The sequence below is a fragment of the Paenibacillus camerounensis genome, assembly GCF_000723885.1.
Classification (GTDB): Bacteria; Bacillota; Bacilli; order Paenibacillales; family Paenibacillaceae; genus Paenibacillus_AQ; species Paenibacillus_AQ camerounensis.
Window position 1 is genome coordinate 57,672 of sequence record NZ_CCDG010000039.1, and the last position, 57,671, is coordinate 115,342.

The 57,671-nt window shown below is 52.9% G+C and carries 52 protein-coding genes (2 of these 52 cut by a window edge); 12 read left to right on the forward strand and 40 right to left on the reverse strand.

Annotation, left to right across the window (positions count from 1 at the left end):
• Together BN3772_RS30925 and BN3772_RS14800 are read left to right on the forward strand one after the other, a co-directional pair.
• Nucleotides 1-104 carry the 3' portion of a hypothetical protein gene (locus tag BN3772_RS30925; RefSeq protein WP_167336675.1) on the forward strand. 40 nt of this gene lie to the left of the window's left edge, so the window shows 104 of its 144 coding nt (coding positions 41-144); the start codon falls outside the window, past its left edge; the stop codon is at nt 102-104.
• A gap of 124 nt (nt 105-228) precedes the next feature.
• On the forward strand, nt 229-2,595 hold the full coding sequence (locus BN3772_RS14800) for a TPM domain-containing protein (RefSeq protein WP_042200347.1): 2,367 nt from the start codon (nt 229-231) through the stop codon (nt 2,593-2,595).
• Between the two features lie 113 nt (nt 2,596-2,708).
• On the opposite strand, the gene BN3772_RS14805 is transcribed toward BN3772_RS14800, so the two are convergent.
• From BN3772_RS14805 to BN3772_RS14900, 20 genes are all read right to left on the reverse strand, one after another.
• Nucleotides 2,709-3,506 (reverse strand): formate/nitrite transporter family protein, encoded by a 798-nt coding sequence (locus BN3772_RS14805; protein ID WP_042200348.1) that lies wholly within the window; start codon nt 3,504-3,506, stop codon nt 2,709-2,711.
• 306 nt (nt 3,507-3,812) lie between these two features.
• Entirely contained in the window at nt 3,813-6,398 is a 2,586-nt protein-coding gene (locus BN3772_RS14810) for an S-layer homology domain-containing protein (RefSeq protein ID WP_052380515.1), read from the reverse strand.
• 203 nt (nt 6,399-6,601) lie between these two features.
• On the reverse strand, nt 6,602-7,702 hold the full coding sequence (locus tag BN3772_RS14815) for a toxic anion resistance protein (protein WP_042200349.1): 1,101 nt from the start codon (nt 7,700-7,702) through the stop codon (nt 6,602-6,604).
• A gap of 11 nt (nt 7,703-7,713) precedes the next feature.
• Complete coding sequence (locus BN3772_RS14820) at nt 7,714-8,427, reverse strand: hypothetical protein (RefSeq protein WP_042200351.1); 714 nt, start codon at nt 8,425-8,427, stop codon at nt 7,714-7,716.
• A 33-nt stretch (nt 8,428-8,460) separates the two neighbouring features.
• Nucleotides 8,461-9,516 carry an ATP-grasp domain-containing protein gene (locus BN3772_RS14825; protein WP_042200353.1) on the reverse strand — a complete coding sequence of 352 codons (1,056 nt, stop codon included), beginning with the start codon at nt 9,514-9,516 and terminating at the stop codon, nt 8,461-8,463.
• Nucleotides 9,513-10,346: an HAD family hydrolase gene (locus tag BN3772_RS14830; protein WP_042200355.1), complete on the reverse strand. Its 834-nt coding sequence runs from the start codon at nt 10,344-10,346 to the stop codon at nt 9,513-9,515. The genes BN3772_RS14825 and BN3772_RS14830 overlap by 4 nt, the downstream gene beginning before the upstream one ends.
• Entirely contained in the window at nt 10,343-11,503 is a 1,161-nt protein-coding gene (locus BN3772_RS14835; protein WP_042200357.1) for a cysteine protease StiP family protein, read from the reverse strand. Before BN3772_RS14835 ends, BN3772_RS14830 begins: the two co-directional genes overlap by 4 nt.
• Nucleotides 11,487-12,788 (reverse strand): phosphoribosyltransferase family protein, encoded by a 1,302-nt coding sequence (locus BN3772_RS14840; RefSeq protein ID WP_042200473.1) that lies wholly within the window; start codon nt 12,786-12,788, stop codon nt 11,487-11,489. Before BN3772_RS14840 ends, BN3772_RS14835 begins: the two co-directional genes overlap by 17 nt.
• Nucleotides 12,789-12,864: 76 nt before the next feature.
• Nucleotides 12,865-14,067: an HpcH/HpaI aldolase/citrate lyase family protein gene (locus tag BN3772_RS14845; RefSeq protein WP_042200358.1), complete on the reverse strand. Its 1,203-nt coding sequence runs from the start codon at nt 14,065-14,067 to the stop codon at nt 12,865-12,867.
• Between the two features lie 215 nt (nt 14,068-14,282).
• On the reverse strand, nt 14,283-15,026 hold the full coding sequence (locus BN3772_RS14850; protein WP_042200360.1) for a TerC family protein: 744 nt from the start codon (nt 15,024-15,026) through the stop codon (nt 14,283-14,285).
• A gap of 29 nt (nt 15,027-15,055) precedes the next feature.
• Nucleotides 15,056-16,303: a TerD family protein gene (locus BN3772_RS14855; RefSeq protein ID WP_042200362.1), complete on the reverse strand. Its 1,248-nt coding sequence runs from the start codon at nt 16,301-16,303 to the stop codon at nt 15,056-15,058.
• A gap of 127 nt (nt 16,304-16,430) precedes the next feature.
• Nucleotides 16,431-17,012, reverse strand: a complete 582-nt coding sequence (locus BN3772_RS14860; protein ID WP_042200363.1) for a TerD family protein — start codon at nt 17,010-17,012, stop codon at nt 16,431-16,433.
• 23 nt (nt 17,013-17,035) lie between these two features.
• Nucleotides 17,036-17,611: a TerD family protein gene (locus BN3772_RS14865; protein WP_042200364.1), complete on the reverse strand. Its 576-nt coding sequence runs from the start codon at nt 17,609-17,611 to the stop codon at nt 17,036-17,038.
• Nucleotides 17,612-17,663: 52 nt separating this feature from the next.
• On the reverse strand, nt 17,664-18,260 hold the full coding sequence (locus BN3772_RS14870; RefSeq protein WP_042200366.1) for a TerD family protein: 597 nt from the start codon (nt 18,258-18,260) through the stop codon (nt 17,664-17,666).
• Nucleotides 18,261-18,356: 96 nt separating this feature from the next.
• Complete coding sequence (locus BN3772_RS14875) at nt 18,357-18,803, reverse strand: tellurite resistance TerB family protein (protein ID WP_042200367.1); 447 nt, start codon at nt 18,801-18,803, stop codon at nt 18,357-18,359.
• Nucleotides 18,804-18,958: 155 nt separating this feature from the next.
• Nucleotides 18,959-19,681, reverse strand: coding sequence for an amino acid ABC transporter ATP-binding protein (locus BN3772_RS14880; RefSeq protein ID WP_042200474.1), 723 nt, complete (start codon nt 19,679-19,681; stop codon nt 18,959-18,961).
• A gap of 16 nt (nt 19,682-19,697) precedes the next feature.
• On the reverse strand, nt 19,698-20,345 hold the full coding sequence (locus BN3772_RS14885; protein ID WP_042200369.1) for an amino acid ABC transporter permease: 648 nt from the start codon (nt 20,343-20,345) through the stop codon (nt 19,698-19,700).
• Between the two features lie 110 nt (nt 20,346-20,455).
• Nucleotides 20,456-21,271, reverse strand: coding sequence for a transporter substrate-binding domain-containing protein (locus BN3772_RS14890; RefSeq protein ID WP_042200371.1), 816 nt, complete (start codon nt 21,269-21,271; stop codon nt 20,456-20,458).
• Between the two features lie 247 nt (nt 21,272-21,518).
• A complete protein-coding gene (gene aguB / locus BN3772_RS14895; protein ID WP_042200372.1) occupies nt 21,519-22,394 on the reverse strand; it encodes an N-carbamoylputrescine amidase in 876 nt (291 codons plus the stop codon).
• Between the two features lie 25 nt (nt 22,395-22,419).
• Entirely contained in the window at nt 22,420-23,448 is a 1,029-nt protein-coding gene (locus BN3772_RS14900; RefSeq protein WP_042200374.1) for an agmatine deiminase family protein, read from the reverse strand.
• 226 nt (nt 23,449-23,674) lie between these two features.
• Here BN3772_RS14900 and BN3772_RS14905 point away from each other — a divergent pair, with 226 nt between their 5' ends.
• Nucleotides 23,675-25,063 carry a helix-turn-helix domain-containing protein gene (locus tag BN3772_RS14905; protein WP_042200376.1) on the forward strand — a complete coding sequence of 463 codons (1,389 nt, stop codon included), beginning with the start codon at nt 23,675-23,677 and terminating at the stop codon, nt 25,061-25,063.
• A gap of 241 nt (nt 25,064-25,304) precedes the next feature.
• Here the strand turns inward: BN3772_RS14905 and yfcE are convergent, their stop codons facing one another.
• The 7 genes from yfcE to BN3772_RS14940 all read right to left on the reverse strand — a co-directional run bounded on the left by yfcE (nt 25,305) and on the right by BN3772_RS14940 (nt 35,399).
• Nucleotides 25,305-25,847, reverse strand: coding sequence for a phosphodiesterase (yfcE, locus tag BN3772_RS14910; RefSeq protein ID WP_042200378.1), 543 nt, complete (start codon nt 25,845-25,847; stop codon nt 25,305-25,307).
• 110 nt (nt 25,848-25,957) lie between these two features.
• Nucleotides 25,958-27,445: a glutamate synthase subunit beta gene (locus tag BN3772_RS14915; protein ID WP_042200380.1), complete on the reverse strand. Its 1,488-nt coding sequence runs from the start codon at nt 27,443-27,445 to the stop codon at nt 25,958-25,960.
• A gap of 232 nt (nt 27,446-27,677) precedes the next feature.
• Nucleotides 27,678-28,652 carry a permease prefix domain 1-containing protein gene (locus tag BN3772_RS14920; RefSeq protein WP_042200381.1) on the reverse strand — a complete coding sequence of 325 codons (975 nt, stop codon included), beginning with the start codon at nt 28,650-28,652 and terminating at the stop codon, nt 27,678-27,680.
• 4 nt (nt 28,653-28,656) lie between these two features.
• The gene (locus BN3772_RS14925; RefSeq protein WP_042200382.1) at nt 28,657-28,983 is read right to left on the reverse strand and encodes a PadR family transcriptional regulator; all 327 of its coding nucleotides are present in this window, start codon (nt 28,981-28,983) and stop codon (nt 28,657-28,659) included.
• Between the two features lie 168 nt (nt 28,984-29,151).
• Entirely contained in the window at nt 29,152-31,125 is a 1,974-nt protein-coding gene (gene pulA, locus BN3772_RS14930) for a type I pullulanase (RefSeq protein ID WP_042200383.1), read from the reverse strand.
• 126 nt (nt 31,126-31,251) lie between these two features.
• Complete coding sequence (locus tag BN3772_RS14935) at nt 31,252-31,872, reverse strand: C39 family peptidase (protein ID WP_042200384.1); 621 nt, start codon at nt 31,870-31,872, stop codon at nt 31,252-31,254.
• The gene (locus tag BN3772_RS14940) at nt 31,869-35,399 is read right to left on the reverse strand and encodes a PAS domain S-box protein (protein WP_042200385.1); all 3,531 of its coding nucleotides are present in this window, start codon (nt 35,397-35,399) and stop codon (nt 31,869-31,871) included. Before BN3772_RS14940 ends, BN3772_RS14935 begins: the two co-directional genes overlap by 4 nt.
• Nucleotides 35,400-35,688: 289 nt before the next feature.
• On the opposite strand from BN3772_RS14940, the gene BN3772_RS14945 reads away from it, so the two are divergent.
• The 3 genes from BN3772_RS14945 to BN3772_RS14955 all read left to right on the forward strand — a co-directional run bounded on the left by BN3772_RS14945 (nt 35,689) and on the right by BN3772_RS14955 (nt 38,231).
• A complete protein-coding gene (locus tag BN3772_RS14945; RefSeq protein WP_052380516.1) occupies nt 35,689-36,507 on the forward strand; it encodes a hypothetical protein in 819 nt (272 codons plus the stop codon).
• Between the two features lie 86 nt (nt 36,508-36,593).
• Nucleotides 36,594-37,694, forward strand: a complete 1,101-nt coding sequence (locus tag BN3772_RS14950) for a glycosyltransferase family 4 protein (RefSeq protein WP_042200386.1) — start codon at nt 36,594-36,596, stop codon at nt 37,692-37,694.
• A 210-nt stretch (nt 37,695-37,904) separates the two neighbouring features.
• Nucleotides 37,905-38,231 carry a P-II family nitrogen regulator gene (locus tag BN3772_RS14955; RefSeq protein ID WP_042200387.1) on the forward strand — a complete coding sequence of 109 codons (327 nt, stop codon included), beginning with the start codon at nt 37,905-37,907 and terminating at the stop codon, nt 38,229-38,231.
• 105 nt (nt 38,232-38,336) lie between these two features.
• Here the strand turns inward: BN3772_RS14955 and BN3772_RS14960 are convergent, their stop codons facing one another.
• On the reverse strand, nt 38,337-39,578 hold the full coding sequence (locus BN3772_RS14960) for a DUF445 domain-containing protein (protein ID WP_042200388.1): 1,242 nt from the start codon (nt 39,576-39,578) through the stop codon (nt 38,337-38,339).
• Nucleotides 39,579-39,776: 198 nt separating this feature from the next.
• Between BN3772_RS14960 and BN3772_RS14965 the strand changes: the two genes are divergently transcribed.
• The 3 genes from BN3772_RS14965 to BN3772_RS14975 all read left to right on the forward strand — a co-directional run bounded on the left by BN3772_RS14965 (nt 39,777) and on the right by BN3772_RS14975 (nt 43,529).
• A complete protein-coding gene (locus BN3772_RS14965; RefSeq protein WP_042200389.1) occupies nt 39,777-40,640 on the forward strand; it encodes a Cof-type HAD-IIB family hydrolase in 864 nt (287 codons plus the stop codon).
• Between the two features lie 12 nt (nt 40,641-40,652).
• Nucleotides 40,653-41,108: an Imm30 family immunity protein gene (locus BN3772_RS14970; protein ID WP_042200390.1), complete on the forward strand. Its 456-nt coding sequence runs from the start codon at nt 40,653-40,655 to the stop codon at nt 41,106-41,108.
• Between the two features lie 81 nt (nt 41,109-41,189).
• Nucleotides 41,190-43,529 carry a UvrD-helicase domain-containing protein gene (locus tag BN3772_RS14975; RefSeq protein ID WP_042200391.1) on the forward strand — a complete coding sequence of 780 codons (2,340 nt, stop codon included), beginning with the start codon at nt 41,190-41,192 and terminating at the stop codon, nt 43,527-43,529.
• Nucleotides 43,530-43,694: 165 nt separating this feature from the next.
• Here the strand turns inward: BN3772_RS14975 and BN3772_RS14980 are convergent, their stop codons facing one another.
• From BN3772_RS14980 to BN3772_RS15010, 6 genes are all read right to left on the reverse strand, one after another.
• A complete protein-coding gene (locus BN3772_RS14980) occupies nt 43,695-43,931 on the reverse strand; it encodes a DUF6953 family protein (protein ID WP_039869189.1) in 237 nt (78 codons plus the stop codon).
• An 88-nt stretch (nt 43,932-44,019) separates the two neighbouring features.
• The gene (locus BN3772_RS14985) at nt 44,020-44,796 is read right to left on the reverse strand and encodes an ABC transporter permease (RefSeq protein ID WP_042200393.1); all 777 of its coding nucleotides are present in this window, start codon (nt 44,794-44,796) and stop codon (nt 44,020-44,022) included.
• A gap of 18 nt (nt 44,797-44,814) precedes the next feature.
• Nucleotides 44,815-45,591 (reverse strand): ABC transporter ATP-binding protein, encoded by a 777-nt coding sequence (locus BN3772_RS14990; RefSeq protein WP_042200395.1) that lies wholly within the window; start codon nt 45,589-45,591, stop codon nt 44,815-44,817.
• A gap of 57 nt (nt 45,592-45,648) precedes the next feature.
• Nucleotides 45,649-46,683: an ABC transporter substrate-binding protein gene (locus BN3772_RS14995; RefSeq protein WP_052380517.1), complete on the reverse strand. Its 1,035-nt coding sequence runs from the start codon at nt 46,681-46,683 to the stop codon at nt 45,649-45,651.
• Nucleotides 46,684-46,712: 29 nt separating this feature from the next.
• Nucleotides 46,713-48,167, reverse strand: a complete 1,455-nt coding sequence (locus BN3772_RS15000; RefSeq protein ID WP_042200399.1) for an aryl-sulfate sulfotransferase — start codon at nt 48,165-48,167, stop codon at nt 46,713-46,715.
• 1,172 nt (nt 48,168-49,339) lie between these two features.
• Entirely contained in the window at nt 49,340-49,885 is a 546-nt protein-coding gene (locus tag BN3772_RS15010; protein ID WP_042200402.1) for a MarR family winged helix-turn-helix transcriptional regulator, read from the reverse strand.
• A gap of 394 nt (nt 49,886-50,279) precedes the next feature.
• Here BN3772_RS15010 and BN3772_RS15015 point away from each other — a divergent pair, with 394 nt between their 5' ends.
• A complete protein-coding gene (locus tag BN3772_RS15015) occupies nt 50,280-50,720 on the forward strand; it encodes a DUF6376 family protein (protein WP_042200404.1) in 441 nt (146 codons plus the stop codon).
• Nucleotides 50,721-50,772: 52 nt separating this feature from the next.
• On the opposite strand, the gene BN3772_RS15020 is transcribed toward BN3772_RS15015, so the two are convergent.
• The 3 genes from BN3772_RS15020 to BN3772_RS15030 all read right to left on the reverse strand — a co-directional run bounded on the left by BN3772_RS15020 (nt 50,773) and on the right by BN3772_RS15030 (nt 54,147).
• Entirely contained in the window at nt 50,773-51,900 is a 1,128-nt protein-coding gene (locus BN3772_RS15020) for a TolB family protein (protein ID WP_042200405.1), read from the reverse strand.
• Between the two features lie 88 nt (nt 51,901-51,988).
• A complete protein-coding gene (locus BN3772_RS15025) occupies nt 51,989-53,455 on the reverse strand; it encodes a sensor histidine kinase (protein ID WP_042200407.1) in 1,467 nt (488 codons plus the stop codon).
• Nucleotides 53,452-54,147, reverse strand: a complete 696-nt coding sequence (locus tag BN3772_RS15030; RefSeq protein WP_042200409.1) for a response regulator transcription factor — start codon at nt 54,145-54,147, stop codon at nt 53,452-53,454. The genes BN3772_RS15025 and BN3772_RS15030 overlap by 4 nt, the downstream gene beginning before the upstream one ends.
• 267 nt (nt 54,148-54,414) lie before the next feature.
• Here BN3772_RS15030 and BN3772_RS15035 point away from each other — a divergent pair, with 267 nt between their 5' ends.
• Complete coding sequence (locus BN3772_RS15035; RefSeq protein ID WP_042200411.1) at nt 54,415-54,807, forward strand: hypothetical protein; 393 nt, start codon at nt 54,415-54,417, stop codon at nt 54,805-54,807.
• 80 nt (nt 54,808-54,887) lie between these two features.
• Here the strand turns inward: BN3772_RS15035 and BN3772_RS15040 are convergent, their stop codons facing one another.
• Nucleotides 54,888-55,925 carry an AI-2E family transporter gene (locus tag BN3772_RS15040; RefSeq protein ID WP_042200412.1) on the reverse strand — a complete coding sequence of 346 codons (1,038 nt, stop codon included), beginning with the start codon at nt 55,923-55,925 and terminating at the stop codon, nt 54,888-54,890.
• 191 nt (nt 55,926-56,116) lie between these two features.
• Between BN3772_RS15040 and BN3772_RS15045 the strand changes: the two genes are divergently transcribed.
• On the forward strand, nt 56,117-56,956 hold the full coding sequence (locus BN3772_RS15045) for an SDR family oxidoreductase (RefSeq protein ID WP_042200414.1): 840 nt from the start codon (nt 56,117-56,119) through the stop codon (nt 56,954-56,956).
• A gap of 184 nt (nt 56,957-57,140) precedes the next feature.
• Here the strand turns inward: BN3772_RS15045 and BN3772_RS15050 are convergent, their stop codons facing one another.
• Both BN3772_RS15050 and BN3772_RS15055 read right to left on the reverse strand, forming a co-directional pair.
• Nucleotides 57,141-57,581: a hypothetical protein gene (locus tag BN3772_RS15050; protein ID WP_042200416.1), complete on the reverse strand. Its 441-nt coding sequence runs from the start codon at nt 57,579-57,581 to the stop codon at nt 57,141-57,143.
• Nucleotides 57,582-57,596: 15 nt separating this feature from the next.
• Nucleotides 57,597-57,671 carry the final stretch of an ABC transporter ATP-binding protein gene (locus tag BN3772_RS15055; RefSeq protein WP_042200418.1) on the reverse strand. 843 nt of this gene lie beyond the right edge of the window, so 75 of the gene's 918 nt are visible here — the last part of the coding sequence; its start codon lies off the right edge, out of view — the gene reads right to left on this strand; the stop codon is at nt 57,597-57,599.

The window sequence follows — 57,671 nt, forward strand, 5'->3', positions numbered from 1 at the left end:
ATTATCTGGACCTGCTCAATCTTGCCGTTAAAGTCGGAGACCTGAAATGGCAGAAGGAAATTAAGTCACGACTGCAATATATCCTCTGTCTGCAAACCAGATAGCAGCAATGCAGATGCCGCATTCCCGTGTTACGGGGGGTGCGGTTTTTTTTGATTCCAGTGGGTAATGGGGTATAATCACAATAATAAACCGGGCCATAGTCCCTTTGAACGGAGTGTGCTCAATTTGAAAAAAATCTTCGCTTTATTCCTGATCTTCAGCGTCCTGTGGACGACCGGGGTTCAGGCTGCCGGATTCCCTGCACAGCAGGGATTAGTTACCGACCAGGCCGGGATGCTCACCGCCGGGGAGGCAGAGGCCATTGCTGCTGCGGCTGCCGGGGACCTTTATACCTTCCATGTGCTGACTATAGATTCGCTGGACGGCGCAAATGCGACCGACTATGCAAGCGATGTCTATGACAGCTGGGGGCTCACTGCACGCGATATTCTGCTGCTGATCTCCGCCGGTGATCAGCAGGTTGAGCTGAACTTCATTAATAGCTCGCTGCAGAATACGATTAATGCCTGGTCGCAGAACCAGGGCGGGAGCACAGGGAGTGCGGCTATCACCGGTATTATAGACGCTTATTTCATCCCCTCTGCAAGAGAAGGCGACTTTGCCGGAGGAATCAGCGCCCTGATTACAGAGCTGCAGTCCCTTGGCGGCAACCAAGGCAGCGGAGGGAGCACAGGGGCTGGCGGCTCAGGCGGTACGGTCAGCGGGAATACCGGAGCCGGAAGCTCAGGCGGAATGACAGGCGGGAATACCGGAGCCGGAAGCTCAGGCGGAATGACAGGCGGGAATACCGGAGCCGGAGACAGCGGCAAATCCGGGCTGCCGCTGCTGGCCATCGGCGCGATTGCTGCTGGCGCGGCGCTGCTGGCCTTCATACTGTATGTGCTGATTACCGGCCAGCGCCGCCGCAGACAGCTCAATGTGCTGCAGGATCAGCTGGCAGACTTACTTGTACGGACGAACAGGGCGATCGAGACGCTGCAGCCGTTTCAAGGCATCGTACAGGGCAAGACCGGGGAGATGGTTGCCGGTATTTCCAGGCGGCTGGATGCACAGCTGATCGAGATCTCAGCGCTGCAGGGCACAGGCCGAAGCCCGCAGCCGGCAATCTATCAGCTGTCTGCGCTTATGACTGCAATTACTCAGGCGGAGCAGACTGCGGCTGCCTTCCGTACCCGGATTGAGGATGAGGAACGGCAGATTGCAGTTATCAGCGATGCCGACCGTAATGTGAAGCAGCAGATTACCGAGCTCAAGCAGGATGCTCCTGAGCTGGACCGGGAGCTGCAGGATACGGTCAAGGATACCGGCTATGCGCTGCAGGAAATCGCTGACGACCTTAAAGATCTGGCTGAGGCAACTGCCAAAGCTGATCAGCTTGAGCTGTTTGATCCCATCGCCGCGCAGGACATTACCGGCGAAGCCCGGAAACAGCAGGAACAGATTGAGCAGGATCTGCGCGATGTAGATCACTATGATGATAAGCTGAAGGGCTTCAGCAGCGTCCTCTCTGCCGCCCGCACGAAGATTGCCGGAATCATTCAGCAGAACTCCCTGCACAATATGAAGATCAAGCCATATGACAACCTTGATCAGGCCGGCACCGCCGCAGAGACGCTGCGGGAGCCTCTGCGCAGCGGGGATATGGATCAGGTGCGAAGCATTGCTGCAACGATGGATATGCTCGTTCAGGAGGCTATTGCAATGACGGAACGCCAGGCGCAGCTCCGTGAGAGCAACCGGCGTGATCTGGAGACCGTCCGCAGCAGCTGGAGCGGGCTGGCCCAGCGGCGTAATGAGCTGCAGAGCCGGCTGGCAGAAGCACGGACCCGGTTTGCAGAGCAGCACCTTGCAAGTATTGCCGAGGTGCTGGACGCTTCCGGTGCCCGCCTGCGCCAAGGTGCAGGTGAGGTGCCGCAGATTGAGACGTGGACCAGCGACGAGCGCGGTGAGTACGATAATGCACGAAGCGGGCTGGACCGGCTGCTTACGCTGCAGGAGGAGACGGCGGGACAGTTCAGCAGCATCTCGCAAAGCCTGGATGAGCTGAACGGACGGCTGGAGGGCGTGAAACGACTGTTCCAGGAGGGCCTCAGCCGGGCAGACTCTGCCCAGCGGCTGCTGGAGAGCAGGGGATTAGCCGGACGGAGCAGATTCCAGGCCAGCCTGCTGCCGGAGTACGGACAGCTTGAATCAAGGCTGGCCGCCCGCCCTTATAACCTCGATGAGTTGGAGACGATCGGGCGCTCCTATGCCGCCCAGATCTCCGCATTTGCCGAGGAGGCGAACCGGCTGGTGCGGCAGAAGGAGGAGGCTGAGCGCCAGGCTCAGCTTGCGATGATGCGGGAGCGCCAGCGCAGAGAGCAGGCCCGTAAGCGGATGTCCTCCGGCCCGCCCTCTTCGGGCGGCTTCGGCGGCGGCGGCCGTTCTTCGGGCGGCTCCTCCTGGGGCGGCGGAGGCGGACGCTCCTCCGGCGGCTCTTCCTGGGGCGGAGGCGGCAAATCCGGCCGGAATTCCGGCGGCTCCAAGTGGTAGCTCCGTCCGGCAGCAGATACATGCACGGATAGTGAACAGCACCAAAAAGACCCTGCTCCGGTTTGAGGAGCAGGGTCTTTTTGGATACAGATAAGAATGTACTTGCATTATAGTTAGTGCAGATCTCCAGGGTCCTTGTCCAGAAACGGCTTGTTCACATAATAATACATGACGCCCATCAGTACACCGCCGCCGATCAGGTTCCCGAGGGTAACCGGCACCAGGTTGTGCACGACACCGCCCCAGGAAATGGTTCCGGGGTGATCCAGCACCAGCGCTATAGCAAAGGTACACATGTTGGCGATACTGTGCTCATAGCCGGAGATAAAGAAGCAGAAGACAAACAGCATCATAGCGAACATTTTAGCCCCGTCATGCTTCATAGACATCGGAACAAAAAATGCCAGACAAACGAGCCAGTTACACAGGATAGCCCGGAAGAACAGCTGGAGCGCCGGCGCCTCCATTTTATGGGCTACGACGTTCAGCAGAAAACTGTTAACACTTGAATCATCGTACAGTCCGGTCAAAAATATCAGCAGCGCAAATGCCGTTGCGCCAAGAATATTCCCGAGATAGCTGACTACCCACATGCGCACCACTTTAGTCCACTGCATCTTTTTTCGCAGAGCGGCATAGGAGTAATAAAAGGTATCCCCGGTGAATAAATCTCCGCCGCCGTACGAAATTAGAATAATCGCAGCTCCAAAGGTAATGGCAGCCATCGGATAGGTCATCGGGGAGTGCTCCATGTAGAAGAAATTCCCTGTTTTGAAGGCCACAATGACTCCGAAGCCGATGAACATACTGGCCAGCATGGCTCTGGCGATATAACGCCATACACTTTGATCAAAAATTTTCTGTTTCTTGAGTGCTAATTTTTCAACCTGCAGCAGTGCCTCGTTCTCCATATGACCTCCGCATAAGCCCGTATTTTCAGCAGTCCAACCGTGCTGCAATGCAGCTATTATACCCAATAAACCGCTGGAAATTACTTGAACCACGAAAAGCATAAGAAATGTTCAGCTTCCAAAAGAAGTCCATCACTCCGCCCTACTCGCTGCCGTCATCAGGGTGATTTAATCCGGCCACCGACTCTGCCTTGTTGCTGCCCGCGACGATAATTAGCACCAGTATCAAGCTTCCCAGTATCATCCGCTGCCCCCCGTTTCTCCGTAAGAACCTATGCAGGGATGAGGGGGATTATGAGCGGCTGTTTAATCAGCCAGAGTGCCGATATAGTAGCCGATTGCTTTGAAATCTTTGTCGTAGAAAATGACGATATAGTCTTCGCTATAGCCGGTAGGCGGTACGTTTTCTAAAGAATACATCGGGCTAAGAGGATAGCTGCCGTTACCGTAATATTGCTTGAGCTGTTTTACAGCATTTTCCGGGCTGAAAGCCTGATCAGATCCAAGCTCGGAGCGGGAAGCAGAAGTAATATAGACCGCCTCAGGGTGGTTTCTAGTATAATCCTGGTAAAACACATAGTCCGTCAAGCTGCCTTGGCTGTATGTCCGCTCCAAAGTAACCCCCTCATTGACAGCTGTGGCTGAACCGTCCCAAACCGGCGTTTTTACTGCAAAATCCATCTGCTGCGTTGCATATCGTACAGGCTGTCCATTCTTATCATAAAGCACCACCGTTACATAGTGATTACCCTGCAGTCCAGTTACAGGAAGATATACAATTCCGGAATATTCCTGCCAGCCATATACACTTGCAATTCGCAAATTCTCGGCAGTAAACGGGCTATCAGTAATGTAGAAGGAAATGAATTTTGCTTCAGCGTTTAATTCTGCCGAATACGCCATTAAGTTGTTACCGTTTATTGTATTCTGCTGATCCGTAATAGAAACAGATACCAGTGGAAGACTGCTGCCGAGCGGACCTGCGTTTTTCATTGTATCCAGCTGGACAACCGCATTCTCCAGGCTGGTTCTATCAGCCTCGCTGATTTCCGCTCTAAGTGAATTATCGAGCTGATAATAAGCCCGGGCCGCACTCATGATCGCATTTTCATTGTCAAGAGCCGGCTTACTGCCGATTTCACTGATTCTTTTTTGTACAGCTTCGACCGCAAGCTCATCCGACAACTGAACTTTACCCTCATAGTAGCTGATTGCCTGAAGGTCCTTGTTATAGAAAATAATTGTATATTCCTGCTCATTATAATATTTACTAATGTCATAGTTTACCCAAGCCAGCGGAACGTTATCAATGCTCGCATAATACGGATAATTCGCATCAATTACTCTTACACTGTCAGAATTATAGAGATTAAGCGAACCCGCAAGATAATCGCTAATATTAAGCTTAACCTCTCTGTTAAACCGGTACTTGGGAGAAATGCTATAATACACTGCACCTGCGGACTGATTCTTCAGAACATCCGTGACATCTATGATGTCCGTATAATGGTATCCGCCATTAATAGAAACGTCAAAGTACTGTTTCTCTTGTTTAATTGATACACCGCCTTCCAGCCTGGAAAACGAATCGGAAACAGTGGTTAAATTAGGCTGTATGCTGATTTCCTCGGAATAGTAGCCACGCGCTTCACCCTGTGCATTTATAACGACACTAACATAATATTTTCCTGCTGCGGGTACGAATAGACCAGGAACTTCAACCCTAGTAAATGAATTCTGCGGATAGGCCACTATGGGCAGCGTAACAACAGACCTTCTAGTTTTAACCGCCCATTTCAGGTCTCTGGCGCTGATTGGATCATCCGTTATATAGTATGTAGCGGAAGCCCCCGTATTCTTCAAGGATGCAGGCAGCCCACTATAGTCAACCTCCAGGTAGACACCATGTGTTACAGTTGAATTTGGAAAAGCCTTAATACCAATGTCCAGCAATGGAATATCGACTGGAGAAACTGTCGGTACCGGGGTTGCTGTAGGTACCGGAGTCGCTGTAGGTACTGGGGTTGCCGTAGGTACCGGAGTCGCTATAGGTACTGGGGTTGCCGTAGGTACCGGAGTCGCTGTAGGTGCTGGGGTTGCCGTAGGTGCCTGCGTTGCTGATGGGGTCACCGTCGGCACAGGGTCCACGGGAGCCGGATTTCCCCCTCCCCCGCCTCCCCCGCCTGCTGCCGCTGCTGGGGTTGCTATAGCGGTTGGTGACGGACTCGGCGAGGCTGTAGCTGACGCTACTGGAGCAGTTGACGGCTGAACAGCCGGCACCTGAGCAGCTGCGCTATCAATCAGTGTCAGAGATTCTGCCCGGGTCAGCGCCTGCCCGGGTGCAAAGGTCCCGTTAGGATAGCCTTTGAGCACACCAGCCTTAACTGCGGCAGCAACGCTTGCCTTGCCCCACTGGGCAATGCTTCCGGAATCACGGAATGTCTGAAGTTCATTAATATTTCCCTCTGCAAGTCCGAGAAGCTTGGCCGCAACTACTGCTGCCTCCTGACGGTTAATCGGGTCGCCCGGGCGTATTCTATTGTCATAACCCTGTATGTATCCGGCAGCAACTGCTTTTGCCACTTCACTGTATGCCCAATTGGCAGGAGCAACATCCGTAAAGCTGATCTTACTCTCTGCTATAAAGCCGAAAGAACGGTTGACCAGTGCCATAAATTCTGCTCTTGTTATTGGCTGGTTAGGCTTAACTGAACCATCCTGGAATCCTTTTAGATCGCCTTTTTCCAGCCAGACTTCAATCGTTTTCTGTGCCCAGTGGCCTTCATAATCCTTGCCACCGCTTTGCGCCGCTGCTCCCGCCGTTCCTAAAGCGCCTAGCAGCATGCTGATTCCCAGCGCCCCCGTTATTAATCCCCGAAGCTTCCTGCCCATAAATACATCCTCCTATGCCGTTCCTCCGAACAGCAAATAATCAAATTACTGCTGCACTTTGCTCCCGCCAAAGAACAGACAAGCAATCTCATAATATCCCATATGAAAATTCTAGTAAATCAGAGATATTGTCGAAAAAATAGATTTTTCATGCAAAAAAGCCCTCCGGGAGTCCGGCGGGCTTTGGATAATTTCTATAAAATTCAATTCAAAAAGCTGCTAAGCCCGCTCTCATTCGCCGCCTGCTTCAGTGCCTGCGGCTGTGAGGCTTCATTGAGGCCAAGACGGTTGTTAAGCTGCGTGTTAATCGTTGTCATCTTGGACGTGTAATCCTGGCAGCTTTCGATTATCCGGCGGTTAGACTGCTCGGAGGTATCCAGTGCGCTCAGCAGATCGCCGATCGCCTGATTAACAGCTTCAAGCGACATGGAGGGCTTGGACAACAGCTCTGTCGTCTTCTCGGTCGTTGTGCGCAGAAGCCGCGCGTTCTCCTTGAACTGGTCTTCAATTGTCTTGTTCGTTGCTTCAACCGCAGAAATGACATTCTCCTGGTCAGCCAGGGACATCGCAATCATTGCCGACACGGTAATCAGATTCGAGGTTTTATCAATGGCATTGTTAACCGAATCAATCAGCTTATCGTTGTTGTCATTAATGATATCTGTAGCGGCAATCGCCTGATTGTAGAGCAGAATCATCTCGGTCATAGACTGGATACGGACCATTACCTTGCGCAGCCCGCGTTCCAGATATGCCTTGCGGAATTCATTCTCCGGCTTGGCAATCTCAACCTCAAACAGCTCCTTCAGCCTGTTGCCGAAGGCGATCTTGGTCTGCAGATTGTAGATTTCCTCCATCGAGGTGCGCTTCAGCTGGCGCATGTTGACGATGCTCTCCTCCAGCGTATCCCGGCCGTCACGCAGACCGGTAACGATGGCGTCAATGTTGGTGCGTACAGACTGATATTTGTAGACATAGTTCTTCAGCGGGCTTTTACGGAGCATTTTACCGAAAAAGCTGACGTTCTTGCTCTGCTGCAGCGTCTCACACTCGTTGCGCAGCTTCATAATCATATTCGGCACTTCCACACGCTTGCCTGACATAAGGTCATTAACCGGACGGTCCAGCAGCTTCAGTGTCTGCCCGGCCTTCTCCTGTGTCTTAACCCCAAGCTTGCCGATGTCATCCATCAGGGTGTCAAGGGCTACGGTATCTGTCTTGGCTACCTGTTCGATTAACTGCGAGGCTTCTTCGACTACCTTTTGCTCATCTTCCTTCTTGAGCTGAATTAACTGCGTGGACATGGGTTTCCCTCCTATAATTCGGAACTGCTGTACCGTTGATGAATCAGTTCCGCCTTGGTCTGAAGTTCCATCAGGTCTTTGTGTTCGATCGTTGAGGCGATGTCCGATATTTTGGAATCAACATCCCGCAGACCGTTCAGCAGCATTCTCCGGTTTTTCGTTTTGGCTTCGCCGCCAAGCCGCAGGAACGGATTAATAACTCCGTTCAGATCCTTCATTACCAGTCTGCGGACGGTATGATTAATTTCGCCGTTACCGAGCTCCTGCAGCAGCGGAAGCACCCGCTGGAGTCTGGCAAAAAGCGCCAATGATTTCTCGACAATCTCATTGTCCAGTGTATCCTTCTGGCCCTCTGAAATAATCATGTCCTCCAGAATGACAAGATACTCAACTACCGCTGCAAATTCTCCTAGAACAGCAGGCTCAGCGGGCGGTTTGTCCGGAGCGGCTGCTCCGGCAAATGCAGCTCCGGCAGGCATAGCGCCGCCGGCTGAAGTTCGGGCCGGCTCCGCAGCGGGTGCCGGGGCTGACGGGGCCGGAGCCTGGCTGGCCGGAAGCACCTCCGCAGGCAGATTGACCCGTGTGCGCTTGCCGCCGAGCACGCCGGCTCCGGCGCCGGCTACCGGCAGCAGCAAGGAGATCAGCTCCGGCAGAAAGCTGCTGGTCAGCACTGCGACCACATAGCCGGCAGCAGCATACAGTAACACTTTAGACTTTGTGTTCATTATTTCACCTCTTGCAGGCTTGCTGCATTTCGCCTAATTCACAGCATCAGGAATGGTGGATTCAGCGAAGATTTTCATAATCATCGGCTGCTCAATATGGCTTGCAAGGACATCTTCACCGAACTGGACAGGCTCAACCTTGCCGCCGAGTGCGCTTTTGACAGCCAGGTACGGGAAGTTGATGCCGGACAGACAGGAGACATGCAGCCCGCCCGACATCCGGGGGTTAATCTCCAGCAGCTTGGGCACGGCACCGCTATACTTCATCTGAATGTTATAGTTGAACGGAATCTTGAACGTCTCAGCCACTCGGCGGGCAATCTGCTCCAGCTCCGGTATATGCTCCATTACCCGCAGGCGTCCGGTATCCTTGCGCCGGGGCACAGCGGCCAGCAGCCTGCCGTTCTCATCAGCCAGACAATCAATACTGTATTCATAGCCTTCGAGCAGTTCCATCACCATGAGGTCAGGGAAGGAATCCGTACTGGACAGAATGCGGTAAGCATCGTCAAAGGAAATATGCTGGGTCACATAGCCGAACAGCTCCTGCAGCGGACTGCGGCTGTTGTTGATAATCCGGAAGCCCAGCCCCCCCTCCGTCTCCGTCGGTTTGAAGCAGACCTGCAGGCCTTTGGCAGCGAGAGCCTCATAGGCAGCCTTGAACTGCTCCGCATTGCTGGCAACATGATATTCCGGAATTTCCATAATCCCTGTTTCCTTGACCTTCTCATAGAACTTGCCCTTGTCCAGCATCATTTCCAGCAGGTCCAGATCACGGCATACCAGCACCTTCGTGCCGATTGCATCAAACTGCGCCGCATGCAGGGCGATGTCCATCATATGCAGCCGGGGAATAAAGATATCAATCTCATTACGCCGGCAGAAGTCCACACAGAACTGCACATACTCTATGCCTGTGACCGCAGGCTCCGTGCCTGCAACATCAGCGCCCTGGAGCGACATATGCTTAATATCGGGATGTGTGGCAAAAATCTGCACAGGTACGCCGTCTTCGTTGTTGCGGATGAGATTCATATAATGATAAGCCACGGAAAACCAGCGGTTGAAGTAAATATTTACCTTTTTCATTGCGGCCCAACTCCCAATGTCGTTAGATTATGATAAATCCTCTGCACATATAACATGATTTCATCCCCGGCGAAGACGCCCCTGCACTCTGTAAAAGGATATTTTAATTTTACTTGAGTCACCTGCTGCTCGGCAAATATTTCTCCATGGCAGGGGGCGATAGCATAATCGGCACTCTCCAGCAGGCTTTTGTCCAGCAGCGAATCGCCGGAGGCCACCATCGGCTCGGAACGGACCGTACGCCGCACATGGATAATGGCATCACTCTTGTTGACCGCTTCCGGGACCACATACAGCTTGCGGCCCTGCAGCGACACTCTCCAGCCTAACCCGTATAGACGCTCAGACATATGATTAATCTCATCCAGCGGCAAAAGATCGCGGTACACCATATACGTGTAGAACAGCTCATCACAGTAACGTTCACTGATAATCCACTCCGGGCGGACAACGGACCGGACAATCTGCCTGACCTCTTCCGCCTCAGCTGAACGCTGCAGCACCAGACTCCCGATATGGCTGCGCCACTCCTGATCGGCTACTCCGTTAACCAGAATATTGCCGCCGTTGCTTGTAACGGCATAATCCGGAATCAAGGTCTCCTGGAACAGGTTAATCCGTTTGTATTCCGCAATGGTGCGGGTAGTCACAGGCATAAAGATAATATCTTCCGTAAGCTCCTGCAGCAGCTGAAGCGCCCGCCCCGAAATATAGGATCTTGTAACCCCATCAATAATCTCCGCAGGCACAAGCCCGGGAGTATCCTCCGGGACACTTAATGCACCCAGGGAATAGATCAGTGTCCGGTCCAGATCACTGGCATAGATCATTCGGACTCTCCTCCTTTCAGCGGCTTGATGATCCCGCAGCAGGAATAGGCCAGCCCCGGATATTCCTCCACCGGAACATTACGTTCTTCCGCCAATAGAAGAATATGGCGCAGATTCGGATTGTCTTTAGTATCGACAATAATTTTCCAGGGTACTCTGCGCAGCAGCACCCGGGTAGTCTCACCTACACCCGGCTTAATCAAATTGATGTTATCTATTCCGAAATGCTCCTGCAGGGTCCTGATATCACTCATCCCCCTCCAGGAAACCTCCGGAGGAGAGGCCTCCATCTCTCCGGCAACTGCAGCCGCACTTTCTCTCACAGACGAGAAATAAGGAGTAACAGCATCGATAAACACATTGGAGTAGTCATACTCCAGCCATTCCTTATAGAACTTCGCGCCATGGAAATCCTCCGGGCCGGTCAGGTCGCTCCGCTGCACCGTCCGGCTCAGCAGGCCGGATACCGTTGAATTCAGGCAGGCGCTTGGAATCAGGTAATCCTCTCTTGTCCCGAAGGTTCCTGAGCAGTGGCCGGGATCAGCCAGTACAGCAAGATCATCGCTGAGCCGTATCCCGTATCTGTTATAGAACGCTATGCACGAATCCTTCAGTACCCGCGTAATGGCCCCTTTGCCTGTCCAGCCGTCCACAAATTGCAGGTTGGCATCAGTACCGTGCTGCTGCAGAATATAGCGGATAGCATTCATATCAAGGCCTTTGCCGCGGATAATGGAGACACTGTAGTGCGGCAGCTCTGCCCCGTACGTTTCAGCGATGTAGCGCCTGATCAGCACGCCAACCGGTGTACCGGCCCGGGCCAGAGAGACGAGCACCGTCCCCTCCGTTCCCCGCCGGGCGACAATCCGCTCCGAGACGACGGCCACAGCCAGCGCCACCTTCGCTGCGGATTCCTGCAGCGTCTCCCGGAACAGCCCGATGTACTGCTCTGTAGGCTGATACTCCACCGGCAGCATCTCCGAATAGCTTACTCCGGACTGAATCGCCTTCTCCCGCTCCGCTGTTCCCAGCTCAAGCGCCTCACTGCTGAGATCCTTCAGCAGAAAAGTAACATCAGACGGGGGATAGCTGCCCAGGGGAACCGGCGGGGCTATTTCAGGCTCCAGCACAGCATTCTGCTTATCTGTCCCCTTCATCTGCAGCCTCCTCCGATTCCTGTCCGGGACCCAATACAATAAGATGCACTTTATTGCCGGCCAGCCCTTTCAGAACATCTGTCATCGGCTTAATCCGCTCAGCCGGCACATCACGCTCAAGCAGTACAAAAATATCGTCATACTGGGCGTGCTCAACATTATAGATGTAGTTCGTAATCGACGGATCACCGGCTGACGGATAACCTGCCGCACTGCGCACCCCGTAATCGGGCCTGTGCTGCGGATGAATCGGGCTGCGGGTAGACGACTGGTAGAACACATCTTCACCCATCTCTGCAGCAATTCTCATCGGCAGGTACATGAATTCACCGACACCCATAACCAGAGTACGCCGCCCTTCACGCAGCGCCATAAGCCGGGCCGCCACCTGACTAACCTCCTGGTCAATTATCCGGTTGTCAGCCGATTCAAGGCCAAAACGCCCGCTCAGCTTCAGATATGGAGACGGGTTGATCTCACCGCAGGAATCGGCAGAGCTGACCTTCAGCCGCTCCAGCCCGTCTCTTAGATAAGTAGTCACAACAGGCACTCCGGTGAAGTCCGCACGCCCTTGGCCGGCTTCCGCCTCTAAGCGCGGCGTTCCATCCACCTGAATCGTCCCCTGCAGCAGTGATATTGCGCTGATCTCAATTCCCAGCTCCTGCTCCAGATCACGGTAAGCCTGAATGTTAGCCGCGCTTCGCCAATCCAGCAGTGAAGCCACAACATATTCCCTGCGCGGGAATTTGCCCTGAATATCACGGATAATATTAATAGCCGTGTTTCCGGTTGTAATCTCGTCATCTACCAGAATAACCGGCTCATTGCCGGACAGCATCTCGGGATGAAGCGCATAGCAGAGATGATCCACCGCATGGGAATGCTCTTCTTCAAAGCTGATGACGGAGGTAAGTTCAGGAATCTCCTCACGGGTGGTATGAATATAAGACGCTCCGCCGGCAAAAAGGTTGTACATACTATGGCCCAGGGCGGTAGCCGTTTCGGCGAAGCCGATAAAAACGGCTGGGCGCGCAAGCGTGAGCCGTGCGGCCAGCAGTTCGCGGTAAGCCTCTTCAGCATGCTGCGGATGAATCAGGCCATGCACCGCCTGATCCAGCAGCTTGTCCATCCCGGAGCCGGCATCCTCTGTGTCCATTCCCCGGTACAGCAGCAGGCCAAGTGCAGCCCCGCTAAGCAGCGGAGTATAGGGATTAACCGGAATGTGCTTGCCAAGCACCTTGCTGACAAAAAGAAAGGACCGTTTCTTATTAATCCGGGCTGCCATAGAGAATAAGGATTCGGCCGGCATCTGAAAGGGGTTGGATGTCTCGGTTACTGTAACCTGCAGATTGTCGACAATGTTAAACGTGTGAATATTCGTTTTCGGGCAGTAAGTAGGCAAAATGCTGTTCTTCATGTAACACCCCGTATACTAGAGATCGTTGTATAATGCGCTTCGCCCAGTTCAAATGCGGCTTAATTTCATTCATTTTGTTAAAATATTCACTTTTAAACACACCGCGGCTGCCGTCGTTGCTTCCGATAATGCCCAAAGCGTCGATATACTCCTCGTGCATAACCGAATATACAGCCTGCACCGGTCTAAGCTGGGAAGGATGAATAATGGTTTTGCCTACAATCCCGTTCTCTTTGTCCAGCTTCACCTCACGGATCAGGCCGTCAGCAGCACCGGAGTAGCGGCTTACCTCCCGCGGCTGTCTGCCGAAGGATTCATCAAAAGCCACCGGGTTCAGCTGCGGACGGAGACTGCGGCGTGCACTGTTGCCGAAATACTCCCATACCGGTCCGGAGATGACATAACCCTCCTCCACCCTGCCAAATACATTAAGAATCTCAGAGATGCAATCACGGACCGGAGCAAGCTCATAGATACTGATATCCGGGCTGCGGCGCAATCCGAACAGACTGGAGAAGTCAGTCGCCCCGATTCTGACGTTCAGTACATAATCACGGTAATCACCAAGCAGATCACGGATTGCCATCAGGCTGTCCAGCCGGCTCTCGCGGTAAATAATCGGGGCGCTCTCCAGAATCGGCATGCCGTACAGCACAGGCGCATCATAACTGCGCGAGCTGTTGTAATCAGCTATAGCTTCAAAGAAATCGGCCCCGTTCTCAGCCGTAAATTTAGGAAAAACAAAGCCGGTAAGCAGCTTAATAAGCGGCCCCAGCCTAAAGATCAGCTGCTGCAGCTGCTCGGGATTCCGCACACGGATAAAGATCAGCGGAATACTGTTCACAGGGTCAGGCTCATTATCGGCATAAGCAGACAAAAAGGACAAATGCCGGACCACCGACTCCTCGGCAAAGCAGACCTCGCCGTCACCTATAGCATCCTCCAGATCAATAATTACTGTGACCAGCCCTGATGCCCTCAGCTTCAGGATATCTTCCGCCACACTGGTACGGGTTGCCGGCATATATAGCGCTGCGCCGACGGCATAGGCAAGCAGCTCCTTGGGGGTATATTGATTAAACGCAACAGGCGGAGAATAGAATAATGACGCTTCTTGTTCTTTAGTCAGGTAATCGAAGTATTTCAAAGGCCGCTCCCCCTAATAGTTGTGCAAAACATGCATAAAAAATAGAATAGCCTCTCCTTATAGAGAGCTGCAGAACCGCTTAAGCCGTCCTGTCGGGGACGGCTGCCGGCTTACTCAAATACAAGCAAAGGCCATGCTACTACATATACGATTACCCGGACAACGGGGCCGGCACCACTACTTGTGAAGGCCCCACCACCTTAAAGCTCTTAATATTAAGCCTGTCTGTCTATCTCCTTCTTTTTCTTCGCGGAGCTGTACAGCATGGTCCCGACGAAGACCGCAATCAGAACGGTGAAGAACACCGCATGCGGCAGCTCATATCCGAAGGCTCCGGCAAGCATCTTGCCGGCAATAATAGCAATCAGCAGGAATGCCGCCTGCTCCAGCTCGGGGAATTTCGCAATCAGCTTGAGGAATACCTGCGCTACTCCGCGCATCATCAGCACACCGAGAATACCGCCCAGGAACAGCACCCATACTTCACTGCTCAGACCAAAGGCTGCAATGACGCTGTCGATACTGAAAGCAATATCCATTAATTCAACAAGGAGAACCGTCTTCCAAAAGGAGGCGCCTTTAGTTTCTTTATGTCCTTCTTCTCCGCTGCCCTTAAATAATCCTTTATATGCGATGTAAAAGAGATACAGGGCTCCCAGAACTTTCACAAGCGTAAATTCAATCAGATAGGTCCCTAGTCCGATGGCCAGAAATCTGAATATATAAGCGCCCAGAATCCCGTAAAAGAGTGCCTTTTTCTGCTGCTCTTTCGGCAAATGCCGGACCATAACCGCCAGCACCAGCGCGTTATCGGCAGAGAGCAGCCCCTCCAGCAGAACCAGACTGCCGATAATGCCCCAGCTGACCGGATCAGACAAGGTCGCCGCTATATCGCTCCAGGAAAAGAAGTGTCCATAATTATCACTGATGCTTCTAAAAAACTCACTTAGCCAACCCATTCATAATGCGCCTCCGCAAAATATATTCATTATTTACTGCCTGCTACCCAGCGCAAGCCCCATCCATAAGCCTGATCCATCTCTTTATGACCGCTGAAATATTGCACCTGCCGCTCGATACTGAACGTTTCATCGCCGACATTCTGTATAAGCGCAATTGCACACATTCCCTTGCGGTTGTTATGTTCATCCAGATTCACGATGATATCAGGCCCGTCGCCCTGATGGATCGTAACGATACCATCTGCATCAGACCACTGGGTAACTCCCTGATAGATAAAAGAAAAGATCAGCACCCTGCTGATTTCGGCCACCTTACTGCCGTTAATCCGCAGATTCTCGCCTGACTTCACCGAGCCTGTCCGGTCGTCGCCATCAAGCACAATAAAGGGCGGCTGCTGAAGGCTGCCGAATGCCTTACCGAGTGCCTGAACAACACCTTTTCTGCCGTCTTTTAATTCATACAGGCAGGCGAGATCAAGATCTACACCGCCTTTGCGGCTGAACAGGCCGCCGCCCTGCCTCTGGTTCCAGTTCAGATTAATCAGCACTTCTCCGAGACCGGAAGCTGATTTCTTCAGATTGATGGAGTCCCCCTTCTTCTTCAGCTCAATCTTCCTCAGATTGAGATTAAGCGGAGGAGAGGGCGGCGGCGTTACAGGGACAGGAGACGGCACAGGTGCCGGGCGCGGCGGCGGCTCTGTTCTGGGAGGGGCAGGCTCATCCTCCACCTCAATGCCGTAATTGCCGCATAACGCCTTGAGTCCGCCTTCAAAGCCGGCTACAATCGCGCTAAACTTCCAGTCCGAGTTGTATCTATATAATTCTCCTACTACAACGGCCGTTTCCACAGAGAAATGATTTCCAAGATTACATCGCATAAGTTCCTCTCCGGTCGCCCGGTTCAGAATCCGGCAATGAGCATTGCTCATCTGGCCAAAGGTCTGCCTGCGGCTCTCACCGTTATACAATGTAACGGCAAATGCGATCCTCATGGTATCAGAGGGGACCTTGCCCAGTTCAATTTCGAAGTGCTTCAGGCCCCCTGATCCGCCTGCCGTCATATCCTTGTAGCGGATGAACGGTGTAACCGGATTGTTATAAAAGATCAGATCATCGTCACCGCTAACCTTAGCCTGTGCTCCCAGCAGAAACGCTGAAGCATCAATTTCCATATCAGCCGGAGCGTGCCAGCCGATTTCAACAATAAGCGATTGAATTCCCGGATTCCCGCGCGTCAGATCTACCTTCTGACCCTTCACTGCTTCTATGCCCATATGCCTAAGCCACCTTTGAACGAATAGCTGTAAGTTTAAACAACCCGTAAACTTATAAACTCTAACGGTATATTATTTAAAAAGGGCAGGATCACTAAGGATCCCGCCTTTGAAGCGAAAAAAGCTGTTATTGCGCATCCAGACCGTAATTACGGCACAGCGCGCTGAGTCCGCCGGTGAAGCCGCTGCCTACCGCCTGGAACTTCCAGTCCGCACCATGGCGGTAAAATTCACAGAATACAACAGCCGTCTCTGTCGAGAAGTCCTCGCCGAGATCAAACCGCAGAATTTCCCGTTCACTTACAGCATCAACTACCCGCACAAATGCATTGGAGACCTGCCCGAAATTCTGGGCGCGGCTCTCAGCATCGTAGATGGTAACTGTAATGCCGAGACGCTGAATATTAGCGGGAACCTTGCTGAATTCAACCAGGATCTGCTCGTCATCACCGTCACCTGCACCAGTCCGGTTATCGCCGGTATGCGTTACGGAGCCCGTACCGCCGCTTGGATTATTGTAGAATACAAAATCATCCTCACCCTTGGCCTTACCGTCTTCATGCAGCAGGAATGCAGAAGCATCCAGGTCAAAATCCTTGCCGCCGCTGTACCTGTTCGTATCCCAGCCCAGCCCTACTACCACCTTCGTCAGACCCGGATTGGTCTTGGTAAGATCAATCCGTTGTCCTTTGGAAAGACTGATTGTCACTGGCTAAACCCTCTTTCCTGATTTTATTGCAGACCGTAGTCGCGGGTAAGCCCGGCCAGGCCGTCCTTATAGCCGCTGCCGATAGCGCTGAATTTCCATTCGCCGGCATTACGGTACAGTTCGCCTACGACAACTCCGGTCTCAACGGAGAAATCTTCTCCAAGGTCAAAACGGATCAGCTCTTCGTTGCTAATCTCGTTCACAATCCGCACGTAAGAGCGGGATACCTGTCCAAAGTTCTGGCTTCTCTGTTCAGCCTCATAGATCGTAATCGTAAAGGCTACCTTCTCCACATCAGCCGGGATGCTCTTCAGGTCAATCTCAATGACTTCATCATCACCGTCACCTTCACCGGTGCGGTTATCGCCCATATGAACAACAGAGCCGTTCTCATTCTGCTTATTGTTAAAGAAGATGAAGTTGGTATCTTTATCCACTTTACCGTTTGCATTGGTCAGGAATACGGAAACGTCAAGGTCAAAATCCTTGCCGCCGTCATATTTGTTGGTATCCCAGCCAAGGCCCACTTTAATCTTGGACAAGCCCGGATTCGTTTTGGTCAGATCAATCTTTTGCCCTTTGGATAAGTTAATTGCCATTATAAATACCCTCTCTTCTATTAGGATTGATTAGCTTTCATTCATTAATTGTTTAAATATAGCGTTCAGCCAATTGGTTAATATGTGCTGCATGGGCTCCTTCACCGATCGCCGCGAATTTCCATTCGTCGCCGTGACGGTAGAGCTCCCCGCAGATAAGCGCCGTAAAGCCTGTGTAATTGTCCGTCAGGTTGAACCGTACCAGCTCGCTGCCCCCGGCTCCGTTGATAATGCGGATATACGCCGATTTGATCATTCCAAAATCCTGTTTGCGGTTGACCGCATCATAGATATTAACCACAACGAGCACCCTGTTAACATCCGCAGGAATCGCCTTCAGATTAACCTTGATCTGCTCGTCATCCCCGTCGCCGTCACCGGTCAGGTTATCTCCTGAATGAACAACCGAATTATTGGGGTTTTGTTTGTTGTGGAAGCATACCAGGTTCGTCTTGTTCAGCAGCTTGCCGCCCTCGCTGAGCAGGATGGCAGAAGCGTCACAGTCCACATTGGCCTGTTTCTTCACTCCGAAGAAGCCGCGGGCAGGCTCAGCCGGGTCCCAGCCGAGACCTACAACAACATTAGTCAGTCCGGCATTTCCTTTAGTCAGATCAATCTTCTGTCCTTTTACGAGATTAATTCCAGCCAACTTAAAATACCTCCGTTCCCAATAAAAATTACAGCCTGCTAGTCTAGCATGAGGATGTTCTATCAGTGATACGGGCTACATCCCGTTTCGTTTCGCTTAAAGACTGAATTCACCCGGGTTAAGTCCCAGCACACCGCAGATATGGCGGACAATAGCCTTCTCATGCTCGTCAAAGTCACCGTCAGCCGCACCAATTGCGGAGCACACACCGACAATAACACGGCCGACATCCGGCTTGCCGCTGAACTTGCCAATAGCCTTCAGCGCTTCCTGCTTCCCGATCTCCGGAGAGAAATCAAAATTACTGACATAAAAATTGAATTGAGCGATGACCTCTCTCATGTCAAATACCTTAAGCTCGTTGCTGAGGTTCATATAGCCGGCCATCTTGTTCTTCTCGGCTTCCTCGATCTTACCGTCAGCAGCAGCTACCAGGGCACAGCCTGCAACTACCGCATTCATGAAATCTTTATTTTTAAATTTCTTAACCTGTTCAGTCAGTCCATTTTTGGTGGTGTTCAGCCAATTTTTGAAAGTGCTCATTGTATTCTCCTTCTATCATTTAAATTATGATAAACATAAAGATAGCAGAGCGCCTCCTCCCCGTCATTTCGACAGATATTTGCTGTATTCATCGGCATTCAGCCTACCACTCTAATATAACTGATTGATTTGCAATATTCTAGTTTTCCATGTTTTTACAGTACCTTAGAGAGAAATTCGCGGGTTCGTTCATGGGACGGGCTTCCGAACAACTGCTCAGGCTTGCCTTCCTCCACGATTACCCCCTGCTCCATGAACAGCACCCGGTCTCCAACTTCACGGGCAAAGCCCATTTCGTGCGTAACCACCACCATCGTCATTCCCTCACGCGCCAGATCCTTCATGACCGCCAGCACCTCACCGACCATCTCCGGATCCAGCGCCGAGGTCGGCTCATCAAACAGCATAATTTTCGGTTCCATCGCCAGCGCCCGGGCGATCGCTACGCGCTGTGACTGTCCGCCGGACAGCGAAGACGGGTGCACCTCAGCCTTGTCGCTCAGCCCGACCTTCTGCAGCAGCTCCAGCGCCTTTTGCCGCGCCTTATCCGCAGGCCATTTACGGACCTGCACCGGGGCCAGCATAATATTCTCGATTACGGTTTTGTGCGGGAACAGATTAAACTGCTGAAATACCATGCCCACTTCAGTACGGATATCGTTAATCCTTGTGTTTTTGTCCATCAAGGAAGTGCCTTCAATGATAATCTCGCCGCTTTGCGGCTGCTCCAGCAGATTGAGGCAGCGCAGAAAGGTCGATTTTCCCGAACCGGACGGTCCGATAACGACCACAACCTCCTGGCTGTGAATATCAACGTTAATATCTGTCAGCACCTGATGATTCCCAAAAAATTTGTTTAAATGGCGTACATTGATAATCGGCTCCATACTTAGGTTACACCTTCCGTTCAATATAATTGAGCAGCTTGCTGAGGGAATAGGTAAGGACGAAGTAGATAAGTGCAGCAGTCAGATAAGGCTCCCATATCCGCAGATACTGGCCTTTCATCGTATTACTCCAGAACATAATCTCAGGTGCCGCCACAAGTGCCAGCAAGGAGGAATCCTTAACCAGGACGATAAACTCATTCCCGAAGGCCGGAACCATACGCTTGATTGCCTGCGGCAGAATAATAAACCGCATCGCCTGCCATTTGCTCATGCCCAGTGACAAGGCGGCCTCACGCTGTCCGGGATCGATCGACTGGATGCCTGCCCGGAAAATCTCTGCGGAATAAGCGGCGGAATTCAGCGACAGCGCAATAAACGAGGTCATCAGGACATTGGTTGTCCCGTAAAAAGCCGGAATCAGCCCGAAATGCACAATCAGAATCTGCACATACAGCGGCGTTCCCCGGAAAAAGTTGATGTACAAATGAAACGGCCAGCGGTAGATGGCCTTTGGCGCCATTTTACCGAATCCGATGCCAAGCCCCAGAACAGAGCCGATCAGGATGGAAACAATGGATACCCCGATCGTAAACAGTGTTCCTCTTAAAAAAACCGGTAGATAATGAACAATGAGGTCAAATCTGAAATCCATAGAACTCTTCCCTTCTCTTCTGCTTCTTTCTTCTCTATATTGTCTTTTTCAAAAAAAGAAGCATGCGCAATAGCAATCATTACGCATGCTTTGATGTTTACCGGAGGTTCTTATTCCGCACTCAGCAGTCCAGCTGTATCCGGCTCCTCACCGAACCATTCCTTGTAGATCTCGGCATATTTGCCGTTCTCGATGACAGTCTTGATTGCCGGGTCCAGCTTGGCCTTCCATTCGCTGCCCTTAGGATAGAGGACACCGTAATACTCCGAACCGAAATTCTCCTTATCCAGGATGCCTACCAGCTTCTCCTTCGGATTATTCTTGATATATTCATTCACAATTGCAATATCCGCTACTACCGCATCCGCACCGCCGGCATTCAGCTCCATCAGAGCCACCGCGTTGCTGTCAAAGCGCTTAAGATTCGTGTTGTCGACCCCCATAATATCACTCATCAGAGTATCAGCAGTCGTCGCACCCTGTACGGCAACAACCTTATCCTTCAGATCAAGCGCACTCTTGATGTCACTGCCTTCCTTAACCATGATCATATTGGTGGATTCAAAATAAGGAATGGAGTAGTCATATGTTTCCTTGCGTTCGTCTGTGATGGACACCGAGGACACGCCGGCCTGATATTCCGTCCCCTGCTGCACGCTTGTCAGCATGGTATCCCAGCCCGTATTGGTAATGGTATATTTCACTCCCGCTTCTTCCATTACCGCTTTGATGAAATCAATATCAAATCCTTTGACCGTATCCGTATCCATGTACTCCATTGGCGCATAGCTTGCATCCGTGGCAATTTTGATGCTTTCTCCCGAAGCCGCATTACCGCCCGCATCGTTATTTGAGCCGCAGCCCGCCATCGTTAACATAAAGCATGCAGTTAAAGCTGACATCGCCCACTTTTTTCCGATCCCCATAATCCAATCCCCCTACTTTTTTGTAAAAATACTTAAAGAGATTTTATCAGATTAAAGCAGTGGTGACAATTAACTTTTCCCTTTTGCGTTAGGTTACATGACATGTTATCGAAAATTTGTAACATTTACTGCCGCTAAAATAATTCTCTTCCTATTAATATCCCGTTTTCTTATCTCATTATTATCCAGGCATACAAAAAAGGCTGCCTCCGGAGAGACAGCCTCATAGCCTTGCAGTTTTGTACTATTAAAAAGTGATCTCCCCGTCGTAAGAAGCGATCAGCCGGTAGAGCTCAGGACGGCGGTCACGGAAAATGCCCCACTCAATCCGGCCGACTTCCAGCGCGTCCAGATCAAATTCACTAACCAGCACTGCCTGCTCATCGCGTCCGGCTTCCACAATCTTGTTGCCCTGCGGGCCTGCGATGAATGAGGAGCCATAGAAGTTAATGCTGGATTCCTCATCTTTCTCCTCACCGATACGGTTGGAGGCTACAACGGGAATCAGGTTAGCTGCCGCATGTCCCAGCATGCAGGTCTGCCAGTGATCCTTCGAGTCAATCGAGCCGTCCTGCGGCTCAGAACCGATGGCAGTCGGGTAGAACAGGATTTCTGCACCCATCAGGCTCATTACGCGGGCCGCTTCCGGATACCACTGGTCCCAGCAGACACCTACGCCGATTTTGGCATAGCGGGTATTCCAGACCTTGAAGCCTGTGTCACCGGGGTTGAAATAAAACTTCTCTTCATAACCCGGCCCGTCCGGAATATGGCTCTTGCGGTATTTGCCCAGCACTGTACCGTCGGCATCAATCACCGCCAGCGAGTTGTAGCGCGCATAATTCTTTTTCTCATAAAAGCTAATCGGCAGCACTACCTGCAGCTCTTTGGCAACAGCCTTGAAATGGTTCACTGCCTTGTTCTGCTCAAGCTCAGTGGCGTAAGCATAATAATCCGACTTCTCCTTCTGGCAGAAATACGGGGTTTCGAACAGCTCCTGCAGCAGAATAATCTGCGCTCCCTGTGCTGCCGCTTCTCTTACCAGAACCTCAGCGTTGCGGATATTCTCATCAATGTCACCGGAACAGCTCATTTGCGTTGCGGCTACTTTTACTTTTCTCACGTTTCAGTCCTCCTTGCAAATTCAGTTATTTCCGTGCAGGCATCTGCTGCGTGGTGCAGTGCACATTGCCGCCTTCACCGATTACAGCCATACCATTCACCGTACGGATTCTGCGTTCAGGGAAAAGGGCAGCAAGCTGCTGCTCGGCAAGCTTGTCCGTCTCTGTAGCTGTGCCGCCGAATACCGGCAGAATGATGCCGCCGTTTACAAAGTAGAAATTCAGATAGCTGAGCGTCAGCCGGCTGTCTTCATAGTCCACACGCGGAGGCTGCTGAACCCGGATAATCTCCAGCTTCCGCCCCTTGGCGTCCACTGCATTCTCCAGAATGCGCAGATTCTCCTGAGTAATCTCATAATTCTCATCCTGCGGATCATCACAGACCTGGATAATGACCTTGCCCGGCGCTGCAAAGCAGGCAATATTATCGACATGGCCGTCCGTTTCATCCCCGCTGAGGCCGCGTGTCAGCCAGATAATAGAATCTGTACCGGTAAACCGCCGCACCTGCTCCTCGATCTCCTCCCGGCTCAGCTCCGGGTTACGGTTCGTGTTCAGCAGGCATTCCTCGGTGGTAATCAGCGTCCCCTCGCCGTCAGTATGAATGGAGCCGCCCTCCATAACAAGCGGAGCATCAAAGCGCTCAATCTGCAGGGACTCCAGAATCTGCGGCGCTACCTCATCATCAAGATCCCAAGGCATATATTTGCCGCCCCAGGCGTTAAACTTCCAGTTCACACCGGCGAGCTTGCCTTCTTCAGCAGCAACAAAGGTCGGACCGTTATCACGCAGCCAGGCATCATTATGGCGGACGGGAAGAAGTGTAACATTGTCTCCAAGCCCCAGAGCCTCTACCGCTTTCAGCTCTTCAGGGTTTACAATTACTGTAACTGGCTCAAACTCGGCTATAGCCTTTATAATTTCAGCATAGCCTTCGCTTACGGATGTGTAGTTATCCGGGAATACCATGGATGCCTGCACCGGCCAGGAGATAAAGGTCCGCTCATGCAGCTCCCATTCGGCCGGCATTGTATAGTTCAAATCTTTTGGATACATTCGTTAGATACCTCTGTCAGTTAAATTTGGAGCAGCCTGAACATGCAAAAAAGCTCCTTATACATCATACAATAATATAAGGACACGCTCAATTGGCAGAAATCTGTATGATTTCACATATCCGTATTAATTCTAATATTGACCAATGTTACATTTTGCATAATACTGGAAGATGTATATTTACTTATTGATTTACCGGTCCTACAGCGTGAAAGGTGGTCATCTATTGGAAGCTGCATCCACGATCCTAACAGAACTTGAAGATTATATGAAGCGTGAAGCTTTAACCATATCAAAATTTGCCGCGCGTTCCGGGATGAATTCCGGCACACTCAGCAATGTTATTCAAGGCCACCGCCCGATTGCCATGCAGCAGCTGGACCGGATTACCTTGGCTATGGATTTGCCCGAAGGACATTTTTATGACCTTTATGTTGATAATTATATTATTAACGGTGCGCCGGACTGGCGGCGGATCGGTCCGCTGCTTCAGCGCTGTGCAGAGCTGGATAAGCTGGGGGCAATCCACCGCGTAGTCCAGCATATCATGGATAAGCTGATCTATGCTCCCATGCTGTTCGATGCGGCAGAAGAGCTGTATGCCCAGGGCCGTTCAGCCGCTGCCGCCCTCATGTACGAAAGTGTCGCCGAGGGTGAACGGTTCCAGCATTCCGAACGTCTGGCGCTTTGCCGGTACCGGCTGTTCATGATCGGGCTGGGTGATAGCCAGGACGAGAATCTGCATGCTGCCAATCAATTTGAGCCTTATGTGGAGCGTCTGGACGAAGCCGACCAGCTTGATGCGCTCAAGCATTTGGCTGATGTGTTTGCGTCCCTGCACCGCTGGGATAAGGTCAATGAGCTGGCTGAGCTGCTTGGACAGAAGGCTTCTCTGCAATATAAGCATCTCAAAAAGGAATCCAGGCAGAAGCAGCCGGGCCGGCCGCTTATTTACTATATATTGTATGCCTATTTATCCAAAGCCGGAGTCTGCGATGAGCGCGGTGATTATCAGAAGGCTTTGTATTACACCTCCGTATACAGTGATGTAAGCTGGATGAGGTCCCCTTTGAGCCAGGAAGAGCAGCGGGTTGTCGATCAGTTCCAGGAATGGGCCCATGCTAATACCTTTTTATACCGGCTGATGTCCGGAGAGGTGGAGGTGCTGCCTGAATACATCAGCTATATTGAGAACAAGGAGAATGAAATCCCTTCAGCCTTGTACAAAATCATTCAGGCTGCCAACCGTTATGAATTCGATATTGATGACATTCTGGAGCGGTTCAGAAGTCATATGACCTACCGGGAACAGCAAAGCCGCCTGGGAAAGTTCACGCAGCAATTGACCGGTGACAGGCATACAAGGTTTATGACGGAGCTGGCGTTGTATTATTTAAGACATAATAGTTTTGCTGCTGGCTTCCATTACCTATTAGAAGGTTTGGAATCATCTGTTATTATAAAAAGTGACTCCAACATCGTCAGATGCGTCGGAATCTTCGAAAAATACCGGCCGTCCGCCTTGCCGGAGCATATTCAGAAGTATACAAAATCAATTAGCGAGGTGTACAGAATCAATGAAAAAAAAGATGGCCTTATTGATATCACTAACTAGCTTGGCAATTGTATTGGTCTCCACCAGCAAATTTATTGAAGTCATATATCAGCCGCTTACGCATGGCTGGGGAGGATAATCACACTTAATGCAGTTCATTCCATTCGTCATCCGGCCTTCGGCTGAATGGCTATGAATGATCTGCAATGAACATAAAGAGGGGCCGTGCCAATGTGCGGCCCCTCTTTCTATATCCGGCATGCACAGCCGGGCTTTCTCAGCAGCCCTGCAGCGGACGTTATTACAGTTGAATGTGCTTCACGGTCTTTCCGCCAAAATCTTTAATCGTAAATACCCCGTCAGCCAAAATTCCGTAGGAATGCGGGTTATTCTCTTTGGGCAACGAGATAGAGCCCGGATTCAGCACGAATATCCCTTCTTTAACAGCGGCTACCGGAAGATGCGTGTGCCCCTGGATAAAAACATCCCCCGGAGCGAGCGGCGGCAGCTGCTCTATGCTAAAGCCGTGGCCGTGGGTGGCATAGATTGTACGGCCTTCATGCAGGATCAGCACATAGTCACCCATCATCGGGAACTGCAGCAGCATCTGGTCCACCTCAGCATCACAGTTGCCGCGCACAGCAGCCAGTGATTTACCATAAGCATTCAGCCGGGCGGCAACCCCTTGCGGATCATACCCCTCCGGCAGCGGATTTCGGGGACCGTGATACAGGAAATCCCCCAGAATAACAAGCGTATGCGGTTGCTCCTCTTCAGCCTTGGCCAGAGCCTGCTCCAGCCAATACAGCGATCCGTGGATATCAGAGATAAACATTAATTTCATTATACAGACTCCCTTTCCATTCATTCCTTATCCTTATTATCTTATCGCTCCCGGCAGAAGCATGCAAAACAGGACGCCGCCGGCGTCCTGCACTTAAATTATTATTCAATTTACTTGGGCAGGTCAGAGGCGCCCATCAAATAACGGTCAACCTCACGTGCTGTCTGCCGGCCTTCCTGAATCGCCCAGACCACCAGACTCTGCCCGCGGCGCATGTCCCCGGCCGTAAACACGCCTTCAATATTCGTTGCCTGTACACCAAACTCCGCCTTGGCATTGGAGCGCTCATCCCGTTCAACTCCGAGCTCATTGAACAGCGTATCTTCCGGTCCGGTGAAGCCCAGTGCGAGCAGTACAAGCTGTGTCTTGAGTACTTCTTCACTGCCCGGCACTTCCTGCGGCACCATCCGCCCCTGCTCATTACGGACCCACTCGATACGTACGGTGTGCAGCTCCTGCACATGTCCGCCGTCATCACCGACGAACCGCTTAGATGAGACAAGATAGCGGCGCGGATCTTCCTTATACAGGGCTGCAGCCTCGTGCTGGCCGTAATCGACCTTCAGTACCTTAGGCCATTCCGGCCAAGGATTGCCTGCCTGGCGGGTCAGCGGAGACTGCGGCATAATCTCCAGCTGGATTACGCTGCGGCAGCCGTGGCGGATTGAAGTCGCCACACAGTCAGTCCCTGTATCACCGCCGCCGATAACCACAACATCCTTGCCTGCTGCGGACAGATATTCCCCGTCAGCCAGGCCGGAATCCAGCAGGCTCTTCGTGTTCAGCGTCAGGAATTCCATTGCCTGATGAATGCCGCGCAGTTCACGGCCTTCAATCGGCAGGTCACGCGCCTGCGTCGAGCCGCCGCACAGTACAACTGCATCATTGTCTTCCTGCAGCTGTGAAGCAGCCATGTCCTTACCAATCTCTGTACGGGTCACAAATGTTATTCCTTCAGCAGCCAGCAGATCCACCCGGCGCTGAACCGTTTTCTTGTCCAGCTTCATATTCGGTATACCGTAGGTCAGCAGTCCGCCGATGCGGTCAGCACGCTCATAGACGGTTACTGTGTGTCCTGCTTTGTTGAGCTGGGCGGCACAGGCGAGGCCCGCCGGACCGGAGCCGACAACCGCCACTCTCCTCCCGGTCCGGACGAGCGGCGGTTCAGGCACGATCCAGCCCTCGGCAAAGCCGCGGTCCACGATCGAGCGTTCAATCGTCTTGATGGTTACCGGGCTTCCGTTCATTCCCACAGTGCAGGCACCTTCGCACGGGGAAGGACAGACGCGTCCCGTAAATTCAGGAAAGTTATTCGTTTTATGCAGCCGCTTCAGTGCAACCTGCCAGTTGCCGCGGTATACCAGGTCATTCCATTCAGGGATCAGATTATGCAGCGGACAGCCGGAGGCCATACCTGACAGCAGGCGTCCTACATGGCAGAACGGCGTTCCGCAGTCCATGCAGCGAGCCCCCTGCTCCTTCAGCTTATCCTCATCCATCGGCAGCAGAAATTCATCCCAGTTCTTGATCCGTTCCAAAGGCCCGCATTCTGCGGCCGTCTGCCGCTGATATTCCAAAAATCCGGTTGCTTTACCCATTCCTAGTCATCCTCCGAGTTTCTCTGATTGGCCGCCGGTTAATAGCTTAAAGCGGCATTCTTGCCCATTCGGCGCCAAAAAGATGGTTACTCCTTGTCACCGGCTGATCATTTGATACTGTAAAGCAGCAAAGTAGTGCCTATATATTATCATCGATTCTTTGCCGCCTAAATGAGCAATGTCACTTTTTTATTTAAAATTTCGGGAATGGGTAAAGCTCTTACCGGCAGCCTTACCGGGCCTTGACCAGATTATATACCGAGCCGAATATGCCGAGCAGAATGCCGGTTACCGGGAATACGATCCAGTTGATGTCCCAGCGCTGGAAAACAAAGCCGCTAATCAGAAAAATGCAGGTAGCCAGCGGCCAGACAATAGCAGCGATGGAGCCCATGATGCGCTTCTCTTCCTTTTTCTCAGGAGGGAGCTCGATATATTCCCCTTCCTTGAGCAAAAAGCTGAAGCTCTCCTTGATTGTTCCGTAGTAGATGAACAGAAAGACTGCCAGTGCGATGAGCAAGAGCATGATAGCCGCACCATAACCCGTAGTGTCCTCACTAACGGCAGCCCAGATAATAACCAGAACCGGTGATACCACACAAAGACAAATGCCCAGCGTCAGCGACAGGGTATAAGTGGGAGTATATGCACGTCTGCGCTGCTCAAGCTCTGTCCGCAAAAAGCAGGGCAGATTAAAGCCCTTTTCCAGATATTTAAACCTTTCCATACTAGAGCCGCTGTAAATGAACATGCCAACCGCAAGCGCTATCAGCACTAGCAGTATACTTACACCGATCATTCCGGCGGCATCCTCCGAGAGCACACCGCGCAGAAAGCCGTATTCAGCAAGGGTAACCAGGACAATCAGCAGCGCAGGACCGATCATGCAGAGCACGACTCCAATCCCAACCATGAACCCGGCCCTTTTCTTCGCCGCTGTATAGCTCCATGTATCCTCCGGCGCAAGCAGCGGAAGCAGCGTATCCTCTACGCCCCCCGGCAAGCCGAGCTCTTCAACCAGCTCATCTATATTGCCGAACTCGGAAATGACGATGCCGACCGCTTCATTTTCCGATTTGCCTTCTTTCTTGAGCTCATGGTATTTCTCCTCCATATTGGCCAGCAGATCCTGCTTCAGATTGTACGTCTGTTCGGTCCTAGGCAGGGAAGCAAACATATTATTCAAATATGCGGCTATAGTATCCATGTCATTACAGCTCCTTTATGAATTTGTTGACAACCTCTTGTGTAACCTTCCATTCTGCACACTTCTCCCGGTAGTAGGCCAGACCCTGCGGTGTAATGCGGTAATAGGTGCGTCTCTTTCCAAACGTCTCATCCAGGAAAAAAGAGTCGATATATCCGTTCTTCTCAAGCCGGGAGAACGCGGAGTATAGGGTGGTTTCCTTCATAACATACTTCTCGTCTGACAGCTTCCTGATGTTCTTGGATATTTCATATCCGTAAGATTCGCCATCGAGCAGCATGTAGAGAATAAGGGTATCGTTATAGCCCCGGATAACATCACTGCTGATCAAGTGCGGGCCTCCTTAACGTTTTTTTACTTCATCTGTCGTAGTAATTGAATTGTAGCATACTTACTACGACAGGTGAAGTACTTTTCCATAAAACAGGCTTGTCCAGGCAAAAAAAATACGGATGCCCTCCTTATCCAGGAGCAGCATCCGTTGACTGTTGTTCAAACCTTATAGTGTATGTGGCTGCGGCTGTACGGCAAGCACAACCATGCCCGGTTGCTTGACGTTCAGCGCACCGCCCGCAAGCTTGGAGACCAGCTCGCCGCCGAACAGTATGCTCCATTCGCCAAGGGCAGGCAGCTTCAAGGAAGCTCCGGACGGATTGGCGTTATAGAGCACGTACAGATGCTCAGCCGCATCGCCTCCGGCATGACCCCGCAGTGTATAGGCCACTGTGCCGGCCGGAGACTGTTCGAACATGAGCTGTGCGCGTATTTCCTCTGCGGTGCGCAGCCGGAAGGCCGGATGATCCCTCCGCAGCGCAATCAGGCGCTTCATGTAATCAACATCGCCGGCATGGGCGGCGCAGCGCTCCCAGTCCATCCAATTGACCTCTACCGGCGATTTATAGCTGTTCTCCACACTATCCTTGGTACGCATAAACTCCTGGCCGGCGTGCAGGAACGGAATCCCCTGGCTGGTCAGCACCATTGCGGAGGCCAGACGGTGCATGGCTGCACGGTCTGCATCACTCTCATCCTGTGCGGATAACACGATTTTGTCCCAGAGCGTGTGATTATCATGGCATTCCACAAAATTCACACACTGCTGCGGCTCATCCGCAAACTGTCCGGCAGCCTGGCCGTGCACTATGCCTCCGGTAATTCCCGTCTTTACCGCCTGCTCCAGGCCGTGCTTGCCGCTGATAAATCCCCGTTCCTCATAGTGAAAAATATTACCCTTCACCGCATCGCGGAAGCCGTCGTTGAAATGTCCGATTCCCGGAAGCACATCTGCATTGCTCTGATTCGCAAGCTTCTCGGGTGCAAGCTCTGTATCCATAATCCAGCCTTCGCCGATGGTCATAATTGAAGGGTCCAGCTGATCAAGACGGCGGCGGATCTCCTGCATGGTCCCAATATCCAGCAGGCCCATCAGATCAAAGCGGAAGCCGTCAATATGATATTCCTCCGCCCAGTACAGGACGGATTCGACGATAAAGCGGGATACCATCAGCCGCTCGCTCGCAACATCATTTCCGCAGCCCGATCCGTTCGACAGGCTGCCATCCCGCTTGTAGCGGAGATAATAACCGGGAACCAGCTTTGTGAAGTTAACGCGGAAGCCGTCATATACATGGTTGTAGACGACATCCATAATGACGCGCAGCCCGCGGTCATGCAGCGCCTGTATCATCTCCTTCAGTTCACGGATTCTTACAGCCGGAGCATAAGGATCGGTGGCATAGGAGCCCTCCGGGGCATTGAAATTCTTCGGGTCATACCCCCAGTTATAATGGGGCTGATCCAGCTTGGTTTCATCGACACTCTCTGTAGCATAATCATAAAACGGCAGCAGCTGCACATGGGTTACACCAAGACCGGCAATATGATCCAGTCCGGTCGCAACCCCTCTGGGGCCGCGTGTTCCATCCTCCGCCAGGCCGAGATACTGGCTTTTATGGACAATCCCGCTGCCGGGATGTACGGATAAGTCACGCAGATGCAGCTCGTAGATGACAGCATCGACCGGGTCGGCAAGCAGCGGCTTGTCATCCGTCCAGCGCCCAGGATTTGTCTTGGACATATCCAGGATGGCACTCCGGTCACCGTTAACCCCAACAGCCCGGGCATAGGGGTCTGCCGCTTCATTCCACTGCTCCCCGACACGCACCCGGTAGGTATAGAATTTGCCCTCCAGGTCACCGCTTATTTTGAGCCTCCATGTGCCCCGCACCTCACGGGTCATCGGCAGATGCTTACCTGCGGCATCCTGCCAGGAATCATACAGCACAACTTCTGCTTCAAAGGCAGTAGGCGCCCATAGGCAGAACGAGGAGGACTGGGGGGTATAAGTTAAGCCCAGATCATTGCCGTCATAGCTGAAAAGCTGGTCAAACTCCTGATCAAACACAGATATTCCGCCGGTGGCCGCCGGATCACCATAGTGAACCGGTTCTTTCATTTCTTTTTGTACGGACAAGGCAACCTGTCTCCTTTACCTTTTATTAACTGGAATTATAGCGTCATTATCCCAGTGGCGCAAACGTTTGTACAGGATTTTCTGCCAGGATTCCCGTTTCGTACATCTGCTGTATCGGAAGCCGGGTTAGAAACCGATAATATTGAGGCTTACCATAGATATTACAGCCTGATTAGGTATATAGTGAATGCGCCGCTCCTGCCCCGGAAGATAGCCGCCGCCTCTAAGCCGAACCCCGTTATCGTGTACAATCAGCACAGGCCCCAAGCCGTCCTCCGGCTCCTCATAACCGGTTCCCAGCACCCAATGATAATCGTAGGCAAACTCCCCCTGCCAGCGGAGGCTGAACCACTTATCGAATTTGAGTGCCACCGGGCGCCCTGCGTTGATTTCCGCTTTATACCGCTCTATATCGTTGAATACAGCTACGTCAGTCCTGCCGCTGTTATTCTCATCCTTCCCGGAAGCAGAGCTGATATACCCGTGAAGAGCCCGGACGAAGCTGCGTACACTCATGCCCCAGGCTCTCCCGCTGTGACGGCTGTATATGTAATTTATATGGGCTGCTTTGGTGGCAAAATGCCTGCTGCCGGGAATAAAATCCGCTCCCTGCCGCGTATGCCAATATTCCATCATGGCGGCCAGCGTGGCCGGCCCGCAGGCAGAGCCGGGCGAATGAACGCCCGGCTCCCATTGTGTATAAGGCTCAGCGGCAAGGATGCGGCGGCTCTGCGGTGTCCGGCTCATAAAGCGATCCGCTCCTGCCGCTTCTGCAGAACACGTTCAATATCCGATGCCAGAAACGGCTTGCTGATGAAATCCTCCATCCCTACAGCAAGGCACCGTTCCCTGTCCTCGGGCCGTGTGAAGGCTGTTACGGCTACCAGATACGGACGTTTATCCGGCGCGAGCTGGTCACGGATTCGGGCTGCTGCAGTAAGCCCGCTCATCACAGGCATCTGCACATCCATAAATACAAGGTCGTAAGGCTGCTGCAGCACATTCTGCAGCGCCTGCCGGCCGTCCTCCGCCAGGTCGGCAGCGTATCCCCGCTTCTTCAGCATGGTCAGCAGAAGCTTCTGGTTGACCGGGTGGTCTTCGGCCACCAGAATCCGCAGCGGACCGAACTTGGGCTCCACCCCGGGATGCTCCCCCGGATGATGCAGCTCCGGCTCCCCCGGCTCTGCCATTACATAGGGGACCGTGCCGGCTTGCGGAGAATGAATAGCCTCTGCATCTGCCGTATCCATCCCCACAGGATCTTTATCCGGTTCATATTCGACATGAATAGGCAGAGTGAAATAAAAGTTGGCGCCTTCACCCTCCCTGCTGTCTACTGCAATAGCCCCTCCCATAAGCTCCACAAGCCGCTTGCAGATAGACAGGCCCAGTCCGGTACCGCCATATTTGCGGTTAATCGCCGGATGCAGCTGCGAGAAGGACTGGAACAGCAGGGACTGCTTCTCCGGCGGAATCCCGATTCCGGTATCCTGCACGTTGAACTTCAGGATCATTTTGTCCCGGTTAGGGCAAAGTTCCGTCTCCACGGCAATATCCACCGATCCCTGCTCGGTAAATTTGACCGCATTGCTGGCCAGATTAACCAGCACCTGGCGCAGCCGGTCTGCATCCCCGGTAATCAGCTCCGGTACATCAGGAGCGATCCTGCAGGTCAGCTCGATATTTTTCTCCCGTGCCTTGGGCAGGAACAGCTCCTTGACACTTTCCATCACCCACTCCAAATGAACCGGCTCCCGGGCAAGCGTCATTTTCCCGGCTTCAATTTTACTGAAATCGAGGATTTCATTCAGAATATACAGCAGAGAGGCACTGCTCTCACTGATAATTGCAGCATACCCGCGCTGCTCCTCATCAAGCTCCGTTTCTGTAAGCAGATCCGTCATGCCCATAATTCCGTTCATCGGGGTTCTCAGCTCATGACTCATAATGGCGAGGAATTCCGATTTGGCCTGATCAGCCTTTTCGGCAGATTCCTTGGCACGGATGATCTCCTGCTCGTTGGTAATATCGCGGAAAACAACAACCGCTCCGATCCGCTCGCCTTTATCAAACAAAGGGGTTACCTGATATTCGGCCAGGAAGCTTGATCCGTCCTTCCGCCACAATACCGCATTATTGCTCTGAAGCGACTCGCCCGCCCGTACAGCCTGCATCAGCGGAGACTCTTCGGGCCGCGAATAGATCCCGTCCAGCTCCGTCTGCTGAATATAGCCGAGATAAGGCTGCCCCATAATTTCACCGTAGGCAAAGCCCAGCATCTGCGCTCCCGCGGGATTAATAAAGGTCACTCTGCCTTCCGTATCAAGGCCAAAAATCCCCTCGGATACTGCATTAAGAATCAGGGTGTAATCATTGCTGAGCTTCTCAATCTGCTCGGTATAGCGGGTACGTTCGGTTATATCGCGGGATATGCCGAAGACCCCGACCACCTCGTCATCAATAATAATCGGGATATTGGTCGTATTAATCTCTACCAGATGTCCTGATTTATGAATCAGCGTCAGATCATAATTCTGCGGCACACCCCGGACTGCCATTTCAAAATGGTCCTTCGTCTTCTGAACATCCTTTTCATGCACAAGCGGTCCGTAATAATTGCCGATCAGCTCCTCCATGGAGTAGCCGGACAGTTCCTCAAGAATAGTATTCGCCGTCAGATAGTCCCCCTGCAAGTTCATGGAATAGACCGCTGACGGGTTATATTCAAACAGCGATTTGTAGTGCTGCTCGCTCTCCTGCAGTCTGGCTTCAAACTGCTTGCGCTCGGTGATATCGCGTCCGACGGCAATGATCTCGGCAATCTGCCCGTGTTCATCAAAAATATAGCGGCTGTTCGACTCAAACCAGACGTAGCTGCCGTTTTTGTGACGGTACCGGTAGGATATCGGCCGAATAAATCTGTCCGCTTCGCTTTGCGCCATCATCTGCTGCATCATCAGCAGATCATCCGGATGAAGGTAGTCGTAGGCGCTGGTGCCGACCATTTCCTCAGGCTCATAGCCCAGCAGCGAACTGCTGGCGGGAGAGCAGTACAGGAAGATGCTGTCCTTAACCGCATGGCGCGAGATCAGGTCCAGGGAATTCTCCGACATCAGGCGGAAATTGCGCTCGCTCTCCCTGAGCTGGCGCTCCATCTGCTGCCGCTCGGTAATATCCTGCATCATGCCGATCAGTTGGATCGGCACTCCGTCCGGATTCAGGATCACATCCCATTGGATATTAATCGTAAGCTCACTATCATCCTGGAGAATCAGCCGGTAAGCAGCCTCACCGGAGGCTCCCCGGGCCAGTGCCCGTTCAACATTCTCATAGAGATAATCAAGATCATCCGGATGGACAAGGTCGATGAGTGTCTGGTGATTTATCCCTTCTGCTCCTGCATCAAGATGGAGCATCCGCTGCAGCTCTTCCGAGAATGACAGCCTGCCCTTAGCCAGATCCCAGCTCCAGGAGCCGATCCGGGCAACTCTCTGCGCGGCAGCCAGCGCCTCTTCATTCTGTTTGCGGCTGGTTATGTTCCGGCCGATGCCCATAATTCTGGTGATTTCATTTTTCTCATTCTTTACTGCATGAAAAGAGGTTTCAAACCAGATATAGTGCCCGTCCTTATGACGCAGACGGCGGACGTACGTATCATCTCCCAGCAGCCCTTCAGCCAAATCCATGTTCCTGCTGTCATCGGGGTGGTAGAATTCAATCCGGTTCCTCCCGATTATCTCCTCCGGCTTGTAACCGATAAGCTTCAGGGAAGAGGGGGAAATAAAGCTCAGAGTGCCGTCAGGCTGGGAAAAGGAAATCATGCTTTGGTCGTCTTTTATAAATAAATCATATAAATCACGGCTGTCTACAGTGAGCTGGTCCGCAATTTTCCGGTCTGTAATATCTGCTGCATATACGATAATGTGCGGGGAAGCCTGTCCGGCTTCAGGACGTACAAAGGTAAGGGATAGCCACAATGGACGGCCTGGACGGCTGTAAAATTTCAATTCTTTTACGGAGGAGGCGCCCGGTGGTAGGGAGTCCGGGTCTATCGTTTCTGTCAATGACAGGCCTTCCTGCTCCGCCGGTGGTGCAATCAGGCTGCCGCAAACGGTGTTCTGGAGAAAGTCAGCTTCATTGCAGCCCAAGATATCGCATAATGCGGAATTGACCTTAATCCACTTATGCGACTCTACGGCCCACACTGCCATTCCTACAGGTGACATCATGAATGCCTGATCCAGAATACTGTGATTCTCTGCCAAGTAATCCATTTATTCAGGGCCTCCTTCATCACGAGCCGGCTCCTATGCAGACTCTACGTTATACTCTTTCTTCAGTATACGACATGTGGACATTGGAAGAAATGTACGGCACACGTTTAGGGAATAAATTCCGAATTTTAAATATTGACGTTGTCCCGTAATTCCTCTAAAGTTTAGACCAATAATATATTAAACTGACTTGTTACGCCGGAAGCACCCGTAATAAAGGCTTATTTGCCTTTACTGCGGGTGTTTTTTTGTTATACCGGTTAACAGGGATATCAGGAGGAGGAATATCGTGAACAAACGTGTGCAAATCTTTCTCGCAGTGCTGGTTCTGATAATGCCCTTATTCGCTTCAGCAGGAAGGGCGTCTGCAGCGGCCGTTGTACTGACCCCGTCCATTGAGGCAGCCTTTGATCTGACTGCGGCAGCCGCAAGCACGCAGGACCGGACCAGGCTGAAGAGCCAATACAGCGAGCTGGACGGCCTGGCCGCTCAGTATGACAGCAGGGAAGAACAGATCCGTGTCCTGCATGAAAGAAACGCCCAGAGCCTGATCACAGTCCGCAAGCAGATTACGGAGATTGATCAGGCCGCCGTAGCTAAGCTTACCGCAGCTGTCACCAGCACCAAGGAGCGTTACCAGCCGCTTTTCGACCAGTACAGCGCACTGAACAGCCGGATCGCACTCGTTAAGAGGCTTAAAGATAAGAATTTGAATGCTATTCTCAAGACCCAGGCGGATGCTATGAAAATCACAGTCCAGATCGCCCGCCAGGACATCAGGGACAAGGAAGCCGTGCTGAAGGCGGCCAAAGAGGCAAGGACCCGGAAGATTGCCGCCGCCCGCAGAACCTTATCGGGTATTGAAAGCCCCCAGACATCCATCAAAACCCAAAAAAGCGCAGCCTCCGCCCTGAATAAGCGGATTACTGCCGACTTCAGCAGCTTCAAGACTGCCGTCCGCAAGCAAAACCCGGCTCTCGCTGGACAATCCCTAACCTCGCTTGTATCAGGCTACAAGCAGATTGCTGCCAGCAAACAAAAGATCATCGAGCTGGAACAGAAGGTTGCCGCGGTCATCGCCGCGACCTTAAAGCAAACTGCCTCCTGATTGGCACCAAGGGTATCCTCCGCCTGAAATAGTGCATATGGTGATAGAGAGAATTTACGAAAGCCGGCCGGAAGGAGGCTCGAACTATGCGTATCTGTATCATTGCACCGGAGCAGTTCCCGCTGCCGGGGGACGGCTCTGTAGAAATCTGTATCTGGGCGATAGCCAGACGCCTGGCCGGAAGACATGACGTAACTATAATTAGCCGGGCAACCGCCCTGCTGCCGGACACCGCCGAGCTGGAGCAGGTGCGGATTATCCGCCTGGCTTCGGGTACTCCGCGTCTTTACCAGGCTTCCGTGCTCCAATTCCTGAAGCAAGAGTCTTTTGATATTATCCAGGTCGATAACCGTCCGCTGCTTATGGCTGCCGTCAAAGAGCGGCACCCTGATATCCCGGTGCTGCTGTATCTCCACTCCCTTACCTTTGTTCCGGCTGAGCGCAGAATAGCGCGCTCCCTGGCCCGCGCCGACGGGATTGCCGTTAATAGCAGATCACTGCTGAATAAGCTGTCAGGGCGCTTCCCCGGGATACACAGAAGGCTCAGCGTTGTCCCGCTGGGCGCTGAGCTCTCCCGGTTCACACCTGCGGAGCTGCCGGAACGCCAGCGCCTGCGCAGGCAATACCGGCTGCCTCAGGTATTTACCGTGCTGTTTGCCGGCAGAATCATTCCCCGCAAAGGTGTGCATGTCCTCATCCGGGCGATGTATCATGTGAACAAGCGTATGCCTGCCCATCTGGTCGTTGCGGGGCAGGGCAAACCGGCGTATATCCGCCAGCTGAAGCTTCTGGCCGGAAGGCTGGGCGTGTCCGTCTCCTTTCCGGGCAAAATTGCCCATGAGCAGATTCACAGCCTGTATCAGGCTGCGGACTGCTTCGTCTGTCCCTCCCAGAGGCATGAATCGTTCGGGCTGGTCAATGTGGAGGCGATGGCCTCCGGGCTGCCCGTCATCGCTTCAGACAACGGGGGAATCCGGGAGATTATCCGTTCCGGCCATAACGGCTATCTGGCCGTAAGATACCGGGAGGCTCTGCCTTTTGCCAGGCTGCTGCTGAGGGTCGGCCGCAGCCCGGGACTGGCCGCAAGGATCGGATTGCAGGGCCGAAGCGACGCCCTGCGCACCTTCGACTGGGGTCATACCGCCCTTCGCCTGGAAGAGCTGTATCAGTCACTTCTTCATGCCTGACAGCGGGGAGCCGGCCTGAACAGCGCTCCTCTGACTTGCGACAGTATGTATAAAGAACTTTGTGACCATTCTCGCAGGATATGGTCCGCAGCAGCAATTATACTGTTATTGTAAGCGTTGCCAATAACAAGCTATGTTAACTTGTTCCGCCATCCAGATGCTGGCAACCCCCTACAACACATTAATCAGCTGTAGAAAGGGTGCATCCTTATGTTAATGATTAAGGCTATTATCAGACCGGAGAAGGCAGATGAGGTTATGGCTGAGCTAATGCTTGCCGGCTTCCCGTCCATCAGTAAGATGGATCTGCTTGGGCGCGGTAAACAAAAGGGAATTCAGGTCGGAACAAACCACTACAATCAGATTTCCAAAAAACTGCTGATGATTGTCATCAATAACGACGAGAAGGATGATGTCATCAGTATTATTATGAGAACGGCAAGAACCGGGGAGCATGGCTCCTTCGGTGACGGCAAGATTTTTGTAATGCCTGTGATGGAAGCCTTCACCATCAGCAACGGCAAAAATCTGCTGTAGCCTGCCCGGTCTAAACCGGCCTCCATGACAAAGGGACAGCTCTGTGTCTGCCGGCGGATAAACCCGCCAATCAGGCACATGCTGTCCCTTTCTTTACTGTTTGTATCAGATCAGCTGGATAACGGTCAGCACCAGACCTACCACAAAGCCGCAGACCGCACCATTGACCCGGATCCACTGCAGATCCTTGCCGATCTTCTCCTCCAGCATATTCACCAGGCTCTCATCATCCATCTGATCCAGGTTTTCTTTGACCAGAACACCGATACGGTAATGATTAGCCTCTACCAGAGCAATCAGTGAAGCGCGGATGCGCTCCTCCCAGCCCTGGATGAGATCTGTCTCCCTGCTGACACGGCGGGCCAGCAGGCCATACAGGCTGAACAGCTTCCGGCCGCCACTTACCCGGTCCTCCTCCAGCATAGCAATAGCCTTGCTGCGGACAATCTCAAGCTGCTTCTGCAGGAAGGCTGCCGCCTCATCACCCTGCACAGTGCCCTCAGCCCACTCCTTCAGGCCGGCAATCTTTGTCTCATCGTTTACAAGCTGAAACAGGGCGACGCGAATCTCCCGGATAATCTGCTCACGGTACGGATTATCCTCTTCACGGAAATCACGGATACCCGACTGCAGCATGCCCTGCAGCATCTCTCCGAGCATATCGGCATCCATAAACCCGACAAAAGCCTGGAAAGCCATCCCTTTCAGTCCGCCAAGCTTCACTTCGGCCAGCTTTTCACTGGCCAGCTTGCCCAGCATGGCACGCGTCTCGGGACGTCCGGTCCAGCCGGATACGCCTTCAAGCGCATAGTCCAGAGCAGCGATATCCTTGCCGTCATTCATCAGCCTTGTGGCAATGGTGTCTGCGGCCTCGCCCAGCTCGGCATCACGGATATACCCGGCAGCGGTCTTCTGCAGATAGGGCACCGCCTGCTCTACTGGCAGGCGCAGCACAAAAGTGCTCACCTGCTCCAGAATTTCCGCCCTTACTTTCTTTCTGGACATAAATTTGGTCAGCAGGCCGCCGGCAAGCCGGATAATGCGGATGCCGCGCAGCTTGTTTTCAATGCTTGCCTTGTTCAGCAGCTCATTCTCCATCGCAGAGATCAGGGACTGGACAATTTTGTCACGGCTTTTGATCAGCAGGGAGGTATGCGGAATCTTCAGGCCCAGCGGATGACGGAACAGCGCCGTCACGGCGAACCAGTCGGCAATCCCGCCGACAAGACCGGCCTCAAAGCCGCCCCGCAGCAGCTCAAAGGGTATATTATCCGGCAAGAACAGCGTAATCAGAAAGCCGCATGCCATTACAACAAGTGAAATTGTAGCTAAATTTCTGGATTTCATTCATACTCCCCCATTTTTCGGCGGTTTCATCAATAGTCTGCCTTATATTGTAGCACGTCCGGGTGGTTTTCCGGAAATTCAGGCAAGCCCATGAAAAGGAATTTTTAATTTACAGAGAATTAATGATAAAATACAGGAAATGATTTTCACAGTCCCAGAGGTGCGGATTAGAACGTACAGAAAAAGGAGCACAACATTATGCTGATTGCACTTGATATGGATGGAACACTGCTGAACGAAAATGGAAATATCAGTCCGGAGAACCGCGAAGCGATTATTCATGCCCAGAGTCTGGGCCATATTGTGGCGATTGCCACCGGACGTTCTTATATGGATGCTGAGCGTCAGCTGCGGCTGTCCGACCTGAGTTGTCCTGTTGTCGCTATGAACGGGGCTCTGCTGATTCTGCCGGACGGTACCCAGGCGGTGAGCCGGCCGCTGGACAAAGAGGATATTATCCCGGTGCTGCGCTGGATGAACGAGGTCCCTGAGCTGTATTACGAGGTGTATACCGGAGACAATGTATATGTCGAGCTGGACAAGCGGGTCCGTCTGGAAAAGCTGGCCGAGCTTAAAGACGAGGAAATCCCTGAAGGCTTCGGCTGGCTGCTTAAAGCGATGGTTGCCAAGCAGTTCCGCCAGGCTGCCGTAACGTATGTAGAGAGCATGGAGGAGATCTGGGGCAAGGAGGAGCAGCTGCTTTATAAGGCGCTTGCTTTCTCGCTGAACCGCGAGGTCCTTAAGGAAGCGTCCACACGCTTCGCTGCTGTTCCCGGCCTGATTATTACAGCATCCCACGAGAGCAATATTGAAATCAATCACAAGGATGCCAACAAAGGTGCAGGTGTCATTAAGCTTGCTGCACACTACGGCATTCCTGAAGATCAGGTGGCTGTAATGGGCGACAGCTATAATGATCTGCCTATGTTTGAGCGGGCCGGCTACAAGATTGCCATGGGCAATGCCGCCAAGCTGCTGAAGGAAACTGCGGATTTCATTACGTTTAGCAATGCCGAGCATGGCGTCGCTGAGGGAATCCGGCATCTTCTTGACCGGAAATAGGCGGTGCTGCTGATGAACATGTACCCTGGGATAGCCCAGCTCTATACCAACCGGCTGCTGCGGACAGAGCTGGAATGCGAGCTGTTTGACCTGGCGCTGGAGGGACTGGCCGGTGACACGGAGGATGCCGTAATCCAGCAGATTTTTAAAGTGTTTGACGATGAGACCGGGCATGAGGAAGTGATGTTCGGGCTTGTTCATTTTGTGGAGAGCTGCCACATGGAGATGTACCTGACCCAGCTGCTGGAGTCGCTGCCGGACATGCTTGAGCCTGCCCGGGGCTGGGCCATCGTGCTCAACGAGCGGATACTGGATGACAGCCGGTTCAGGAAGGAATACGCCGCTATTGCCAGAGGTATGTCTCCCCGGGTGAAGCAGTCGCTTGTGTTTCTGCTTGAGGAAATCCGCGAGAACAAGCCCCGCCAATATGAACGGAAAGTGAATACCCTGCTTGGCAAAATAAAGTAAACAGGGGAACCGCTTTTCTATACAGGCAGTGCAGTGTTATATTGTAGATTGGCTAATGGACTTATATTGAAGGTGAATCTGATGAACAAGCTTTTATTCCATAATATACCGCTCGGTGCAAGCGGTGAACGTATTCCCCAGGCGGCAATTGCCTCAGCCCGGACCAGCCGTGAGACGGTGAAGCCGGGGGAAGGCGATGCCGCTTATTTCCGCCGGCTTGAGGAGGGCGGAATCCTGCTTAACCCGCCGCAGATTGCAGCGGTGCGGCATCACGAAGGACCGCTGCTGACGCTGGCCGGTGCAGGCTCGGGCAAAACCTCGGTGCTGATCTGCAGAACAGGCTATCTGCTGTCCGTGCGGGGGGTCTCCCCCGCACGGATGCTGCTGCTTACCTTCTCCAGCAAGGCGGCGGCGGAGATGCGCGAGCGCATCGCCGTGCTGCCGGGCGTTGCCGAAGGCGATGCCGCGCGCCTGCAGGCGCGTACCTTCCACTCTTTCTTTCTGTATTTTCTGAGGCGCCAGGGGCTGCGGCAGGATATCTTTCATGAGACACGCCGCCAGCACATCCTGCTGAAGCAGATTATGCGGGAACTGGGGCTGCCGAAGGATGCTTATCCGCCGGAAACCCTGCTGGCCCTGCTGTCTTCCTGCAAGATGAATATGAGGGATGCAGATACACTCCCTGAGACGAATACCGCAGAGCAGGAAATGAAGGCGATTCTGACCCTCTATGAGCAGTGGAAGCAGGATCATAACAAAATGGACTTCGATGATGTGCTGCTGATTGCCTATAAAATGCTGCTGGAGCAGCCCCATCTCCTGCAGGAGCTGCAGCAGAAGTTCCAGTATGTCATGGTGGATGAGTTCCAGGATACAAATGAGCTGCAATATGAGCTGGTCAAAATGATCGCTTATCCGCACAACAACCTGATGGTCGTCGGCGATGATGACCAGACGATCTATTCCTTTAACGGGGCGCGCAGCGAGTTTATTTTGGAATTTGAAAAGCTCTATCCGGGTGCAAGGGTTATCACCCTTGATATTAACTACCGTTCGGGCCCGGCCATTATCGGCCTCGGCAACGGGATCATCCGCCATAACCTGCGCCGCCGTTCCAAAACGCTGCAGGCGGCCAGAAGCGGCGGCGCCCAGCCCCGATATCTGCGCCCGCAGACGGCAGATGAGGAAGCCGAACAGATTGTCGACCATATCGTAAATGAGGTAAGCAGCAGCAACAGGGAATACCGTGATTTCACCCTGCTGTACCGGGCCTCCAGCAGCAACCGCGCTGTGCTGGAGCTGCTGCTGCTGCGGGATATCCCCTACATCGACTACGGTGAAGGTCAGCTGCTCTACGAGCACTGGCTGATCCTGCCGGTGCTGGACCATCTGCGGCTGTCACTGAACCGGCGCAACTTTGCCGCGATGGAGAGCATTATGCCGACCCTGTATATGAACCGGGAAACCGGCATGGAGCATATCCGCCGGATGGAGGCTGTCCAGCCCAAGCAGGGCCCCCTGATTCATCTGCTCTCCCTGCCGGGAATGGAGGATTTCAAGGGCACCAAGCTGCGGGAGCGGCTGGAGCTGATCCGCGGCCTGGCTGCATTGACGCCGCTGCAGGCGATCCGCCGCATCCGGACAAGCTTCTATGACTACTTCATAGAAGCTAATGAGCGGCATCAGGCTACCCTGCACCGCGAGACGCTGAAGGAAATGCTGGATGAGCTGGAAACCTCGGCTGAGCGGTTCGACAGCCTCCCTGTATTCCTCGACTTTATTGCCGGCATCACCGAGCGCAATGAGCTGAGCCGCCAGAGCGGACTCAAGGAGCAGGGCAACCGCGTTGCACTGATGACTATCCATAAGTCCAAAGGGCTGGAATTCCCTGTTGTCTTCCTGCTCGGAGCCTCGGAGGGCATTCTGCCCCACAGCTCGGCGCTTGAAGGCGACCGGCTGAAGGACCGCAAGGCCGGCCAGCTTCCGGCAGCCGGCAGCTTCAAGGCAGGCAGCGATGCCGGTATCTCCGCACTGGAGGAAGAGCGGCGGCTCGCCTACGTCGCTGTCACCAGAGCCAAGGAGGAGCTGTTCATCAGCTCCCCGGCCAGACACCGGGGCAAGAAGGCGGAGGTCTCCCGCTTCATGCTGTCCGCCTTCCGCTCCGCTGCCGCCCCTTCCAGACCTGCCGCCTCCACTGCTTCTGCTGTGTCCGTGAGCAGAACCGGATTGTCCAGGGGGTATACCTCCGGCACAGCCGGACATGCCAAGACCCATACGGTTCCTGTGTGGAACTGTACCGGCGCCCGCTGCCCGGGCTGGACCCGGATGAAGGCCGGCGGGGCGGAGGATCATCTGGCCTCCAAGCCCTGCCCGCTGTGCAGCTCCCCCATGGAGAAAAGCACCCGCGAGGTGCCTGTATAGCCGGCGGCTGCCTGTAGCCTATGTCTTGCCGGGCTGCTGATGCCGGCGCACAACCTAGCCGGTTATCGCAGCTCACAGGCTGCGGCCGCTCTGCCGCCAGCGGCAGGATTCGTGTGCAGCAAAAAGGACCATTTCCCGCACCGGGCAATGGTCCTTTTCACTATGCTACGTCCAGGCCCACAGAAAAGCATCGCGGTCCCAGGCAATCCGTCCGCCGTGCAGCTTACGGAATGCTTTTTTGACATCCTTAGCCAGTGAGGCGTTCCCGTTCTCATTCACAAATACAAACTGCTCGCCGAAGTTGGCCTTAACATATTCAATCGCGGCGGTCTGGTGCAGGGTCCCGGTGAACCGGATCTCCTTGACCATCCACTCTGCTACTTCCTGTGCGGTAACTTCCATCAGGCTGCTGCCCCTTTCAAATCCTGTATGCTTTAGCCCTTATATTATAGCATGGAGGAATGAACGCCGCTCAGGGACAGCCTGCCGGTCAGCGCCTGCGTGCCGCGACGTTGACCACACCATAACGGTACAGCACCTTGCGGCCGAACCAGTTGAACAGCCTGTCAGTGAAGAAGCCCATGAAGCCGAGGCAGAACAGCCCGACAAAAATCCAGTCCGTCCGGAAAAACAGCCGCGAGTTCCAGATCAGATAGCCTACCCCTTCATTCGAAGCAATCATCTCCGCCCCGATAATCGCCATATACGAGGTGCCCATCGCCAGACGGATACCCGTAAAAATATACGGCGTGGTCGCCGGAACGATGACATGCAGCAGGATCTGCCATTCACTTGCCCCCATGCTGCGGGCAGAGCGGATTTTGTCCTCCTCCACCGCCATAACGCCGGTCAGCGTATTCAGCACAACAATGAAGAAGGTGGCGTACATGATCAGTGCAATTTTGGACTGCTCCCCGATTCCGAACCACACCAGGAACAGCGTGATGAAGGCAATCGGCGGTATAAAGCGGATAAAATTCAGGAACGGCTCCGCAAAAATCCGGATGATATTCACTTTACCGATAATGAGCCCGACCGGAACGGCCAGCAGGCTGCCGAGCACCCAGCCCACCAGCACCCGGTAAAAGCTGATTCCGATGTACTGCACCAGCGTACCGTCACTGATCAGCTCCCGGCCGCCCTGTAGCGTGGCCCACGGCCCCGGAATGACATCAGGACCGTATATCAGCGCACCCAGCTGCCAGATGCACAAGGCGGCCAGCCACAGCAGGGTGACGGAGACCCATTTTTTCTCCACCCATTTCATCACCTGTCACCCCCTTATCTATTCTTCAAAATGACCCTGAATCTTGTTGTACAGCGAGTAGAACTCAGGGGAAGCCACGTCCCGCGGAAAAGGCAGCGGATTGTCATAAACATCCGTGATGTTGGAGGAGGGGCCGACCGACATAATGCCGATCCGCTCCCCGAGCAGCAGTGCTTCCTGAATATCATGAGTGACAAATATAACCGTCTTATGCGTCTCTCTCCAGATATTGACCAGCTCCTTCTGCATCGTCCGCCGGGTCATCGCATCCAGGGCGCCGAACGGTTCATCCATCAGCAGAATGGCCGGATCATTCGCCAGTACCCGGGCCAGCTGCACACGCTGCTTCATGCCGCCCGACAGCTCCTTCGGGAACTTCTTCTCATGTCCGGACAAGCCGACAAGCTGGATGAAACGGTCTGAAATCTGCTTGCGCTCGGCCTTCGGTGTCTTCTTCATCCGCAGCCCGAACTCGACATTCTCCCGCACCGTCAGCCAGGGGAACAGGGAGGAGTCCGCCTGCTGAAAGACTACCGCACGGTCTCTGCCCGGCCGGTCAATCTCTACATTATCCACCTTCAGATTGCCTCCCGATTTCGAGACGAACCCGGCGATCATATTAAGCAGCGTCGATTTGCCGCAGCCGCTCGGTCCGAGCAGCACGAAGAATTCCCCGCCTTTGATCACCAGATTGACGTCTTTAATGATGTAATGAACGTCTCCTGTTGTCTGGGCGCTGTAGCTTTTACGGAGCTGCTCGATCTGAATGGCGTGTGAGCCTGCAAGTGAAGACATCTAAGGCACCTCCTGAACATTTTGAGTTAAAATAGTAAATCCCCGTTGACCTGCCAGCTATTCCCCGTAAGTCACGGTATCCGGCAGCACTTTTTTGAGCGGGTCCAGATTGATTGCCGCCTTCAGGTCAAAATCCTTCTCGATAATCCCCGCACCGAGCATATAGGCCTTCTGGCCGGCCAGGCTGTCATAAGCAGCCGGTGTAAAGCCAATAATCCACGGATTGAGCGGCAGATCCTTCAGCGTATTCTCCTTAGGCTGCTTCACCTCGTCGTACATAAGGTCCGCAACCTCTTCAGGATGCTCCTGGGCATACGCCGAGGCTTCATCGACCGCTGCCAGGAAATTGCCGATTCCGTCCGGATTGGCTGCAATAAAAGTATCACTGCTTACAATGCCCATGCCGAGCCGCACCGGCGTTTCAGACATATCGCTCAGCTCATGCACATTCTCAAGGGCTGCGAGCTTGTCAACGAGTGCCGAGCCGATGACCCAGGCCGCATCAATATCCCCCTGCTTCAGGGCTATAAAAGCTTCGTCAAACCCGCCCTGTCCGGTCAACGTCACATCGCCGAGCGCAATGCCCTGCTCCTTCAGGTACTCATCCCACAGATACGGGATAAAGGTGCCGCGGATGAAGCTCAGGTTCTTGCCCTTCAGATCAGCCGCCGACTGAATATCATCCCTAACATACAGCTTCCAGGCTGCAGCCGCCTGATCTGTAGCCTGCCCGGCTGAAGCAATAATGGAATACCCTCCCTTGGATACGGCATTCAGCACCGGAAAGTCCGCGCCGTAAGCGATATCCACCTGCTTAATGAACAGGGCGTTTACCCCCTCGGCCGGGGAAGCAAAGGTGATGATTTCTGCGTCAATGTTATGCTTTTTGAAAAAACCCTTGTCCGCTGCCACCCGGAACACCGGGTTGGTGTTGGTGTCGGCAATTTTAATGTTCAAGACTGCGGGCTTGCCGTTTCCGGCTTCCCCCGACGCTGCCGCATCACCCTTGGAGCTGCAGCCGGAAAGTATAGTAACCAGGGAAAGGGATAAGAGCAGAATAACGGTTCCGTACCAGGTTCCTGTTTTTTTCAAGACGATCCACCTCTTCGTTATATAATGGGCTAGCCTTTACGCTGCAGAACACCTTCATCTGCCGTAGCCACGCAAGCGGCTCCCTCTACAAACGGCAGGGTGGTGGCTACAGCCACTACAGAATCCGGGCCTTTTGGCGCTGCACCCGGCACTCTGAACGTCGTCACATCAATCGGTTCAATCTCCGTCTCCTGCGGCTTCGCAAGCTGCGGAACCCAGGCGTAAGGCACCCGGTAGGAACGGTACACCATATTGGTGTTGCGGCGGTCTGTGTACGGCGAGATATACTCCCACACGATTTCATGCTCTGCGGTTACCTCAAACAGGCGGCCGTTAGAACCTTCCGTAATCAGTGTGTTGCCATTCTCCAGGCGCTGGGCGGAGCTGATATACGGGCTGTAGAATTTGTAAGAGTCCGTCGGGACAGAGAAGCCTGCCTCTGCAGAGGTATATTGCCACTCGATTTCAAAAGTAACCGGGTTAATCTCCAGAATGCGCGAGTGGTCACGAACAGCATTTTTTTGTCCAAAAGGCGATGCCGGATTCGGCAGGCCGTAACCGCCCCATCCGCCGTTATCAAATACAAGCAGGTTGCCTTCACCCGGCAGGCCCTTCGGAATAATGTGGGCATGATGCTGGCCGATAATCCAGCCGATATGCTTCACCTCAGGCAGGGAATAGTCCGGTCCGAGCCGCCAGACAACAGCACCTGTCGCTCTGTCGGTAATGGCGATAATGTTGGCCTCACGGGCATCCCAGATAATGTTGTCGGGGTGGAAGCGTTCGTCCCCGTTATCGTAAAATTTGTTCGGACCTACGTAGGAAGCGGAGTTGATATGCAGCCAGTCGCCGATACCGCCGCCCAGATGGCCGAAGGAACGGGTATTCGGGTCACGGAACAATACATTACGCGCCGCCTCATCAAAGCCAAGCTCGGCAAAATGATCACTGGCCTTCCACTCCCAGACGATGTTGCCTTCCCAGTCCACTTCAATAATGGTATCGTCCAGCAGCTCTTTGTTGGAAATGTCATGGTTATGCAGATTTTTGTGAGCCAGAATCAGTGTCTTGCCGCTATGCACCTGCGGTTCAAGTCCCGGGGCATAATAGCCTACCGGATTGCCTTCCCGCTGATAATCATGGTGCTGGCGGGCATACCAGAGCGGCTCATAGCCCGGGTCCTCAATATGCTCATAGCTGTTAAATTTCCAGACAATATTGCCGTCCCAGTCCACCTGCACCAGATCAACATTGTCCTGGATGCCGAACTTCGGGTCTCTTCTGCCTGTGCTGCCCAGCACATAGCCGCCCGGAAGAATCTTGGCCGGAAAGCCAAGCAGCCCCTGCCACAGATGGACCTCCTTGCCGTTCATATCAATCAGCACGACGCCTTCCTCCCCCGCCTGATAGACGGTATAGCCGCTCCATGCCTTGGCCGGGTTGTATAAAGTAGCTCCTGTCGGATAAATGGTTGAGTGTCCCATGATTATCTCTCCTTAAAAGTTTTTGTGAGCATAAGCTCCCTGCGTTTACTTCGTACAAAAACTAGCTTCGGACGCGTACGCTTAGTTTTTGTGAGCATAGGCTCCCTGCGTTGGCTTCGTACAAAAACTTGCTTCGGAAGCGTACGCTTAGTTTTTGCGAGCATAGGCTCCCTGCGTTGGCTTCGTACAAAAACTTGCTTCGGAAGCGTACGCTTAGTTTTGTTTGATATGCTTCGTTGAATGGACTTCTGACAAAACTTGCTTCGGAAGCATAGGCTTAGTTTTTGTGAGCATAAGCTCCCTGCGTTTAGTTCGTACAAAAACTTGCTTCGGAAGCGTACGCTTAGTTTTTGCGAGCATAGGCTCCCTGCGTTTACTTCGTACAAAAACTAGCTTCGGAAGCATAGGCTTAGTTTTTGTGAGCATAAGCTCCCTGCGTTTAGTTCGTACAAAAACTTGCTTCGGAAGCGTACGCTTAGTTTTTGCGAGCATAGGCTCCCTGCGTTTACTTCGTACAAAAACTAGCTTCGGAAGCGTACGCTTAGTTTTTGTGAGCATAGGCTCCCTGGATTAAATTTGTGTATGAAAGCCCGCTCCGGACGCATTAACCAGTATCCACCTTGGCCTCAGAAGCAGACTTTAGTTGGATTTTAGCTACCTAATTCGATCCATTCTTCCTATTTGCAAGCGTTAGATGGAAAATCGCCACTTATTTCGATCGCCAACCCTTCATAAGCTCAAAAACAGTAGAATTAGTTAGCCTTTTTCCACCTAATGCCCTCATTTCGGCGTTTGGCCGGGGATTAGATGGACAATTTCCACCTATTTACTCAGATGCACACGACGGAGGCTTCGCACAGGATGTTCATATGATTTTCACAGGCTTCACACAGGTTTCGCATAGGATTCCCATAGGCTTTCCATAGGCTTTCCATAGGATTTCCTTAGGCTACGCACAGGATATTCATAGGATTTCCTCAGGCTTATCGCAATCCGGATCAGCGCCATTTAGCGAACAATCTAAGTTGTTATAAGAATAATCCAGACTTGTTATATGACCAAGTTATCGGCAGCTTAATCACTTGTCATCCGGCGCAGCTCTACATAACTTAAGCACTTGCAGCCTGGTACAGTTACTAGGCTGCTTAAGCCATTACCACCCGGACCGCTTATCAGTAGCTTAGATACTTGTTATCAGGCACAGCTCTTCGCGGCTTCTGCTCAGGAGCCGGAGGCGGGGGAGCTTCGGCATTCTGTCTGGCCAGCTCCAGCAGTGTGTCCGAGAATCCCTCCAGATTCCGGGTGATCCGCTCAAAAAAGCGGCTCTGCAAGGCAAGCTCCTCCTCCGTAAAGCCCTCGAACAGAAGCGTGATACATCGTTCACCGATATTGCTGTTGCGCTGAACCAGCTCGCGGCCTTTGGCTGTAATATCAAGCAGCACTGTCCGGCGGTCGTCCTCTTTTCGTCTGCGGACTGTAAATCCGCCTGTCTCCAGCTTATCGCTTAGTGCCGTAATCGCACCGGAGGTGAAGTCGAGCTCGCCGGCCAGATCGCTAAGCCGCTGCTCGCCCTCCCGGATAATTTTGTTCAGAATCAGCATGCCCGGCAAGGTAATACCCTCGACGTTCACGCGGTCACGTTCCTTAACGAATCTGCGCACCATTCTGCGGAACAGATAGTCCGCTTCCTCCAGCTGTTCCCATTGCCCATCTGTCATCTCTTCCCTGCCCTCCTCTGTCAGCCAAACAAAACACCCCCACAAAGTGCCGCTTGTACATGAGGCTAACTCAGATACTTTGCGGGAACTCCGAGTATACAAAAAAGGCTCCCGGCAGACTCCCTCCATAGGGTAGTACTGCGGGAGCCTTTGGCGGTCCAATCGGCTCAGTTCATTATTTCACTGTTCATTTAATTACTGGTAAAGGATTGCTGTAATCATATAACCCTTTAATCCCACCTGTCAAGTAAGAATTTAATTTATTCTCTTTCTTACTTTTAATTCATAGTATTTTCATCGTAATTTCATGAGGTTTCCCGTAACCCGCTCTGCCGGCAAGACGTATGAAATACAATAAACATGGCACATGCCTAACCAAAGAGGAGTGAAGCAAATGAAGAAATATGGACTGGGTCTGCTGCTGCTCATCCTGCTGATAGTCCCGGGCTGCGGATTTGCCGAGAAGGTCGGGGACAGTGTCACCTTTGCCGCAGATACAGCCTCATACATGCAGGCCTTAACAGCATTCGGTCAGGAGATGGAGACCTTGGCTGCTGATGCAGCCACAGACGTCCAAGCCAGAGAGGACTTAACAGAACGGCTGAATGCCCTGAAGGAGCAGATTTCCGGTTATGCCAATCTTCAGGTTCCGGAATATGCTACTGAACTCCACCAGTCTATCGTGAGCTATAACGAGAAGCTCCAGCAGGGCCTGGATCAGGCTGCAGCCAACCTGGAGGAGGGCAAGGCCGCCTTTGAATCGACAGGAATTCCAGAGACAATCAGCCAGGTCAACGGTCTGCTGAACCAGATCAGCCAGCTGATTCCGCAATAACATACAAATCGCCTGCAGTATGAGCGAAAGCCATACCGCAGGCGATTTTGTACTATGGCTGGGACAGCCTGATCACATAAGTCGTAGATTCATACTTGTTATCCTTCACTGCGACCGCCGAAGCCAGCAGCTTCTTGCCGGACGGGCTCCAGCGCAGCTGGTCGGCAATTGAAATATCACTCAGCAATTGTGTCTGCTCCCCGCTCTCCAGCTCGGTAATAAAGACCCCGTTCTGGTCATCCGACGGATTCTCGGCAGTTAACGAGTAGGCCAGCTTGCTGCCGTCCGGTGACCAGCTGGTTCCGAATACCTGCTGGCCGGAGGCAAGCTCCGCCAGCTCATTGCCCTCGCTGTCGCAGAGCACCAGCACCATTTCTCCCGGACGGGTCCGCTTCACGATTGCCAGCCTGCTGCCGTCCGGGGAAGGTGCTACCCACACCACGTTTTGCTTCAGCACCTTAGACTGCTTTGAATCTGTCTCATAAGCAGTCAGCTCCATATTGTCTCCTGTCACGTAGTAAAGGATGCCGCCAGACTCCACTACCTCGTGCACATAGGATTCACCGGACTCCACGACAGTCTCTTTTGCCCCCTGCACATCCGTTCTGTAAATCACTCCATCCATGCCGGGGAACACAACACGCCCGTCGTCTGCCCATTTCCCCTCCTCCACCCGGAACGGCGCTTCATCCACCTTGACGGCAGAGCCGGACTCCAGATTCCGGATGTAGCCAAGACCCACCATTTCATTGGTTTCTTTATAAAAAACATACTGTTTATCGGGAGACACCTGCGCAGCTCCGTAATTCTGGTCCCCTTCCTGCAGCGGCGTATCTCCCCCCGTAGAGAGATTGTGCAGGTAGAGGTTATGCGGGTACTGCTCAGTACCTTCAATCATTTGCGGAGCCAGGCTGCGGTTCTCTTTATCTACCACGATAACGTCCTCGTCCACCCAGTCCATGCTGCGCATGCCTCCGACCTTGTCGATGCCTTCCAGCTGCAGCCGGGTATAGACAGATTCGCTGGTGTTATCCATTACCGTAATCTTCGAGCCTGCCTTCTCAACGACCTGCCTTGCCTCCGTCTCATCCGGGCTGCAGGCTGTCATTGACATCATAACTGCCGCACCCAGCACTGCCAGCCCGGCCTTACCCAGATGTCTGCCCGCTTGTCTGCTCATAATCGCTTTCCCCCTGCTACTGTTGTTGCACCCAGAATACCCCATACTTGTTTCCAAACCGCCGCAGGATGTTTCCAACTTGTAAACGTTATTGTATCAGCGGAAAAGAAAGCCGGAAGGCTGAGCCCTCACCCTCCGTATCCAGCAAAGCAATACTCCCGCCCTGCTTCTCAACCAGATTGCGTACCAGCGACAGTCCGAGTCCGGTACCGCCCGAAGCCCGGGCGCGGTCGCGGTTGACCGTAAAGAACGGCTCAAAAATTTTCTCCCGCGCCTCAGCCGGAATCCCGATCCCGGTATCGCTGACCGTAATCTCCACCCGGTCCTCCCGGACCTCGCTGCGCAGAGAGACCGTACCGCCCGGAACATTATACTTGATCGCATTATCAATCAGATTGATGAAGATATGCATAAAGCTCTCTTTGTCGATCCAGATATGCGCAGGCTCTGCCTCAAGGGTTAATGTCAGCCCGAAACGCTCCGCCTTGCCGTTCATCCGTCCGCATATATCCTGCAGCCCATCAGCCGCCTCGAATCTATCTGCCTGTGATTCAAAATCATATTTCTCCAGCGCCGTCAGCTGCAGCACCTTATCCACCATCTCATACAGCCGGTCTGTCTCCTTGGCAATGCTGATCTTGGCCTCCAGCAGCAGCTGGGGATCATCATCATACATGTTAAGCAGGTCCACGTAGGCTTTAATCGAAGTAAGCGGTGTTTTGAATTCATGGCTGATATTGCCGATATACTGCTTCTGCTGCTGCTCCAGCGCCTGAAGCTTGGTTACGGCGAGCTGCAGCTTGCGCTGTTCTTCATCCTTGGCGGCAATGCTTGATTCAATCTCCCTGCTCATGTAATAAATGCCCTCCGCCAGCTCACCCAGCTCATCCCTGCGCTCCAGCGGCGGGGCGGGGATATATTCGGCGCGGCGGATCGATTCCGCCGCCTTCTTCAGCCGGCTGATGGCTACGGCTGCCCGGTTAAAATACAAATAACCGGTGATGAAGCTGAGCAGCAGCACAGCAGCTCCGGTGGTCAGGAACAGATTGCGGAGCGTCTGCTGGAACGCCTGCGCATTCTTCAGCGGGTATTGGAGCTGCACTACGCCCATCTGTGCCTCCGGACCTTGAAGGGGGGCCAGATACAGCAGCTTGTCCCCCTTGCTCTGGTAGGCGATTTTGTTCTGCAGTGCATAAGTGAGCGCCTCTGCCGTGCCTGGACCTCCGGGCACGGGAACGCCCTGCACCGAGGTTCCCGCCTGCTCACCCTGCGCATCATAGAGCGTTACCTCAAGGCCGGTGAAGCCCGCCAGCTCCGTCGCCAGCTCACGCCCCCGCCGCTGCAGGAACTGCTGCGGCTCAAGCCGTACGCCGGTATAATAGGCCTGCTTCACCCGCAGGTTGACTGTTTTGACATGCTGGGCAAGGGAAGCCTCCGCCTGGGTCTGCTCATTGCGCTCCACCCCGCGCAGGACGAAATAGCTCAGAACGCTAACCGCCAGAATAAGCAGGAGGCCCAGGAACAGGCTGAATTTCAGCTTGATGCTGAATCTCATGGGTAGCTCCCTGCCGGCACTGCTTTATAACCTACCCCGTAGACGGTCTGCAGCATATTCTGATACGGGTCGCCAAGCTTTTTACGCAGCCGCTGAATGTGAATATCCACCGTACGTGTGCCGCCGGCATAGTCCATCTCCCAGACCTGCTCCAGCAGCTCCTCGCGCATATATACGCGCTGCGGGTGAGAGAGCAGGAGCAGCAGCAGATCGAATTCCTTCGGCGTCAGCTCCAGCTCCTCCGCCTTAAGCTCGGCAGAACGCCGCTCCGGATAGACACGCAGCTCCCCGTACTCAAGCACCTCGCCTATAGATTCGCCCGTCTTCTTCTCCAGCCTGCGCAGCAAAGCCTTAACCCGGGCCAGCAGCTCGCGGATTTCGAACGGCTTCGTCATATAATCGTCTGCCCCCAGCTCAAGGCCGATGATTTTATCAACAATGTCATTTTTGACTGTCAGCAGAATAATACCGATATCATCACGGTCTTCCAGCCGCCGGCATACATCATAGCCGTTCAGCTTCGGCATCATAACATCCAGCACCAGCACACTCGGCCGGAAGGTCTGCACCTTGGAGAGCGCCTCCTCCCCGTCGCCTGCCGTATCTACTTCATAGCCCTCCCGCCGGAGTGCGTAGGCAATTGCGCCGGATATGCTCTGTTCATCGTCGACGACCAGCACTTTTTTATTCATGGGCGGTTCACCCCTTACCCTTATGGTTTATTTACTATCTGGCACTGCTTCCCGCAGTAACCTTTCTGCTTCTGCTGATAGTATAACTTGAATTGTCTGTGCGGCCAAAGGCGCCGGCCGTCCGCATTCAAACTTTAGGTAATCTTTAACCGGACTTAAGCTTAGCCTCAGCTTTCCCGTTTATAATGCACTTAAGCATACTTATCCTAACCGACCCAGCCTATAACCCCCTGCCGATATAATTAACTATGAAAAGAGGATATTTACATGAATATAAAACGAGTGATGATTGTCGGGACCATGATTGTTGCCATGTCTTTTGGAGGAACGTCCTGGGGCAGAACCGCCGCCCTTGCCTCTCCGGTAGCCAAATGGTCCACCTCGACCCCTGTGGCTGACAAGGATGCGCTGCTGGACGCGCTGAACCAGTCCTCTGATGAAGAGCTGTACGAGTCGCTGTATGAAGGCAAATCCCTGAAGGATATCGCAGCAGAGAACGGCGGCAACGTGGACAGCGTTATTAATCTGCAGGTGGCACAGCTTACAGAGCAGCTGGATCTCCGGCTGGCCGGCGGCAGCATTACGGCTGAGCAGTACATAGCCCAGACAGCCGAGCTGAGAGAACTCGTAACCGAAAGCGTCACCACGACATTCGGCTGATTTCGGAAAGCAGGATTCCCGCTTGAGCATGTAAAAAAGGCAGCCGTTCAGCAGTTATCTGCTGGCGGGCTGCCTGTTTATTATTTTAAGGCCTTGGGCGGCTCATCGCGGGTAATCTCGAGAATATCCAGGAAGAATACAAAGATCGGAATCCCGAGAATCAGGCCCCAGATTCCAATGTAATGCTCAGAGAAGAGCAGCACGATGAAGGTATAGAACATCGGCAGGTTCATCTTCGAGGACATCAGCTTCGGATTGAGGAAATAGCCCTCCATAAAGTGCAGTACGGCGATCATGGCAAGTACATAGATAACCATTTCAAGCCCGCCGATGTTATAGCCGATAATGCAAAGCGGAACCAGTGAGATAACAAAGCCGACCACCGGGATCAGGCTGAGCAGGAAAATCATGATGGATAGCGCAAACAGGTAAGGGAACGGTGAGAAGAACATGCCCAAAATCCACAGTCCGATAACGGTGAACACGGTATTGAACAGTGCGATCAGAATCTGAGCTTCAATAACCTTACCGAAGGAGGAAATGAATTTTTTGCCGAAATACTCAAGCTCGACGTAGAACCAGGAAATCTTGCTCTCTCTCAGGCGGGAAGTAAAGCTGACAATGCGGCCCTTTTCCAGGATGAAAACAAAGCTCAGAATGGTGGATAATACGAAGGTGGTGCCCCAGTTGCTGATTTTGAACACATAATCAATTCCGCCCTTGAGGTAGGACTGGTAATTGAGGTCCTTGAGCATGTCGAACAGATACAGCATGATCTGGTTTTGCGGAATATCGTCAGAAGTCAGGTTCGTTAGATAAGTGGTTAATTGCTTGACTTGCTCGAACACTTTGGGTAAATATTTAACCAGGGCAAGCACGATCATCGCGATCAGCGCCATGTACAGAACGACAATAATGACTTTGCTGTTCACTTTGACGAACTTGCTGATCCGCTTCGTCAGCAGAACCTGAAAGCTGTTCATCACATAAGCAATCAAAAATGTCAGGAGCACTAAATTAAGCATATCTCTGATACTGTAGAGCAGCAGACCGATCAGCACTAAAATCCCAAAGCGCCGGACCGTCAAATTTGCGTAATAACGCTTAAACACTTCCATCGTTCCTCTCCATTCGCTTGTAGCTATTCACTCCATTACAGTCTACCGTAATGAAAACGATCCTACAATATAAGGTGTCCGCAAAAATACGCGAAAATGCAGTCTTTATGTAAACTTAAGAAAGCTGCACCCGCTTTATGCTGCAATGTGTAAAAATATGTTCCAGCTACCAATAAGGAGGCAATAAGGATATGGGTAAAATTATCTGCATTACCGGCGCATCCTCCGGAATCGGCCTGGCAACGGCTCTGCTTTTCGCAAGGGAAGGCTGGACTGTATATGCCGGGACACGGAATCTGGAACGCGATCAGGAGCTCTACCTTGATAAAAGCAATCTGCATTTTGTGCAGCTCGAGGTCACCGATCCGGCCAGTATCCAGGCGGTTACCGGAAGGATCGCGCATGAGCACGGTACACTGGATGTGCTGTTTGCTAATGCCGGCTACGGCTATCTGCGCGCTCTTGGACAAGCGCCGATGGAAGATATTCACCGCGTGTTTGAGACAAATGTCTACGGAGTGATGCAGACTATTCAGGCTGCACTGCCGCTTTTGCAGAAGAGCGGAAATGCCCATATTGTCGCAACCTCAAGCGTAGGCGGGCTTGTCGGCCAGCCGATGAACGAAATTTACTGTGCCAGCAAGTTCGCGGTAGAGGGGCTGCTCGAAAGCCTGGCTACCTATTACAAGCCGCAGTTCAACATTGATGTAACCCTGCTGGAGCCGGGAGCTATTGCTACGGAATTCACCAAAACGGTGATGGGCCATGTAGCTGTTACCGGAGGCATTCTGGAGGATGAGTACAAGCCTGTAATTGATGCCTATACCGCAGCCTTTTTGCAGCGTAATGTAGAGCCGCAGACAGCTGAGTCCGTAGCTGATGTAATGTGGGAGCTGGTGCACATGGAGACCAAGCCGGTGCGTATCCGCACTTCAGAACGGGCCGAAGCCTTCGTAGCACATAAAGTAAAGGCAGACCCTACCGGGCTGGACGGTGTGCTCAGCACCCGTAAGATTCAGCTGAACATGTAGACAGCGCTTTCCCCTATTCAGAGCAGGCTCCGGCGGCTAGACGCATTTCCTTAGACTTCCCTTAGTCTATTTCATGCTGCCACTGCTGTGTTTATCCCTTTTTCCTGTGTCCGCAACATAAATGTAACAAAAACGGCCTTCCGGTATGAGACCGGAGGGCCGTTAATTTATTCCATACTTTGCTTTACCGCTGAACCGGCTCGATCCGGTAAGCTCCGTCTGCCTGCGAAGCAGCGGGAGTAATCTGCCAGCCGAATGACAGAACCTGCTCCACCCGGGCTTTTTCCCCGGCAGTCAATTCAGCCTCAACCGCCTCTTTTCCCTCTTCCAGCTCCAGCTTCGGCTCTTTGCCAAGCGCAACCAGAATCCAGCTGCGGATGCCGCGGATCGTGTTGTATTTGATCTGATAGCCTTCCGTAACAGCCTGCCGGTACTCCTCAGGCTTCTCTGCCGCAAAGGCAGCCAGCTGCTTATAATCGAATTGGAACGGGCTGTTATCCTCCGGCAGCTCTGCTGCGGAAGTAATCCCGAGCAGCTGCTCATCAGACCAGCCCTGTCCGCGCAGCGACTCAAGCAGCAAGGCATCCCATTGCGATAATTTGACTTTACCCACTGATTCCGTCATTTCATTACCTCCTGTTTATTCCTTGAAATCATAAGCTACAAAGTGGCCAGGGCTTACTTCCTGCAGCGGTGCTGCTTCGCCCTCGCCCCG

Bases quoted from the DNA above. Each gene is read 5' to 3' on its own strand.
- BN3772_RS14865 (WP_042200364.1), bottom strand. From the start codon at position 17,611: ATGGCAATTAACTTATCCAAAGGGCAAAAGATTGATCTGACCAAAACG.
- BN3772_RS14965 (WP_042200389.1), top strand. From the start codon at position 39,777: ATGCTGATTGCACTTGATATGGATGGAACACTGCTGAACGAAAATGGA.
- BN3772_RS14950 (WP_042200386.1), top strand. From the start codon at position 36,594: ATGCGTATCTGTATCATTGCACCGGAGCAGTTCCCGCTGCCGGGGGAC.
- BN3772_RS15035 (WP_042200411.1), top strand. From the start codon at position 54,415: ATGAATATAAAACGAGTGATGATTGTCGGGACCATGATTGTTGCCATG.
- BN3772_RS14835 (WP_042200357.1), bottom strand. From the start codon at position 11,503: ATGAAGGGGACAGATAAGCAGAATGCTGTGCTGGAGCCTGAAATAGCC.
- BN3772_RS14805 (WP_042200348.1), bottom strand. From the start codon at position 3,506: ATGGAGAACGAGGCACTGCTGCAGGTTGAAAAATTAGCACTCAAGAAA.
- BN3772_RS14890 (WP_042200371.1), bottom strand. From the start codon at position 21,271: ATGGGGATCGGAAAAAAGTGGGCGATGTCAGCTTTAACTGCATGCTTT.
- BN3772_RS15000 (WP_042200399.1), bottom strand. From the start codon at position 48,167: ATGGGACACTCAACCATTTATCCGACAGGAGCTACTTTATACAACCCG.
- BN3772_RS15015 (WP_042200404.1), top strand. From the start codon at position 50,280: ATGAAGAAATATGGACTGGGTCTGCTGCTGCTCATCCTGCTGATAGTC.
- BN3772_RS14810 (WP_052380515.1), bottom strand. From the start codon at position 6,398: ATGGGCAGGAAGCTTCGGGGATTAATAACGGGGGCGCTGGGAATCAGC.
- BN3772_RS15020 (WP_042200405.1), bottom strand. From the start codon at position 51,900: ATGAGCAGACAAGCGGGCAGACATCTGGGTAAGGCCGGGCTGGCAGTG.
- BN3772_RS15010 (WP_042200402.1), bottom strand. From the start codon at position 49,885: ATGACAGATGGGCAATGGGAACAGCTGGAGGAAGCGGACTATCTGTTC.
- BN3772_RS14920 (WP_042200381.1), bottom strand. From the start codon at position 28,652: ATGGATACTATAGCCGCATATTTGAATAATATGTTTGCTTCCCTGCCT.
- BN3772_RS15050 (WP_042200416.1), bottom strand. From the start codon at position 57,581: ATGACGGAATCAGTGGGTAAAGTCAAATTATCGCAATGGGATGCCTTG.
- BN3772_RS14825 (WP_042200353.1), bottom strand. From the start codon at position 9,516: ATGAAAAAGGTAAATATTTACTTCAACCGCTGGTTTTCCGTGGCTTAT.
- BN3772_RS14820 (WP_042200351.1), bottom strand. From the start codon at position 8,427: ATGAACACAAAGTCTAAAGTGTTACTGTATGCTGCTGCCGGCTATGTG.
- BN3772_RS14960 (WP_042200388.1), bottom strand. From the start codon at position 39,578: ATGAAATCCAGAAATTTAGCTACAATTTCACTTGTTGTAATGGCATGC.
- BN3772_RS14970 (WP_042200390.1), top strand. From the start codon at position 40,653: ATGAACATGTACCCTGGGATAGCCCAGCTCTATACCAACCGGCTGCTG.
- BN3772_RS14885 (WP_042200369.1), bottom strand. From the start codon at position 20,345: ATGGATTTCAGATTTGACCTCATTGTTCATTATCTACCGGTTTTTTTA.
- BN3772_RS14915 (WP_042200380.1), bottom strand. From the start codon at position 27,445: ATGGGTAAAGCAACCGGATTTTTGGAATATCAGCGGCAGACGGCCGCA.
- yfcE (WP_042200378.1), bottom strand. From the start codon at position 25,847: ATGAAATTAATGTTTATCTCTGATATCCACGGATCGCTGTATTGGCTG.
- BN3772_RS15025 (WP_042200407.1), bottom strand. From the start codon at position 53,455: ATGAGATTCAGCATCAAGCTGAAATTCAGCCTGTTCCTGGGCCTCCTG.
- BN3772_RS14855 (WP_042200362.1), bottom strand. From the start codon at position 16,303: ATGGGCATAGAAGCAGTGAAGGGTCAGAAGGTAGATCTGACGCGCGGG.
- BN3772_RS15045 (WP_042200414.1), top strand. From the start codon at position 56,117: ATGGGTAAAATTATCTGCATTACCGGCGCATCCTCCGGAATCGGCCTG.
- BN3772_RS14940 (WP_042200385.1), bottom strand. From the start codon at position 35,399: ATGGATTACTTGGCAGAGAATCACAGTATTCTGGATCAGGCATTCATG.
- BN3772_RS14935 (WP_042200384.1), bottom strand. From the start codon at position 31,872: ATGAGCCGGACACCGCAGAGCCGCCGCATCCTTGCCGCTGAGCCTTAT.
- BN3772_RS15040 (WP_042200412.1), bottom strand. From the start codon at position 55,925: ATGGAAGTGTTTAAGCGTTATTACGCAAATTTGACGGTCCGGCGCTTT.
- BN3772_RS14990 (WP_042200395.1), bottom strand. From the start codon at position 45,591: ATGTCTTCACTTGCAGGCTCACACGCCATTCAGATCGAGCAGCTCCGT.
- BN3772_RS14955 (WP_042200387.1), top strand. From the start codon at position 37,905: ATGTTAATGATTAAGGCTATTATCAGACCGGAGAAGGCAGATGAGGTT.
- BN3772_RS14980 (WP_039869189.1), bottom strand. From the start codon at position 43,931: ATGGAAGTTACCGCACAGGAAGTAGCAGAGTGGATGGTCAAGGAGATC.
- BN3772_RS14985 (WP_042200393.1), bottom strand. From the start codon at position 44,796: ATGAAATGGGTGGAGAAAAAATGGGTCTCCGTCACCCTGCTGTGGCTG.
- BN3772_RS14875 (WP_042200367.1), bottom strand. From the start codon at position 18,803: ATGAGCACTTTCAAAAATTGGCTGAACACCACCAAAAATGGACTGACT.
- BN3772_RS14830 (WP_042200355.1), bottom strand. From the start codon at position 10,346: ATGATCTATGCCAGTGATCTGGACCGGACACTGATCTATTCCCTGGGT.
- BN3772_RS14815 (WP_042200349.1), bottom strand. From the start codon at position 7,702: ATGTCCACGCAGTTAATTCAGCTCAAGAAGGAAGATGAGCAAAAGGTA.
- BN3772_RS14840 (WP_042200473.1), bottom strand. From the start codon at position 12,788: ATGGCAGCCCGGATTAATAAGAAACGGTCCTTTCTTTTTGTCAGCAAG.
- BN3772_RS14975 (WP_042200391.1), top strand. From the start codon at position 41,190: ATGAACAAGCTTTTATTCCATAATATACCGCTCGGTGCAAGCGGTGAA.
- BN3772_RS14850 (WP_042200360.1), bottom strand. From the start codon at position 15,026: ATGGGTTGGCTAAGTGAGTTTTTTAGAAGCATCAGTGATAATTATGGA.
- BN3772_RS14900 (WP_042200374.1), bottom strand. From the start codon at position 23,448: ATGTATCCAAAAGATTTGAACTATACAATGCCGGCCGAATGGGAGCTG.
- BN3772_RS15030 (WP_042200409.1), bottom strand. From the start codon at position 54,147: ATGAATAAAAAAGTGCTGGTCGTCGACGATGAACAGAGCATATCCGGC.